At 65.0% G+C, this 57,671-nt stretch carries 48 protein-coding genes, 1 tRNA gene and 4 pseudogenes (2 of these 53 only partly in view); 37 read left to right on the top strand and 16 right to left on the bottom strand.

Annotated elements, in window-relative coordinates:
• On the bottom strand, positions 1–32 hold the 5' end (the start) of the coding sequence (locus P0Y64_04535; GenBank protein WEK44100.1) for a NupC/NupG family nucleoside CNT transporter. It extends 1,285 nt beyond the left edge of the window; the window shows 32 of its 1,317 coding nt (coding positions 1–32); its start codon is at positions 30–32; its stop codon lies beyond the left edge, outside the window.
• Between the two features lie 142 nt (positions 33–174).
• Positions 175–903, bottom strand: coding sequence for a dienelactone hydrolase family protein (locus P0Y64_04530; GenBank protein ID WEK44099.1), 729 nt, complete (start codon positions 901–903; stop codon positions 175–177).
• Positions 904–976: 73 nt separating this feature from the next.
• Between P0Y64_04530 and gpmA the strand changes: the two genes are divergently transcribed.
• The 4 genes from gpmA to P0Y64_04510 are packed head-to-tail and all read left to right on the top strand — an operon-like array spanning position 977 to position 4,100.
• Complete coding sequence (gpmA, locus tag P0Y64_04525; GenBank protein WEK44098.1) at positions 977–1,663, top strand: 2,3-diphosphoglycerate-dependent phosphoglycerate mutase; 687 nt, start codon at positions 977–979, stop codon at positions 1,661–1,663.
• A gap of 2 nt (positions 1,664–1,665) precedes the next feature.
• Positions 1,666–2,508: a protein-L-isoaspartate(D-aspartate) O-methyltransferase gene (locus P0Y64_04520; GenBank protein ID WEK44097.1), complete on the top strand. Its 843-nt coding sequence runs from the start codon at positions 1,666–1,668 to the stop codon at positions 2,506–2,508.
• Positions 2,509–2,559: 51 nt separating this feature from the next.
• Positions 2,560–3,036 carry a 5-(carboxyamino)imidazole ribonucleotide mutase gene (gene purE / locus P0Y64_04515; protein WEK44096.1) on the top strand — a complete coding sequence of 159 codons (477 nt, stop codon included), beginning with the start codon at positions 2,560–2,562 and terminating at the stop codon, positions 3,034–3,036.
• Complete coding sequence (locus tag P0Y64_04510) at positions 3,033–4,100, top strand: 5-(carboxyamino)imidazole ribonucleotide synthase (GenBank protein WEK44095.1); 1,068 nt, start codon at positions 3,033–3,035, stop codon at positions 4,098–4,100. Before purE ends, P0Y64_04510 begins: the two co-directional genes overlap by 4 nt.
• Positions 4,101–4,260: 160 nt before the next feature.
• On the opposite strand, the gene P0Y64_04505 is transcribed toward P0Y64_04510, so the two are convergent.
• The 3 genes from P0Y64_04505 to P0Y64_04495 form a co-directional block, all read right to left on the bottom strand.
• Positions 4,261–4,947, bottom strand: a complete 687-nt coding sequence (locus tag P0Y64_04505) for a pentapeptide repeat-containing protein (GenBank protein WEK44094.1) — start codon at positions 4,945–4,947, stop codon at positions 4,261–4,263.
• A gap of 82 nt (positions 4,948–5,029) precedes the next feature.
• Entirely contained in the window at positions 5,030–5,326 is a 297-nt protein-coding gene (locus P0Y64_04500) for a hypothetical protein (protein ID WEK44093.1), read from the bottom strand.
• Positions 5,316–8,150 carry a pitrilysin family protein gene (locus tag P0Y64_04495; GenBank protein ID WEK44962.1) on the bottom strand — a complete coding sequence of 945 codons (2,835 nt, stop codon included), beginning with the start codon at positions 8,148–8,150 and terminating at the stop codon, positions 5,316–5,318. Before P0Y64_04495 ends, P0Y64_04500 begins: the two co-directional genes overlap by 11 nt.
• A 117-nt stretch (positions 8,151–8,267) precedes the next feature.
• On the opposite strand from P0Y64_04495, the gene P0Y64_04490 reads away from it, so the two are divergent.
• From P0Y64_04490 to P0Y64_04475, 4 genes are all read left to right on the top strand, one after another.
• The gene (locus P0Y64_04490; protein WEK44092.1) at positions 8,268–8,732 is read left to right on the top strand and encodes a MarR family winged helix-turn-helix transcriptional regulator; all 465 of its coding nucleotides are present in this window, start codon (positions 8,268–8,270) and stop codon (positions 8,730–8,732) included.
• Entirely contained in the window at positions 8,720–10,129 is a 1,410-nt protein-coding gene (locus tag P0Y64_04485) for an efflux transporter outer membrane subunit (protein ID WEK44091.1), read from the top strand. Before P0Y64_04490 ends, P0Y64_04485 begins: the two co-directional genes overlap by 13 nt.
• 89 nt (positions 10,130–10,218) lie before the next feature.
• Positions 10,219–11,319, top strand: coding sequence for an efflux RND transporter periplasmic adaptor subunit (locus P0Y64_04480; protein ID WEK44961.1), 1,101 nt, complete (start codon positions 10,219–10,221; stop codon positions 11,317–11,319).
• Positions 11,320–11,366: 47 nt separating this feature from the next.
• Positions 11,367–12,911 (top strand): DHA2 family efflux MFS transporter permease subunit, encoded by a 1,545-nt coding sequence (locus P0Y64_04475; protein WEK44090.1) that lies wholly within the window; start codon positions 11,367–11,369, stop codon positions 12,909–12,911.
• Here the strand turns inward: P0Y64_04475 and mnmA are convergent.
• Positions 12,865–14,032: pseudogene (mnmA, locus tag P0Y64_04470) on the bottom strand (tRNA 2-thiouridine(34) synthase MnmA). The gene P0Y64_04475 and the pseudogene mnmA sit on opposite strands and share 47 nt — an antisense overlap.
• Before the next feature lie 147 nt (positions 14,033–14,179).
• On the opposite strand from mnmA, the gene P0Y64_04465 reads away from it, so the two are divergent.
• From P0Y64_04465 to P0Y64_04455, 3 genes are all read left to right on the top strand, one after another.
• Positions 14,180–14,410, top strand: a complete 231-nt coding sequence (locus P0Y64_04465; protein WEK44089.1) for a hypothetical protein — start codon at positions 14,180–14,182, stop codon at positions 14,408–14,410.
• Positions 14,411–14,518: 108 nt separating this feature from the next.
• Positions 14,519–14,818: a DUF1153 domain-containing protein gene (locus P0Y64_04460; GenBank protein ID WEK44088.1), complete on the top strand. Its 300-nt coding sequence runs from the start codon at positions 14,519–14,521 to the stop codon at positions 14,816–14,818.
• 247 nt (positions 14,819–15,065) lie between these two features.
• Positions 15,066–15,323: a GlsB/YeaQ/YmgE family stress response membrane protein gene (locus P0Y64_04455; protein ID WEK44087.1), complete on the top strand. Its 258-nt coding sequence runs from the start codon at positions 15,066–15,068 to the stop codon at positions 15,321–15,323.
• Between the two features lie 152 nt (positions 15,324–15,475).
• On the opposite strand, the gene P0Y64_04450 is transcribed toward P0Y64_04455, so the two are convergent.
• Together P0Y64_04450 and P0Y64_04445 are read right to left on the bottom strand one after the other, a co-directional pair.
• The gene (locus P0Y64_04450; protein ID WEK44086.1) at positions 15,476–15,823 is read right to left on the bottom strand and encodes an SIMPL domain-containing protein; all 348 of its coding nucleotides are present in this window, start codon (positions 15,821–15,823) and stop codon (positions 15,476–15,478) included.
• Positions 15,824–15,917: 94 nt separating this feature from the next.
• Positions 15,918–16,001 (bottom strand): annotated as a pseudogene (locus P0Y64_04445) (hypothetical protein).
• Between the two features lie 486 nt (positions 16,002–16,487).
• Between P0Y64_04445 and P0Y64_04440 the strand changes: the two are divergent.
• The 7 genes and pseudogenes from P0Y64_04440 (at position 16,488) to P0Y64_04410 (ending at position 25,825) form a co-directional block, all read left to right on the top strand.
• Positions 16,488–17,663 (top strand): annotated as a pseudogene (locus tag P0Y64_04440) (efflux RND transporter periplasmic adaptor subunit).
• Positions 17,664–17,671: 8 nt separating this feature from the next.
• Positions 17,672–20,888: pseudogene (locus P0Y64_04435) on the top strand (efflux RND transporter permease subunit).
• Between the two features lie 136 nt (positions 20,889–21,024).
• Complete coding sequence (locus P0Y64_04430) at positions 21,025–22,290, top strand: DUF445 domain-containing protein (protein ID WEK44085.1); 1,266 nt, start codon at positions 21,025–21,027, stop codon at positions 22,288–22,290.
• Positions 22,291–22,363: 73 nt separating this feature from the next.
• Positions 22,364–23,461 carry an ABC transporter permease gene (locus tag P0Y64_04425; protein WEK44084.1) on the top strand — a complete coding sequence of 366 codons (1,098 nt, stop codon included), beginning with the start codon at positions 22,364–22,366 and terminating at the stop codon, positions 23,459–23,461.
• A complete protein-coding gene (locus P0Y64_04420) occupies positions 23,461–24,270 on the top strand; it encodes an ABC transporter ATP-binding protein (protein WEK44083.1) in 810 nt (269 codons plus the stop codon). The genes P0Y64_04425 and P0Y64_04420 overlap by 1 nt, the downstream gene beginning before the upstream one ends.
• Entirely contained in the window at positions 24,270–25,235 is a 966-nt protein-coding gene (locus P0Y64_04415; GenBank protein WEK44082.1) for an MlaD family protein, read from the top strand. The genes P0Y64_04420 and P0Y64_04415 overlap by 1 nt, the downstream gene beginning before the upstream one ends.
• An 8-nt stretch (positions 25,236–25,243) precedes the next feature.
• A complete protein-coding gene (locus P0Y64_04410; protein ID WEK44081.1) occupies positions 25,244–25,825 on the top strand; it encodes an ABC-type transport auxiliary lipoprotein family protein in 582 nt (193 codons plus the stop codon).
• Between the two features lie 158 nt (positions 25,826–25,983).
• Here the strand turns inward: P0Y64_04410 and P0Y64_04405 are convergent, their stop codons facing one another.
• Positions 25,984–26,976, bottom strand: coding sequence for a peptidylprolyl isomerase (locus P0Y64_04405; protein ID WEK44080.1), 993 nt, complete (start codon positions 26,974–26,976; stop codon positions 25,984–25,986).
• 99 nt (positions 26,977–27,075) lie between these two features.
• Between P0Y64_04405 and P0Y64_04400 the strand changes: the two genes are divergently transcribed.
• Positions 27,076–27,166 (top strand) — tRNA-Ser (locus P0Y64_04400).
• A gap of 108 nt (positions 27,167–27,274) precedes the next feature.
• Here P0Y64_04400 and P0Y64_04395 read toward each other — a convergent pair.
• Positions 27,275–28,594: an MFS family transporter gene (locus P0Y64_04395; protein ID WEK44079.1), complete on the bottom strand. Its 1,320-nt coding sequence runs from the start codon at positions 28,592–28,594 to the stop codon at positions 27,275–27,277.
• A gap of 270 nt (positions 28,595–28,864) precedes the next feature.
• Between P0Y64_04395 and P0Y64_04390 the strand changes: the two genes are divergently transcribed.
• The 4 genes from P0Y64_04390 to P0Y64_04375 all read left to right on the top strand — a co-directional run bounded on the left by P0Y64_04390 (position 28,865) and on the right by P0Y64_04375 (position 32,692).
• Positions 28,865–29,452: a septal ring lytic transglycosylase RlpA family protein gene (locus tag P0Y64_04390; GenBank protein ID WEK44078.1), complete on the top strand. Its 588-nt coding sequence runs from the start codon at positions 28,865–28,867 to the stop codon at positions 29,450–29,452.
• Between the two features lie 81 nt (positions 29,453–29,533).
• Positions 29,534–30,676, top strand: a complete 1,143-nt coding sequence (locus P0Y64_04385; protein ID WEK44077.1) for an aminotransferase class I/II-fold pyridoxal phosphate-dependent enzyme — start codon at positions 29,534–29,536, stop codon at positions 30,674–30,676.
• Positions 30,677–30,843: 167 nt separating this feature from the next.
• A complete protein-coding gene (locus P0Y64_04380) occupies positions 30,844–31,836 on the top strand; it encodes a hypothetical protein (protein ID WEK44076.1) in 993 nt (330 codons plus the stop codon).
• Between the two features lie 19 nt (positions 31,837–31,855).
• Positions 31,856–32,692 (top strand): caspase family protein, encoded by an 837-nt coding sequence (locus P0Y64_04375; GenBank protein WEK44075.1) that lies wholly within the window; start codon positions 31,856–31,858, stop codon positions 32,690–32,692.
• Between the two features lie 60 nt (positions 32,693–32,752).
• Here P0Y64_04375 and P0Y64_04370 read toward each other — a convergent pair whose 3' ends face one another.
• Positions 32,753–34,975: a TonB-dependent receptor gene (locus tag P0Y64_04370; GenBank protein WEK44074.1), complete on the bottom strand. Its 2,223-nt coding sequence runs from the start codon at positions 34,973–34,975 to the stop codon at positions 32,753–32,755.
• A 338-nt stretch (positions 34,976–35,313) separates the two neighbouring features.
• Between P0Y64_04370 and P0Y64_04365 the strand changes: the two genes are divergently transcribed.
• From P0Y64_04365 to P0Y64_04325, 9 genes are all read left to right on the top strand, one after another.
• Positions 35,314–37,572, top strand: coding sequence for a TonB-dependent receptor (locus P0Y64_04365; protein ID WEK44073.1), 2,259 nt, complete (start codon positions 35,314–35,316; stop codon positions 37,570–37,572).
• 1 nt (position 37,573) lies between these two features.
• Positions 37,574–38,773 carry a hypothetical protein gene (locus P0Y64_04360; protein ID WEK44072.1) on the top strand — a complete coding sequence of 400 codons (1,200 nt, stop codon included), beginning with the start codon at positions 37,574–37,576 and terminating at the stop codon, positions 38,771–38,773.
• Positions 38,770–39,441 (top strand): helix-turn-helix domain containing protein, encoded by a 672-nt coding sequence (locus tag P0Y64_04355; protein WEK44071.1) that lies wholly within the window; start codon positions 38,770–38,772, stop codon positions 39,439–39,441. Before P0Y64_04360 ends, P0Y64_04355 begins: the two co-directional genes overlap by 4 nt.
• A gap of 24 nt (positions 39,442–39,465) precedes the next feature.
• Entirely contained in the window at positions 39,466–40,746 is a 1,281-nt protein-coding gene (locus P0Y64_04350; protein ID WEK44070.1) for a D-arabinono-1,4-lactone oxidase, read from the top strand.
• 5 nt (positions 40,747–40,751) lie between these two features.
• Complete coding sequence (locus P0Y64_04345) at positions 40,752–41,897, top strand: DSD1 family PLP-dependent enzyme (protein ID WEK44069.1); 1,146 nt, start codon at positions 40,752–40,754, stop codon at positions 41,895–41,897.
• 130 nt (positions 41,898–42,027) lie between these two features.
• A complete protein-coding gene (locus tag P0Y64_04340) occupies positions 42,028–43,053 on the top strand; it encodes a DUF1611 domain-containing protein (GenBank protein WEK44068.1) in 1,026 nt (341 codons plus the stop codon).
• Positions 43,026–44,048 carry a dipeptide epimerase gene (locus P0Y64_04335; GenBank protein WEK44067.1) on the top strand — a complete coding sequence of 341 codons (1,023 nt, stop codon included), beginning with the start codon at positions 43,026–43,028 and terminating at the stop codon, positions 44,046–44,048. Before P0Y64_04340 ends, P0Y64_04335 begins: the two co-directional genes overlap by 28 nt.
• 15 nt (positions 44,049–44,063) lie before the next feature.
• Positions 44,064–44,984, top strand: a complete 921-nt coding sequence (locus tag P0Y64_04330) for a LysR family transcriptional regulator (protein ID WEK44066.1) — start codon at positions 44,064–44,066, stop codon at positions 44,982–44,984.
• A gap of 124 nt (positions 44,985–45,108) precedes the next feature.
• The gene (locus P0Y64_04325; protein ID WEK44065.1) at positions 45,109–46,032 is read left to right on the top strand and encodes an SMP-30/gluconolactonase/LRE family protein; all 924 of its coding nucleotides are present in this window, start codon (positions 45,109–45,111) and stop codon (positions 46,030–46,032) included.
• A 46-nt stretch (positions 46,033–46,078) separates the two neighbouring features.
• Here P0Y64_04325 and P0Y64_04320 read toward each other — a convergent pair whose 3' ends face one another.
• Positions 46,079–46,807, bottom strand: coding sequence for a glutathione S-transferase N-terminal domain-containing protein (locus P0Y64_04320; protein WEK44064.1), 729 nt, complete (start codon positions 46,805–46,807; stop codon positions 46,079–46,081).
• 353 nt (positions 46,808–47,160) lie between these two features.
• Here P0Y64_04320 and P0Y64_04315 point away from each other — a divergent pair, with 353 nt between their 5' ends.
• The 3 genes from P0Y64_04315 to P0Y64_04305 are packed head-to-tail and all read left to right on the top strand — an operon-like array spanning position 47,161 to position 51,297.
• Positions 47,161–49,365 carry a TonB-dependent receptor gene (locus tag P0Y64_04315; protein ID WEK44063.1) on the top strand — a complete coding sequence of 735 codons (2,205 nt, stop codon included), beginning with the start codon at positions 47,161–47,163 and terminating at the stop codon, positions 49,363–49,365.
• 11 nt (positions 49,366–49,376) lie between these two features.
• Positions 49,377–50,753, top strand: coding sequence for an MFS transporter (locus tag P0Y64_04310; protein ID WEK44062.1), 1,377 nt, complete (start codon positions 49,377–49,379; stop codon positions 50,751–50,753).
• 19 nt (positions 50,754–50,772) lie between these two features.
• Positions 50,773–51,297 (top strand): VOC family protein, encoded by a 525-nt coding sequence (locus P0Y64_04305; protein WEK44061.1) that lies wholly within the window; start codon positions 50,773–50,775, stop codon positions 51,295–51,297.
• 30 nt (positions 51,298–51,327) lie between these two features.
• Here P0Y64_04305 and P0Y64_04300 read toward each other — a convergent pair whose 3' ends face one another.
• Positions 51,328–51,783: a MarR family transcriptional regulator gene (locus P0Y64_04300; protein ID WEK44060.1), complete on the bottom strand. Its 456-nt coding sequence runs from the start codon at positions 51,781–51,783 to the stop codon at positions 51,328–51,330.
• Between the two features lie 262 nt (positions 51,784–52,045).
• Between P0Y64_04300 and P0Y64_04295 the strand changes: the two genes are divergently transcribed.
• Together P0Y64_04295 and P0Y64_04290 are read left to right on the top strand one after the other, a co-directional pair.
• Entirely contained in the window at positions 52,046–53,044 is a 999-nt protein-coding gene (locus tag P0Y64_04295) for a hypothetical protein (protein WEK44059.1), read from the top strand.
• Positions 52,941–53,822, top strand: a complete 882-nt coding sequence (locus tag P0Y64_04290; GenBank protein ID WEK44058.1) for a GGDEF domain-containing protein — start codon at positions 52,941–52,943, stop codon at positions 53,820–53,822. Before P0Y64_04295 ends, P0Y64_04290 begins: the two co-directional genes overlap by 104 nt.
• A gap of 84 nt (positions 53,823–53,906) precedes the next feature.
• Here P0Y64_04290 and P0Y64_04285 read toward each other — a convergent pair whose 3' ends face one another.
• From P0Y64_04285 to P0Y64_04275, 3 genes are all read right to left on the bottom strand, one after another.
• Complete coding sequence (locus P0Y64_04285; GenBank protein ID WEK44057.1) at positions 53,907–54,758, bottom strand: GDSL-type esterase/lipase family protein; 852 nt, start codon at positions 54,756–54,758, stop codon at positions 53,907–53,909.
• The gene (locus tag P0Y64_04280; protein ID WEK44056.1) at positions 54,755–55,669 is read right to left on the bottom strand and encodes a sugar phosphate isomerase/epimerase; all 915 of its coding nucleotides are present in this window, start codon (positions 55,667–55,669) and stop codon (positions 54,755–54,757) included. The genes P0Y64_04285 and P0Y64_04280 overlap by 4 nt, the downstream gene beginning before the upstream one ends.
• A gap of 69 nt (positions 55,670–55,738) precedes the next feature.
• Positions 55,739–57,671, bottom strand: the 3' portion of a protein-coding gene (locus tag P0Y64_04275; protein ID WEK44055.1) for a TonB-dependent receptor. 347 nt of this gene lie beyond the right edge of the window; 1,933 of the gene's 2,280 nt are visible here — the last part of the coding sequence; its start codon lies beyond the right edge, outside the window; it ends in the stop codon at positions 55,739–55,741.

Genomic DNA, 57,671 nt, shown 5'->3' with positions numbered 1-57,671 from the left:
ATGCCGGCAATGCCGATGAGGAAACGATGCATGAATACCCGCGTGATTATGGAAGACGCGGCCCCCCGCGTGGACGCGCATATTTACACGCACGCCGCCTGCCTGCCAGCCCCTTGCGCGCATGAGGGTTTTGCCCCTCCCGCGGCAGCGCCGGGGGAGGGGCTTCAGTTTGGCTCAGATGAACAGTTCGGCGAGGAAGTCCTGCATCGCCTTCCAGCTCCGGCGATCGGCACGCTCTTCATAAGCGATTCCGGGCGGGGTCTGTTTGCCCTTCAGCTCGATGTCGGTGAAGGCGTGGCCGGCATTGCCATAAGCGTGAATTTGCCAATCCGCGCCGCTGTCGGTCAGTTCCTTGCCCAGCGCGGTGACCGCTTCGGGTGGAGCGATCGGATCGTCCCAGCCATGGCACACCAGCAGCTTGGCCGCGATCGGGGTGGCGTTGGCATAGTCCGGCCGGTCATAGACACCGTGGAAGCTCACCGCGCCGAGAACATCCAGCCCGGCGCGCGCCATATCGAGCGCGCACTTGCCCCCAAAGCAATAGCCGACCGCCGCCGTCTTCGCCGGATCGACATGGCCAAAGCCCTTGAGCACATCGAGCGACGCGATCAGGCGATCGCGCAGCAGCGCACGATCGGCGTTCAGCTCGTTCATATATTCGGCGACATTGTCTGATTCGCGCGTCTTGCGCCGGCCCTGCCCGAAAACGTCGCAGACGAAGCCGACATAGCCGAGCTTGGCGAGATTCTCCGCGTTGACGCTGTCGCTCTCCTTCTGGCCGAGCACATTGGGGATGACGAGCACGCCGGGGCGCGGCGTCTCCACCTCGTCTTCATAGGCGATCACGCCCTCGAACGGGCCGCCGGGGCCATCATACACCATCGTTTGCCGGACGATCGCCATCGCATCTCTCCCAAAGGTTGCCGGATAAGCTGTAGCCGCTACAGACGCCTCGCCTGTACCGCAAGGAGAGCCAATGCCCCGCCTCGTCTTGATCCGCCACGGCCAGTCGTCGTGGAACCTTGAAAACCGCTTCACCGGCTGGTGGGACGTCGACGTGACCGAGAAAGGCGCCGCCGAAGCGCGTGCCGCCGGCCAATTGATGGCCGCCAAGGGCCTCGATTTCGACATGACCTTCACCTCGCTTCAGACGCGCGCGATCAAGACGCTGAACCTCGCGCTGGAGGCGATGGGCCGGCTGTGGCTGCCGACGGAGAAGGACTGGCGGCTGAACGAGCGCCACTATGGCGGGCTCACCGGGCTCGACAAGGCGGAGACCGCCGCGAAGCACGGCGACGCACAGGTGCATATCTGGCGCCGCAGCTTCGATGTGCCGCCGCCGCCGCTCGACGCGGGCAGCCAATATGATCTGAGCAATGATCGGCGCTACGCCGGCATCCCGGTGCCCGCGACCGAAAGCCTGAAGGACACGATCGCGCGCGTGCTGCCTTATTGGGAGGCACGGATCGCCCCGGCGCTGCGCGACGGACAGCGCGTGCTGATCTCCGCGCACGGCAATTCGCTGCGTGCGCTGGTCAAGCATCTCAGCAACATTCCCGATGATGAGATCACCAGCCTCGAAATCCCGACCGGCCAACCGATCGTCTATGAACTGGACGACGCACTGAATGCGACCGACCGTTATTATCTGAGCGAGCGCTAAGCGTGACGGTGCGCGCCGGCCGGTTCGCCTGGGCGGCGGTGCTTGGCGCGCTGATCGCCGCCGCGCCCATCTTTGCTCGATCGCAAGACGGCGCGCGCAAGGCGATGGTCGCGGGGATCAAGGCATCGGTGCATCGCGCCTCGCCAGACGCGGACAATGCCGAACTCGCCCGCGTGCTTGCGGTGATGGAGCAAGTCCCGCGCGAAGCGTTCGTCCCAGCGGCCGAACGCAAGCAGGCGCTGGCCGATCTTTCGCAGCCGATCGGCGACGGGCAGACGATCTCCGCCCCGTCGATCGTCGCGGTGATGACCGCCGCCGCCGCGTTGCCGCCGCACGCCAATGTGCTCGATGTTGGCACCGGCTCGGGCTATCAGGCGGCGGTGCTGGCGCGGCTCGCCGATCATGTCGCGTCGATCGAGATCATGCCCGATCTGGCCGCGACCGCGCGCGAGCGGCTGGCGAAGCTCGGATATGGCAATGTCGAGGTACGCAGCGGCGATGGCTTCGCGGGCTGGGCGGCGCGTGCGCCGTTCGACGCGATCATCGCCGCGGCGGGCAGCGACAAGGTGCCGCAGCCGCTGCTCGATCAGCTCAAGCCGGGCGGGCGGCTGGTGATGCCGGTCGGCGCCACCTGGGCGAGCGAGCAATTGCTGGTCGTCACCAAAACCGGGCCGGATACGACGACGCGTTGCTCGCTTGGGTGGACGATGTTCGTGCCGCTGACGGGGGAAGGCGCCCGCGATGAGCATCTGCGCGGCGGGGTGTATGATCCCTCCATTCCCAACTGCTTCGCGGCGCCGGTGGTGGCGCCGATGTTCGTGCCCGCCAAAGACGGTGCGCGCTGAACCTGCAATCGGGGCATTGCCCTTGCGCGCCGTGCCCGCTAACCGCTTTTGATGGCGCACGTTGGTATCATCATGGGCTCGACCTCCGACTGGGAGACGATGCGGCACGCAGCCGATGTGCTGGACGCTTTGGGCGTCGCACACGAAACGCGGGTGGTTTCCGCGCATCGCACGCCGCAACGGCTGTATGATTATGCGACAGGCGCGGCGGATCGCGGCATCCGTGTGATCATCGCGGGCGCGGGCGGCGCGGCGCATTTGCCGGGCATGGCGGCATCGATGACGCACCTTCCGGTGCTGGGCGTGCCGGTGGAATCCAAGGCGCTGAAGGGCATGGATAGCCTGCTCTCGATCGTGCAGATGCCGGGCGGTATTCCGGTCGGCACGCTGGCGATCGGCAAGCCCGGCGCGACCAATGCGGGGCTGCTCGCCGCCGCGATCCTCGCGCTCGGCGATCCGGCGCTGGAGGCGCGGCTCAAGGCATGGCGTGCGGCGCAGACCGACAGTGTGGCGGACGCGCCGCAATGACGATCCTCCCTCCCGGCTCGACCATCGGCATCCTTGGCGGCGGCCAGCTCGGGCGGATGCTGGCGACCGCCGCGGCCGAACTGGGCTATCGCGTCGATGTGCTGGCGCCGGACCGGGAGAGTGTCGCCGCGCAGACCGCTTCCTCGCTGATCCGTGCCGATTATCACAATCGCGTCGTGCTGGCCGATTTCGCCGAGCAATGCGACGTGGTGACCTACGAATTCGAAAATATCGCGGTCGAGCCGGTCGAATGGCTGGCGGAGAAGGTCGCGGTGCATCCCTCGCCAGCATCGCTGCGCGTCGCGCAGGATCGCATTGCGGAAAAGAGCTTCGTCGAGAAGCTTGGCGGGCGCCCGGCGAAATGGGCGCCGGTCAACAGCCGGGCGGAGCTCGACGTGGCGATCGCCAGTGTCGGCACGCCCGCCGTGCTGAAGACGACGCGGATGGGCTATGATGGCAAGGGGCAGGCGCGGCTACATGCCCCGGCCGACGCCGATGCCGCGTGGGAGGCGATCGGCGGTCCGGCGGTGCTGGAGGCGTTCGTCACTTTCAGCCACGAATTTTCGATCGTGTTGGTGCGCGGGCAGGATGGCGCGATGGTGAGCTATCCGCCGCCGTGGAACGTGCACGAAAATGCGATTCTCGCGCGCTCGACCTTGCCCGCGCCGGCGGAAATCGCGGCGCAATGGACCGAGGCGGCGGCGCTGACCGGGCGGATCGCGGAAACGTTGGGCCATATCGGCGTGTTGACCTGCGAGTTCTTCGCCACCACCGATGGGCCGGTGTTCAACGAAATGGCGCCGCGCGTGCATAATTCCGGGCATTGGACGATCGAGGGCGCGACCACCTCGCAATTCGAAAACCATATCCGCGCGATCTGTGGCCTGCCGCTGGGCGATACCGCACTGACCGCACCGCACATCGAGATGGAAAATCTGATCGGCGATGCGTGGGAACGCTGGCCGGAATTGCTCGCCGAGCCGAACGCGCACCTGCACCTTTATGGCAAGCGCGAGGCGCGGCCCGGGCGCAAGATGGGGCATGTCACCCGGCTGAAGCGCTAGGGCAGCCGGCATTCAGTTCTGGTGGGCTGCAAATGGCGGCTTTCCGCGTTTCCGGTGCTCACGGACCTTTAGTCCGCTGCATGCCGGGTCACGAAAAACCACCGTTTTCGCTCCATCAACTCCTGAATGTCGATCCGCCCTGAACGATATCGTGCGGTGGCTAGCGGACGTTGAGGCCGAGTTCGCTCAGTAATTGCCCCGCCTGATCGCGTGAGATGGTAGCGCCGCGAAACGGCGTTGCATCGATCAGCCGCACCCCGCCCAGATCCGCGCCGCGCAGATCCGCCCCGTCGAATCGCGCCTCGGCGAGATTGGCCTCGCGCAGGCTGCATTCCTCAAACGTGGCCTGGCGGAAATCGCATTTCCGCAGATCGGCCTGCGAGAAATCGACCCGCTTGAGGTGCGCCTTACGGAATGAATGGCCGAGCAGCTTGGCATTGATCAGCAGCGTTTCGTCGAAATCGATCGTGATCGCCTTGATGCCATGGAGGTCTGCCCCGGTCAGCTTGCATCGGGCGAAGCGCGCGGATTCAAGCGTCGCTTGTTTGAAACTGGCGTTGTTGAAATCGCACGCGACGAAGGCGGCTTCGCTCAGATCGCTGCCGGTGAAGCCGGCGAAAGCGCCGCGACAGGATTTCCACACTGTGGCTTCGGCGACCACGCGGCCGAAATCCGCCCGGCGCAGATTGCATTGCTCGAACGTCCAGCGCGACAGATCGAGCCGCGACAGATCCGCTTCCTCAAGATCGCAATCGATCAGATGCTGGGGCACGCGCGGCAGCCGCTCGATATCCGCCCGCGTCAGTCGCTGGCCGCGCACTACATGATCGGCAAACAGATCGTCCATCGGCTTGATGCACCGCCATCAACGAAACGGCCGCGCCGGAGATTGCCGGCGCGGCCGCTGTAAAGTCACTGTGATCGGCCGTTCAGGCCGTCCGCGTGCCGTTCATCGGGAAGGAGCCGAAAGCGCCGGCGCCGACGGTGCCGGTCAGCGTGTCGCCGTCGATCGTCGCCTTCATGTCCAGCGTCATCGGCATCGGCACGGTCATCTGCTGCTTCCAGGTGAGCGTGTTGCCATCTACCTCGCCATTCACGTCGGACGAGCCCATCGCCCCGGCGGCAGTGCCGGTGAAGGTCGCGCCGTCGCTCTTGACGGTAAGGGTCGTCTTCTGATCGCCCAGCGGCGATTTCACGGTGACGTCGTAGGTGCCATCAACGGCCATTGGCGCTCTCCTGCTTGTTCGCGTCCGCGATGGACGCAGCGGTAATGACGTCCACCGGCAGGCCGATCGAGTCAAGCTGCGGACGCACCACCTTCGCATCGCCGACCACCACCCAGACGAAGCGCTTGGGATCGATCACCCGCCTTGCCGTAGCGTCCAGCTCGTCGCGGGTGAGCGCGCGATATTTCTGGGTGATCGTCGCATAATAATCGTCGGGGCGGTGGAACAGGTCGTTCGCCTGCATCGCGCCCAGCACGGCGCTGGACGTTTCGAAATTGCCGGCGAGCGAGCGAGTCGCGTCCGCGATCGCGCGATCGAACTCGGTCTGCGTCAGCGGCTTGGTGGTGACGAAGGCGGCCATGTCGTCGCGCAGCGCGGCGATCGATGCCCCGGTCTTGTCCGCCTGCACCGGCGCGCGGACGACATAAGGCGCGGCAAAGGCGTTGCGGACGAAATTGCCCGATACGCCGTAGGACCAATGCTTGTCCTCGCGCAGATCCATGTTGAGCCGGCCGAGGAAATCGCCGCCCAGCGCATCATTGGCGGTGATCGCGGGCAACAGATCGTCGGTGCCGCGCAGCGACGTGCGCAATCCGCCGGAAATCAAAGATTGCGGTGAATCCGGCCGGTCGATCAGGATGATGCGCGGGGCGGGCAGGCTGCGATCCTCACGGAACAGCTTCTCGCCGCTTTTGCCCGGCATCCGCCAATCGCCGAACGATTGTTCGAGCACTGCCTTCACCTCGGCCAGCGGGCGATCGCTGACGACGAAGATCTTCGCCTTGTCCGGGCGCAGCCACGCGCTGCGGAAGTTGAGGAGATCGGCACGATTGAGCCCCTCCACCGCCTTGGCATCGCCGCTCCCGCGCGCTTTCGCATAGGGATTGCCCGCGCCATAAACGATCGGGGGCAGCACGCGGCTGGTGAGGCCGGCGGGATCGGTCAGTTCCTGCGCGATGCCGGCGAGAAGCTGGCTTTTGACGCGCGGCAGCTCGCTTTCGGGGAAGGCGGGGGTGCGTGCGATATCCGCCCATAGCGCCGCCGCCGACGCGAGATTGGCGCTGGGCGCGCGGAAGCTGAGCGTCGTGCGATCGGCCGACGATCCGGTGTAGATATCGAGGCCGAGCCGTTCCTTCGCCTCCGCCAGCTTGATCGAATCGAACTTGCTCGTCCCTTCGTCGATCATCGCCAGCGTCAGCGCCTGCGTGCCGAGCTTGTCCGCCACGTCGGCGGCGGTGCCGGCGTCGAAGCTCAGCACGCCGCGCGTTACGGGCACGGTGGTGCGGTTGACGTAGATCAGCTCGATGCCGTTCGCGAGCCGCGCGCGCTCCACCTTGGGGAAGGCGAGATCGGCGACCGCGCCGGCCGGCGGGATCGGGCCGCGCGTGCCCTTGGGCGCAGGCGCCGACGTCGCCTTGGCCGGCGCGGGGGCCTTGGCCTCCGCTTCGGCATAATGTTCGCGCTCGCCGGGCAATACGGTCAGCGTATAGGCGGGGCGCTCAAGCCATTTGCGCGCGGCGGCGCGGACCGTTTCGGGCGTTTGCGCGGCGAGCGCCGCGAGCTGCTTTTTATAGAAGCCCGGATTGTCCGAATAGAGTTCGCCCTCGGCCAGCGCGACCGCCTTGCCGCCGAAGCCGCCCACTGCTTCGAGCCCGCCGATGCGTCGCGAAACGGCGGTGGTCAGCACGCGCTGCACCTCATCGGCGGTCGGGCCGTTCTTGGCCAGATCGTTGACGATCTCGTCCAGCCGCTTCGCCACCACGGCGGGATCGACGCCCGCGCGGGCGATCGCGTTGACGGTGAACATGCCGACCTGCGCGAAGGCATCCGAATCCGCGCCGACGTCGACCGCGAGCTTCTCCTGCTTCACCAGCACATTCTGGAGCCGCGAACTGGCAAGGCCGCCAAGCACCGCCGCCGCCACGTCGAGGGGCACGGAATCCGCATCGTTGAGACCGGGCACCGCCCACGCCTTGATTACCAACGGCGCCGCGACGCGATCCTTGATCACCTCCGATCGGGCGGCGGGGAGGGTGGGGATATCAACCTTCGGCGGCAGGTTCTTCGGGCCGGCGGGGATTGCGCCGAAATATTTCTCCACCAGCGGCCTGGCGGTGGCGACATCGATATCGCCGGCAAGGACGAGCACGGCGTTGTTCGGCCCGTAATGATCGCGGAACCAGCCCTTCACATCGGCAAGGCTCGCCGCGTCGAGATCGGCCATCGATCCGATCGTGGTGTGGCCATAGGGATTGTCCGCGGGGAACAGCCCCTCGGTCAATTTGTAGCGGACGAGGCCATAGGGGCGGTTATCGCCCTGCCGCTTCTCGTTCTGGACGACGCCGCGCTGCGTATCGAGCACGTTTTGCGTGATCGCGCCGGTCAGCCAGCCCATCCGGTCGCTTTCGAGGAACAACGCGCGGTCCAGCGCCGATCGTGGCACCGTCTCGAAATAGTTGGTGCGATCGAAATAGGTCGTGCCGTTGAGATCGGTCGCGCCGACCTGTTTCAGCGGCTCGAAGAAATCGCCCGGCGCATTCTCGCTGCCGTTGAACATCAGATGCTCGAACAGATGCGCGAAGCCCGATTTGCCCTTCGGTTCGTGCTTCGATCCGACATCATACCACACGCTCACCGCGACCACCGGCGCCTTGCGATCGGTGTGGACGACCACGCGCAGCCCGTTCTTCAGCGTGAATTGCTGATACGGAATGTCGATCGCCTGGACGAGCTGCGAAACCGGGGCGGCCTTGCCAGCGTCCGCCTGAGCGAAGGCGGCGGGGGCGGCGAGTGCCAAGGCCATGGCGGCGCCGGTGAGGGGCATGAAACGCAAGCGGAAACTCCTGACGACGGTCCCGCGAGGCTAGGCGAGGCGCAGGGCGGCGTAAAGCGGATGCGAAAGGCAATTGACTGCCAAAGCAATGATTGCCAAAGCAATGAAATGGGACCGTTCAACGAATCGAATTTCATTCCTGATTCGTCGCCGGGCTATCTCGTGCGGCTGATCAACCAGATGAGCATCGCCGGGCTGGAACAGGTGCTGGCGGACGAAGGGCTGACCGCCACCCAGTGGATGGCGATGGTTTCGCTGCATTTCCATTTCGCCGACACTTGCGCGGATCTCGCCCGTCATCTGGCGCACGATAAAGGCGCGATGACGCGATTGATCGACTCGCTGGAAGAGCGCGGCTGGGTGGAGCGGACGCGCGCGGAGGACGATCGCCGCATCGTCCGCCTCGCGCTGACGACGGAAGGTTATGAAGTCGCGATGCGCGGTCGCCGCAAGGTGCTTGCGTGCTGGAATCACTGGCTCGCGGATTGGAGCGAAACGGATGTCACGGCGTTGCTGACGGTGCTGCGGCGATTGATGACATCGATGGAGAAGGCCGGTCCATGCGACGCCTGACGACGATGACGCTGCTGGCCGGCGTAGCGCTGGCGGGCTGCACCCCGCCCGATACGCGCCCGGCGGTTAACGCCAAGGCGCCCGCCGATCTGGGGCTGGTCGGGGCGAGTGCGCCGACGGTCGACGCGCAATGGTGGCGCGCGCTGGGGGAGGGGCAGCTCGATCGCATCGTGACTGAGGCGCTGGCGGGGAATCCGACGCTCGACGCGGCCGCCGCGCGCGTGCGTCAGGCGCAGTCTGCGCTTGCCTCGCGCCGCGCGGAGGACGGGCCGAACGTGTCGTTCGACGCGAACGGCACGGCGCAGCGCCTGTCCGGCACCTATATCTATCCGCCGCCTTTTGGCGGGACGGTGCGTTTCCTCGGCACGGTGCAGGCCGGGCTGGAGTGGAATCTCGATCTGTTCGGGCGACAGAAAGCCGCGATCGCGGGTGCGCGCGCCTCGACTCAGGCGGCGGCGCTGGATGCGGCGGCGGCGCGGCTGATGCTGCAAGGCGCGATCGTCTCGACCTATCTCGAGGTGGTGCGTGCCGAGCGGCAGGCTGCGCTGGCAGAGCGCACTATCGCGGCGCGGGGGCAGTCGCTGAAACTGATCGACGTGCGGATTCGCAGCAATCTCGCCAGTAAGCTCGATCGCGAGGCGGCGAATACATTGCTCGCACAGGCCGAACTCGCGCTGACCCGTGCGCATGCCGCGCGCGCGCTGGCGGTGAACGCGCTGGCGGCGCTGGCCGGGCGCGGCGCGGACTATCCCGCGACGATCGGCGCGACCAGCATAGCCGCCGATACCGCGCTGCCATTGCCCGCGACGATCCCCGCCGATCTGCTCGCGCGTCGCGCCGATATCGCGGCGGCGCAGGCGCGGATCGCGGCGGCGGCGGCTGGGCGACAGGTCGCGCGGCGCGCTTTCTATCCCAACGTCAATTTGTCGGCGCTGGCCGGCTTGCAGGCGGTTGGCCTCGGCAATTTGTTCGACACCAATTCCGGGGTCGCGGGTGGTGGCGGCGCGATCCATCTGCCGATCTTCGACAATGGCCGATTGAAGGCCGATCTCGCCGGCGCCACCGCGGGGCTGGACCTCGCCATCGCCGATTATAACGGCAAGGTGGTCGGCGCGGTGCGCGAGGCGGCGGACGCGGTGGCGAAGATCCACGCCGCCGATGCCGAGCGGGTGAAACAGGGCGACGTGGTGCGCGGCTATGCCGAAACCGCGCGGCTCAACGGCATCCGCATGTCGAGCGGGCTCGCGTCGCGGCTCGATCTGATCGACACCGACGTACGGCTGCTCGACGCGCAGCTCGCTCAGACCAATCTCGCCATCGACGCGCTCGCCGCGCGCGCCCAGCTCGCGCAGGCGCTTGGTGGCGGTTTCGATCCTTCCCAGGACACTCAGCAATGACCGACGCAGAGACTCCCGCATCCTCCGACAGCGCCCCGCCCGCTCCCGTCGTCGCGCCCGAGGGCGGCAAACCCGTTGCGCGCAAGCGGATGCTGACCATCCTCGCAGTGATCGTGGTGTTTGCCGGGCTGGCGTGGTTCATCTTCGGCGTGCTGCTCGCGCCACCGGAGGAAGAGACCGACGATGCTTATGTCGCGGGCGACGTGGTGGCGATCACCGCGCGCGACGGCGGCACGGTGGTGTCGCTCCACGCGGATAACACGCAGGCGGTGAAGGCCGGTCAGCCGCTGATCGATCTCGATCCGGCGACGGCTGACGTGAACCTCGCGTCTGCAGAGGCCGAGCTGGCCCGTGCGGTGCGCGCGACGCGTGCGGACTTCTCGAAGGTCGGCGCGAGCGGCGCGGCGGTGATTCAGGCACAGGCGCAGCTATCGGCGGCGCAGGCGGATTACGGGCGCCGCAAGGCCGCTGCCGGCGCCGGCGCGATCTCCGGCGAGGAACTGAGCCACGCTGCGGATGCGGTGAAGGTCGCCACCGCGACGCTCAATCTTGCTCGAGCGCAGGAAGCGCAGGCGCAGAGCACGGTTGCCGGCACCGATGTGAACAATAATCCGGCGGTGATGGCGGCGATCGCGGCCTATCGCCGCGCCGCGATCATCCGCAGCCATATGCATGTCGTCGCGCCGATCGACGGCGTCGTGGCGCAGCGCACCGTGCAGGTCGGTCAGCAGATACAGGCCGGTGCGCCGCTGATGGCGATCGTCCCGCTCCATCGCTTGTGGGTCGATGCCAATCTCCGTGAAACGCAGCTCCGCGATCTGCGCATCGGCCAGCCCGCGAAGGTGGTGTCGGATATGTATGGCGGGAAGGTCGTCTATCACGGCCGTGTCGTCGGGTTGGGCGCGGGCAGCGGCAACGCTTTCGCGCTGCTGCCGCCGCAGAATGCCAGCGGCAATTGGATCAAGATCGTCCAGCGCGTGCCGGTGCGCATCGCGCTCGATCCGAAGGAGCTGGACAAGAATCCGCTGCGCGTCGGCCTGTCGGTGAAGGCCACGGTCGATACCGCCGATCACTCGGGCGCGAAGCTCGCGCAGCCCGCGGCATCACCCTATCAGGGCGACGTGGCGACCGATGCCAGCGATCCGGCGGTCGAAGCGCGCATCCGCCAGATCATCGCCGCGAACCGCTGAGGCGATGACGCCGCGCGGCGCGACAGCGACGGAAAGGAACCGGCATCATGGCTAGCGCCGCGCCATCGCAGCCCCGCCCGCTGGAGGGCGGGCGGCGTGCGCTCGTCGCGATTGCGCTGGCGCTCGGCACGTTCATGATGGTGCTCGACAGCACGATCGCGAACGTCTCGTTGCCGACGATCGCGGGCAATCTCGGCGTGTCGAGCGACAATTCGACGTGGATCGTCACGGCCTTCGCCGTCGCTAACGGCATTTCCGTCCCGCTGACGGGATGGCTGATGCGGCGCTTCGGCGTGGTGCGTACCTTCTGCGTCACGCTATTGCTGTTCACCGCATCGTCGTTCCTGTGCGGCATGGCGTGGAGCCTGCAGTCGCTGATCGCGTTCCGCGTGCTGCAAGGTGCTGTTTCCGGGCCGATGATGCCGGGAAGTCAGGCGCTGTTGATCTCGATCTTCCCGCCCGAAAAGCGCGCCACCGCGCTCGGCATCTGGTCGATGACGACGCTGGTCGCGCCGATCATGGGGCCGATTCTGGGCGGGTATATCTCGGATAATTACCATTGGGCGTGGATCTTCCTGATCAACGTGCCATTCGGGATTTTCGCGGCCTCGATCTGCTGGTTCAATCTCCGCGATCGCGAGACGCCCACCACCAAGATGCCGATCGACACGATCGGGCTGATCCTGCTGGTGGTGTGGGTCGGTGCGATGCAGATCATGCTCGATCTCGGCAAGAACGCCGATTGGTTCAGCGATCCGACGATCGTTGTGCTGGGGGTGATCGCCGTAATCACGTTCGTCGCTTGGCTGATCTGGGAACTGACGGATGCCAATCCGACGGTGGATCTGTCGCTGTTCGCCAATCGCAACTTCGCGATCGGCACGATCGCCTTCTGTCTCGGTTACGCGGTGTTCTTCGCCAACATCCTGATCCTGCCGCTGTGGATGCAGACGCAGCTTGGCTATACCGCGACATGGGCCGGCCTGGTCGCGGCGCCGAGCGGGATGGTGGCAGTGCTGCTCACTCCATTCGCGGCGCGGATGGCGGGCAAGATCGACGCGCGCATTCTGGCGACCGTGGCTTTCGTCGGCTTCGCGGTGAGCTACTGGATGCGATCGGGCTATACGACGACGGCGAGCTTCTGGGATTATACCATCCCGCTGCTGGTGCAGGGGGTGTCGATGGCGACCTTCTTCCTGTCGATGGTGACGATCTCGCTCGATCGCATCCCGCCGGAGAAGATTCCCTCGGCGACCGGCATCTCCAATTTCGCGCGGATCGTCGCGGGTGCGTTTGCGGCGTCGATGATCACTACCGCATGGGATCGGCGCGAGGCGCTGCATCAGGCGCGGCTGGCGGAGGCGGTTGGCGCGAAGGCGCCCTATCAGATGGCGCTGGAGGGGCTGCAACGGCTCGGTCTGGACGCGACGCAGGGCGCTGCCGTGGTGACGCGGCAGATGGTGGGGCAGGCCTATCTGCTCGCCTCGACCGATCTGTTCCGGTTGTCCGCGTGGCTTTCGGTGGCGCTGGTCGTCATCGTATGGTTCACGCGGCGCCCAGAGGCGCATGACGGGCCGATCGCGGCGGACTGAAAACCGGCGCGGGCGTTACGCCGCGATCCGCCGCCGGTTCCGTGGCGGCGATCCAGCCGCCGCCGAGCACCCGGTCGCCATCATAAAGCACCGCCGCCTGTCCCGGCGCCACGCCATATTCGGGTGAGTCGAATATCAACCGGTCACCGATGATCCGCGCCGGCACCGGCTTCGCCATCGAGCGTACCTTGGCGGTCAACGGGCGATCGAACGCGCCGAGCGGATTGATCCCCTCCAGCCGCGCGGCGCCAACCGCGAGCGCGGCGCGTGGGCCCACCACCACCTTTTTCTCCGCCGCATCGACGCGCACGACATAGAGCGGCTCCGGCGCGCCACCGATCTCCAGCCCGCGCCGCTGGCCGACGGTGAAATGAATGATGCCGCGATGCTGCCCAAGCGTACGCCCGTCGAGATCGACAATCTCGCCCGCGGTATCCGCCTCGGGCCGAAGCTTGCGGACGAGGCCCGGCATAATCGCGATCGGGGACGAAGCAGATATCCTGACTGTCAGGCTTGGCAGCGACGGCAAGGCCCAGTTCGGCGGCGATTTCCCGCACCCGCGTCTTGGGTAGCGCGCCGAGCGGGAAGCGCAGGAAATCGAGCTGCGCCAGCGTGGTCGCGAACAGGAAATAGCTTTGGTCGCGCGCCGGATCGAGGCCGCGATGCAGTTCCGGCCCGTCCGCGCCGATCGCGCGGCGCACATAATGGCCGGTCGCGAGGCAATCCGCCCCGAGATCGCGGGCGAGCGCGAACAGATCGGTGAATTTCGGCCCCATGTTGCACTGGACGCAGGGGATCGGGGTGCGCCCGGCGAGATATTCGTCGGCGAATTTGTCCACCACCGTCTCGCGGAAGCGCGATTCGTGATCGAATACATAATGCGCGATGCCCAGCCGATCGCACACCGCGCGCGCATCGCGGATATCGCGCCCGGCGCAGCACGAGCCGGTGCGCCCCACCGCTTCGCCGTGATCATAGAGCTGGAGCGTGACGCCGATCGTCTCCGCCCCCGTCGCATGGGCGAGCGCCGCCACGACCGAGCTGTCGACTCCGCCCGACATGGCGACGACGATACGCTTGCCGGCCAGGTTTTCGCCGAGTTGAAAATCCGCCTGATTCATTATCGGCGCCGATACAGGAGAGCGCGCCGCCACGCAAAGTAACCTTGGTGAACGAACCGTTGCCGCCGGCTTTACGGGACCTTTAGCAACGCCGCGTAAAAACGACCCAACGCTCCACGATAGGTGCGAAAATCGAAAAGGGTCGCAATGGATTTGAGTTTCGCCAGGTTCGACAGGCACGCCGATACGGCTGTCCTGCTGCCTGTCGATCTGGGCGTGTTGATGGTGCGGGTCGCGGCGCGACAGGCAGCGTCACCGACTGCGATCGCGCATGCGCAGATGACGTATCGGCCGGCGGTGGGGAGGCGCTTCGCACCGGTTGACGGCGCGTTCAACGGGGCGACCGCCCGCGCGCTTGTCGAATGGAAAGAAGAGTGAAGGCGTTGTTTACCGTGACGCTTAGGCGGCGCTCAACAGCCTGCCAGCTAAGCATTGGGCGTCGTGATTGGAGAGGGGGCCCCCCGCCCCGAACCGAAAGTTAAAGTTATGATAGAAAACCAGAAAATTCGCCCTGCACGGGTTATCGGGCCGCTTGGTGAGCCGCTTACGCTGGAGTCTCTGCCGCCTGTCAGCACGACCCGCTGGGTGGTGCGGCGGAAGGCCGAAGTGGTCGCTGCGGTGAACGGTGGCTTACTTACGGTGGATGAAGTTTGCGAACGTTACGGCCTGACGGTCGAGGAATTTGCCGGCTGGCAGCGCGCGATCGATCGCTCGGGGATGCCGGGTCTGCGTGTGACGCGTATCCAGCATTATAAAACGCTGTACGAGCGCCAGCAGAAATATTGAGGCTTCCCGGATCCGGCCTGCCCGGATCCGGCGAGAGCGGCGCCGGTATCCGGCTCTACCTTTCCCGTATCGGACAGACAGCGGGAAGGGCGGAGGACGTAGGCCGGCGCCATTTTAATTTTGCGCGATCAGCGCTGCTCCCCAGCCAGACCGACTCCGGTTACGCGATCGGAACAAAAACGGCCCTCGACATTTATCGCAATGCACGCGGCCCGGAGACGCCGGGTGACCGCAGGGGAGAAGTGTCATGGGTATTATTCTTTGGCTTATCATCGGCGGGGTTATTGGCTGGCTGGCCAGCATCATCATGCGCACCGATGCGCAGCAGGGGATTTTCCTCAACGTCGTCGTGGGCATTGTCGGCGCGTTCATCGGCGGCATGATCCTGTCGGGCGGCTCGATCAACAGCGCGCCCCTGACGGTCACGTCGTTCCTGGTCTCGCTGCTTGGCGCGGTGATCCTGCTGGCGATCGTCAACCTCGTTCGCCGCGGCTCGGTGCGCTGACCGGCAACTCGACTGATCGGGAGGTAGAAGCAGAACGGCCGCCCGAGCTGACCGGGCGGCCGTATGCTTTTGACCGCTCGGCGGTCATTCCCTCGCGTCGCTCCAGCCGGCCGCCGTCACCCCAGCGAAAGCCGGGGTTTCGCGCCGCGAGGCTATCGCCTGACGGCCTGCGATCCCAGCTTGCGCTGGGATTGACGGGGATCGCGGGCTGGGGGGCTTCGCCGTATTGCAGCAGAAACCGCACCCCCAGCGTCACCGACAATTCGGTCGCGCCGGCGACGATCGGGGTTTCGGCCATATCCGCTTTCGCGGCGCGCACATACGCGACCGGCGGGCGCGGCGATGCCGCCGCCATTCTCGCCATTTTCGTTGATCGAGAGGATGCGGACGACGCGCAGCCCGGCGGCCCTGGCGTAAAGCTCGGCGCGGGTGCCCGCGCGGTGCGTCACCGCATCGCCGCGCGCCTCGTCGAGCGCGGCTTCGGGCTTGTCGACCGACATCGAGGGGCCGTCGATCTGATTCGCGCCCGGCTTTCACCAGCGCATCCAGCGCCGCGCCGCTCTTGGCGATCTCGCGGAACTTCACCGATACGGTGTTGTTCGCCTGATAGCCGGTGATCACCGGCGCTTCGTTCTGCTGATAGCGATATTGCGGCGACAGGCCGACGTTGCTCGTCATGATATCGCGTTCGGCGATGCCGGCGGCCTTTCAGCGCCTGGATCACCCGCGCCATCCGCGTCGGCATTTTCGCGAAAGCGCGGCTGCGGCGGACGGTGCCTGTGTAACGACGCCGGCGCGGATCGTGGCGATATCCGGCGTGCGCGTAGACCTTGCCAGGTCGCCGTGATGTCCAGCGTGGTGCCATCGGGAGGATCGCGGTAGGTCGGCGAGTGCGCGGCACGGCGGTGGCAGCAGCGGTGGCCGCGGCGGGCGAGGGTAACGAGGAAACGCATAAAGTTCGATGCTCCCGTGAGTCTGTTGCTGCGGCGAGGCTGTGGCAGGTCGGCGATCAACCGAACATGAACGGAGCGCGATAGGAATGTCACACCCGTTTAAACATATGCGGTTGTAAATAGCGCCTCTTGAGAGGAGTGATTTATTCCTCTAATACAGCGCCAGAACAATCAGGGGCGCCGGTAACGCCGGGACGGGAAAGTGGATCGAATGAATTACGAATCCGGCAGTCTGGAGGGAGAGCCGCTGGCGATCGAGGGGCCGGCGCGTGATGCGCGCCGCCGTCGGCGCTGGATCGTGATTGTCGCGCTGATCGCCGTCGCTGTGGCCGTGAGCGGCTATGTCTATTCCCGTCAGGAAGCCCCCGCGCATACCTCGGTGGCCGATCAGGCGCCGAACGTGACGGTGATCGTTCCGGGCAATGTGCCCGTCGGGCGCGTGGTCAACGCCACCGGCTCGCTTGCTGCGAAGCGCGATATGCCGATCGGCGTCGCGGGCGAGGGCGGCATGGTGACGCGCGTGCTGGTCGAGCCGGGGCAGTGGGTTTCCGCCGGGCAGGTGCTCGCGGTCGTCGATCGCTCGGTGCAGGTGCAGACCGCCGCCAGCCTTGAGGCGCAGATCGGCGTCGCGCAATCCGATCTGGTGCTCGCGCAGCAGGAGCTTGATCGCGCGCAGCAGCTCGTCGGGCGTGGTTTCATCAGTCAGGCCGATGTCCAGCGCCGCATTGCCACCCGCGATGCCGCCGCCGCGCGGCTGAAGGTGGCGCGTGCCGCCGTGGCCGAACAGGGCGCGCGCAACCGCCGGCTCGATATCCGTGCGCCTGAGCCCGGCCTGATCCTCACCCGTCAGGTCGAACCGGGGCAGATCATCAGTTCCGGCTCGGGCACACTGTTCCGCATGGCGAAGAGCGGCGAAATGGAGATGCAGGCGCTGCTCGCCGAGAGCGATCTCGCCAACATGCGTGTCGGCGACAGCGCCACCGTTATCCCGGTGGGCGAGACGCGCTCCTTTGCGGGCAAGGTGTGGCAGGTCGCGCCGGTGATCGATCCCAAGACGCGGCAGGGCATCGTGCGCGTCCAGCTTGCTTATGATCCGGCGTTGCGCCCCGGCGGCTTCGCCTCGGGGTGAAGCTGGTCGGCGGCACCAGCAGCGAGCCGCAATTGCCGCAATCCGCGATCATGAGCGACGATCGCGGCAATTTCGTCTATATCGTCGGGGCGGACAATAAAGTGGCGCGGCGCGATGTGCGTCTCGGCACCGTTACGGACCGCAACGTCGCCATTGCCGACGGCCTGAACGGCAATGAGCGGGTGAGTGCGATCGGCGGGCGCGTTCCTCAATCCCGGACAGAAGGTCGCGCCGGTATTGGGCAAGACCGAGGGCTGATCGGCGCCATGAGCTTCCGCAACATCTCTGCCTGGTCGATCCGGAACCCGGTTCCGTCGATCGTGCTGTTCGTCATGCTGACGGTGGCCGGCATCGTCAGCTTCGTCCGCATGGACATCAACCAGGACCCGGATATCGAATTTCCCGGCGGTGGCGGTGGAGATCACCCAGCCGGGCGCGGCGCCGAGCGAGCTCGAGACGCAGGTGACGCAGCGGGTCGAGGCGGCGGTGCGCTCGGTCGAGGGGATCGACGAGATCCAGTCGTTCGTCAGCGAGGGCAGCTCGACCACGATCGTCCAGCTCGACATCGGTACGCCGATCGATCGCGCGGTGAATGAGGTGCGCGACGCGGTCGTGCAGATCCGTTCGAACCTGCCCGAGGGCATTCTCGAACCGCAGGTCAGCCGCGTCAAAGTCAACGACAACGATGTCGGCAGCTATTCCGCCATCTCCACCGACATGACGATCGAGCAGCTTTCCTGGTATATCGACAATACGGTCGCCAAGGAGCTGATGTCCGTGCCCGGCATGGGCAAGGTTGAGCGTAACGGCGGCGTTGATCGTGAGATCCGGGTGATTCTCGATCCGGCGAAGCTCAGCGCGTTCGGGCTCACCGCGATCCAGATCAACCAGCAGCTGCGGCAGGTGAACCTCAACGCCGCCGGTGGCCGTTCGGAGATTGCCGGCGCGGAACAGTCGCTGCGCGTGCTCGGCAATGCGCGTGATGCCTATCAATTGGGGGAAACGCAGATCACGGTGGGCGACGGGCGGACGGTGAAACTGTCCGACGTGGCGACCGTGCGCGATCTTTATGCCGAGCAGCGCTCGTCCGCCGCGGTGGATGGGCGCCCGGTGCTGAGCTTCGATTTCAAGCGCGCCAAGGGCTATTCCGACGTCACCGTCTTCCGCGAGGCGACGAAGAAGCTGGAGGCGTTGGAAAAGCGCAATCCCAACGTCCATTTCGAGCTGCGCTACGACGGCTCAAAATATGCGCTGGAACAATATAAGAGCGCGATCCATGCGATGATCGAGGGCGCGGTGCTCGCGGTCTTCATCGTCTTCCTGTTCCTGCGCGATGCGCGCGCCACCGTGATTTCGGCGCTGGCGATCCCGCTTTCGGCGATCCCCGCATTCTGGTTCATGGACATGATGGGCTTCACGCTCAACAGCATGACGCTGCTTGCGCTGAGCCTCGTCGCGGGCGTGCTGGTCGACGACGCGATCGTCGAAATCGAGAATATTGTGCGCCATATGCGCATGGGGAAGACGGCGTATCAGGCGTCGATCGACGCCGCTGACGAGATCGGCCTCGCCGTGCTGGCGACGACGATGGCGATCGTCGCGGTGTTCCTGCCAGTCGGCCTGATGCCGGGTGTCTCCGGGCAGTTCTTCAAGAATTTCGGCCTCACCGTGGTGGTCGCGGTGTTGATGAGCCTTGCGGTGGCGCGGCTCATCACGCCGATGATCGCCGCCTATTTCCTGAAATCCTTCGGTCACGCCGAGCACGGCGAGGGCCGGCTCATGGATATCTACATGAGCGTGTTGCGCTGGACGCTGGATGTGGGGCGTGCGCCCGCGATCCGCGCACAGGGCGGCCTGCGGCGCGTAACGGGCTATTTCCGAGACCATCGCATATGGGTGATGGGCATTGGCGCCGTCGCGTTCGTGCTGACGATCCTGTGCTTCGGAATGTTGCCGATGCAATTCCAGCCGGCAAACGATTCCGAGCGCTCTGCCGTCACCGTCACCATGCCGCCCGGCACGACCCTGGCGCAGACGCGGCAAACCGTCGACAAGGTCGTCGCGCTGCTGCGCAAGCAGCCCGATGTGCGCAGCGTCTATAGCCGCACGCAGGTGGGCTCCGCGCGGATAAGTGCGGTGTTCAAGGAAAAGAAGTCGATGACCTCGACCCAGTTCGAGCGCAGCCTTGCGCCAGAGCTGGCGAAAATCCCGGATGCACGGGTCAATTTCGCGTCGCAATTCGGCTGGGGCGACAATAATCGCGACGTGTCGATCACGCTCGGCGGTGACGATCCGGTATTGTTGCGCAAGACGGCGAACCAGCTTGTCGCGGCGATGACGCATGTTCCGGGGCTGGTTGCGCCGCGCATCGCGGGCGATCTCAATCGCCCCGAAGTCGTCATCCGTCCCCGGCTCGATCTCGCGGCGAACCTCGGCGTGACGACCAGCGCGTTGTCCAATGCGATCCGCATCGCGACGCTGGGCGATATCGATCAGAACAGCGCGAAATTCTCGCTCTCGGATCGTCAGGTTCCGATCCGCGTCGTGCTCGCGCAATCGGCGCGAACCGAATTGTCGACGATCCAGAACCTGCCGGTGCAGACGCAGAGCGGCGGATCGGTGCCGCTGTCGCTGGTGGCGGATATCGGCTTCGGCTCCGGCCCGACCAAGATCAATCGCCTGAACCAGCAGCGCCAGCTCACGATCGGCGCGGATCTTGCGCCTGGCCTCGTGCTGAGCGACGCGATGAAGCGGGTCAACGTATTGCCGGAGATGAAAAATCTCCCGCTCGGCATCCAGCGGATGAGCGTTGGCCAGGCGAAATGGCAGAGTGAGATGCTGGTCAATTTCGTGCTCGCGGTCATCGCCGGCGTGTTCCTGATCTTCTCCGTGCTGGTGTTGCTCTATCGCCGGCTGCTGCCGCCGCTGGTCAACATGGGGTCGCTGATGCTGGCGCCGCTTGGCGGGCTGCTGGCGCTGCTCGTCACGGGCAATCCGTTATCGCTGCCGGTGTTCATCGGGCTGCTGATGCTGCTCGGCATCGTGGCCAAGAACTCGATCCTGCTGATCGATTTCGCGCTGGAGGAAATCACCAAAGGCGTGCCGATCCATCAGGCGATCATGGATGCCGGCCACAAGCGTGCCCAGCCGATCGTGATGACCACGGTGGCGATGGTCGCGGGCATGGTGCCGACCGCGCTGTCGCTTGCGGGCGACGCATCGTGGCGCGCGCCGATGGGTGTGGTGGTGATCGGCGGCCTGACGCTTTCCACGCTGCTGACGCTGCTGATCGTGCCAGCTTCGTTCAGCCTCGCGATCGGCATCGAGCGGCGGATCGGCCCGTGGCTGGGCCATCGTCTGCTGACCTATCGGCCCGGTGACGACGGCCATACGTTGATCGATCATGTGCCCGGTGGCGGTCCGCTGCCGGTGCCGCATGGGCGGATAGGCTATGGGGACGATGGTTCGCAACCGGCGGAATGACGCCGTGCGCGGCGGTGGCGCACAACGCTGACCGGCGGCAGCGACCGGCGCGAAATAGGCGCCGGTCCCGGTTTCCGAAAATGCCTTTCCGCCGCGCGGACTTGAACAAAGCCGGGACTTGGGGATTGTTTCGGCAATGAACCTGATCGTCCGCCGGCGCCCGCCCCACGAAAGAATACCCGCCGGGCTGATGCGGATGCGCGTGATCGCCACCGGCATGCTGATCGTGATGGCGGCGACATTCGCGCTGGCGCGGACGATGGAGCCGGCGCATCCGGCATGGGGCTTTCTTCGCGCTTTCGCGGAGGCGGCGATGGTCGGTGGGCTGGCGGACTGGTTCGCGGTGACGGCATTGTTCCGCCATCCGCTCGGCCTGCCGATCCCGCACACCGCGATCGTGCCGCGCAACAAGGATCGCATCGGCGATCAGCTCGCGTTGTTCCTGCGCGATAACTTCCTGATCCCCGGCGTGGTGGCGCGGCGGATGCAGCGGATGGATCTCGCCAATGTCGCCGGTCGCTGGCTCACCGATCCCAAGGCAGGCAGCTCGCGGCTGACGCGCGGGCTGTCGCGGCTGGCGGTGGAGGTGCTTCAGGCGCTCGATCAGGAGCGGCTGGGCGGCATGGTGCGTGGCGCGATGGTGCAGCAGGTGCGCGCGATAGAGGTCTCGCCGATGCTCGGTCGCACACTGGCTGCCGCGATCAGCGAGGATCGCCACATGCCGGTGCTCGACGGGATCGTGCGCTGGGCCGGGCGGGTGCTGGAAGCCAACGAGCCGATCGTCCGCGCGATGGTGCATGAGCGCGCCGGCTCGATCATGCGCTGGACGGGGCTGGACGAGACGCTGGCCAACAAGATCATCGATGGCCTGCACAAGATGTTGAGCGACATGGCCGAGGATCGCGATCACCCCTTGCGCGGCAAGGCGGAGGAGGGGCTGGTGACGCTCGCCCGCGATCTCCAGCACGATCCCGCGATGATCGCGCGCGTCGAGCAGGTGAAGCTCGAACTGCTCGAAAATCCGGCGATGCAGGGCTGGATCAACGGCCTGTGGGAACAGGCGCGCGCTGCGATGTTGCGCATCGCGCGCGATCCCGATGCGCTGCTCGCCGGCAAGCTGCGTGAGGCGCTGAGCCAGCTTGGCGAGACCTTGCAACAGGATGTCGGGCTGCAACGCACGCTCAATCGCTTCGCCCGGCGCGCGGCGGTCGGCACAGCTGCGGATTATGGCGATTCGATCGTGCGGCTGGTGTCGGAAACGGTGCGTGGATGGGATGCGGTGACGATCACGCGCCGGCTGGAAAACGCGGTGGGCAAGGATCTGCAATTCATCCGCATCAACGGCACATTGGTCGGCGGCCTCGTCGGGCTGGTGATCCACACGGTGGACGTCGCCTTATGATCAGCGGGTTACCCATTTCGCCGGCGTCACCCCGGCTTGCCGAAGCGTCTGCTTTCCCGCAAGGGTATCCGTGATGGGCGCGGCGGCGGATTTCAGCGAGGATGGCGATATCCTGCGCTTCACCGGCGATCTTTCGCTGTCGAAGCTGGGCGATCTGCCGCAACGGTTGCGCGGGCTGGGTGACGGCGTGCGCCGCGTCGATCTGTCGCAGGTGGAGCGGATCGACACGATCGGCGCGTGGATCGTCCACCGTTTCGCGCGCGATCACGATGCCGCGATCGAGGGGCTGGACCCCGAACACGCGCGGCTGCTGGAGCACGTAGGAAGCGCGGATCAGCCGGTCGCGATGCGACCCGATTATCTCAGCCCCTTTACCCGCGTGCTGGGCGAGATCGGCGCCGCCACCGCCACGGCCGGCAAGACGCTGATCGGGCTGCTCGGCTTCCTGGGCGCGACGGTGATCGCGCTCGGCAATGTCATCCGCCATCCGCGCCGTTTCCGTTTCAATGCGACGGTGCAGATGTTCGAGGTGGTCGGCGTTTCCGCGCTCGGCATCATCGGGCTGATGAGCTTCCTGATCGGCATCGTCATCGCGCAACAGGGCGCGGTGCAGCTCCGCCAGTTCGGCGCCGAAGTCCTGACGGTCAATCTGATCGGCCGTATCACGTTGCGCGAGCTTGGCGTGCTGATGACCGCGATCATGGTCGCCGGGCGATCGGGATCGGCCTTCGCCGCGCAGATCGGCACGATGAAGCTGACCGAGGAGATCGATGCGATGCGCACGATCGGCGTCTCCCCGATGGAGGCGCTGGTGCTGCCGCGCACGATTTCGGCGATCGTGCTGATGCCGCTGCTCGGATTCTATGCGTCGGTGGTGGCGATGATCGGGGGCGGCCTGCTGTGCTGGATCAACCTCGGCATCCCCCCTGTCACCTATATCGCGCGGCTGCGTGAGGTGGTGCCGATCACCGATCTGTTCGTCGGGCTGGTCAAGGCGCCGGTATTCGGCGCGATCATCGCCATGGCGGGCTGCTTTCAGGGGATGCAGGTGGAAGGCGACGCCGAACAGGTCGGCAACCGCACCACGGCGGCGGTGGTGCAGGCGATCTTCCTGGTGATCGTGCTCGACGCGTTCTTCGCGGTGTTCTTCACCTCCATGGGGTGGAACTGATGGCGGAGGACGATTGCATCATCCGCGTGCGCGGCCTGAGCACGAGCTTCGGCGAGCAAACCGTTCACGAGGATCTGAGCCTCGACGTTCGGCGCGGTGAGATTCTTGGCGTGGTCGGCGGATCGGGCACCGGCAAATCGGTGCTGATGCGCGCGATCATCGGCCTTCAGCCGGCGGACGAGGGTGAGATCACCGTGTTCGGCGAGCCGACCATCGGCCGCGACGAAACAGAGGCGGTGGAAATCCGCAAGCGCTGGGGCGTGCTGTTTCAAGGTGGCGCATTATTCTCCACGCTGACGGTGGCGGAGAATGTGCAGGTGCCGCTGCGCGAATTCTATCCCGAGCTCGATCTCGCGCTGCTCGATGAAATCGCCTCGTACAAGGTGGTGATGACCGGGCTGCCGGCGGACGCGGGCCCCAAATTCCCGTCCGAGCTTTCCGGCGGCATGAGGAAACGCGCCGGGCTGGCCCGCGCGCTGGCGATGGACCCGGAACTGCTGTTCCTCGACGAGCCGACCGCCGGGCTCGATCCGATCGGCGCGGCGGCGTTCGACGAGCTTACCCATTCGCTTCAGGAAACCATGGGGCTCACGGTGTTCCTGATCACCCACGATCTCGATACGCTTTACGCCATTTGCGATCGTGTCGCCGTGCTGGCGGACAAGAAGGTGATCGCGGTGGGCACGATTCCGGAACTGTTGGCGCTGGATCATCCGTGGATCCAGGAATATTTCAACGGCCCGCGTGGCCGCGCAGCGGTGGCGACGCAGGAAGCGCATGCGCCGCGCGAAAAGGCAGGGACTGACTGATGGAAACCCGATCGAACCATGTCCTTGTCGGATCGGTCGTGCTGATCCTGCTTGCGGTGCTGGCGTTGTTCACCGTGTGGATCGCGCGTCTGGGCGGCGCGACCGAGAAGGAATATGACATCTTCTTCAAGCAATCGGTGGACGGGCTCGCGAAGGGCTCGTCGGTCACCTATTCCGGCGTGCCGTCCGGGCAGGTGAAATCGATTCAATTGTCGAAGAACGATCCCCAGTTCGTCCGCGTCCGCATCAGCGTGAACGACGATACGCCCGTGCTGCAAGGCACCACCGCGACGATTCAGGGCAGCTTCACTGGCACCAGCACGGTCAGCCTCGATGGCGCGGTGAAGGGCGCTCCTCCGATCACCTGCCCGACGAACGACGGCGCCAATCAATGCCCCTATGGCGTGCCGGTGATCCCGACGCGTACCGGCGGGCTGGGCGCGATCCTCAATTCCGCACCGCAATTGCTCGAACGGCTCTCGACGCTGACCGAAAAGCTGACCGGGCTCGTCACCGACAAGAATCAGGCCTCGATCGCCGGCATTCTGGATAATACCAACCGGCTGAGCCGTGCGCTCGCCGATCGGGGGCCGGAAATCGCCGCCACGCTGGCGCAGACGCGCATCGCGGTGCAGCAGGCGGGTGACGCGGCGGAGAAGATCGGCAATCTCGCGCAAACCACCAACGGCGTGCTCGCCGATGACGTGAAGCCGGCGATGGCCAATCTCAACGACGCGATCCGCTCCGCGAAGCAGAGCGCGGACACGCTGAACGCCGCGATCGGCGATGCGCGGCCGGGGCTGCAGGCCTTCTCCAAGCAGACCGTGCCAGAGGTGGGACAGTTGGTCCACGATCTGCGCAATATGGCGCAGGCGCTTTCCTCGGTCGCGGAGAAGGTTGATCGCAATGGCGCGGGCTCGTTGCTCGGCCAGCAGAAACTCCCCGATTATAAGCCCGGCAAATGAGGCGGACGATGAAGCGATTTGCGATTTTTCTGGCGGTGCTGCCGCTTGCCGCCTGCGTCAGCTTCGGCTCGAAGCCGCCGCCCTCGTTGCTCGATCTCACCGCGACGGAGCAGATGAAGGCGGGGCAGGAACAGGATGCCGCCAGCGCCAAGACGATCACCATTCAGGTGCCGGTGGTGCCGCAGGCGCTCGCCACCGCGCGCGTGCCGGTACAGTCCACGCCGACCTCGATCGCTTATGTGAAGGACGCGCAATGGGTGGAGGCGCCGCAGCGGCTGTTCGCGCGCCTGCTCTCCGATACGGTCGCGGCGCGCACTGGCCGCGTCGTGCTCGGCGCGGCGCAGTCGTTCGGCGATCCGGGGGCGCGGCTGAGCGGTGAGTTGCGCAGTTTCGGCATCGATGCGGCCTCGTCCAGCGCGATCGTCACCTTCGATGCCGCGCTGGTGCGTGGCGACGGCGGCAAGGTGGAAAAGCAGCGCTTCGAGGCGCGCGTGCCGATCGCGGCGATCGACGCCGCATCGGCTGGGCGTGCGCTCAATCAGGGCGCGAACCAGGTGGCGGCGGCGGTCGCTGATTGGGTCGGGAAATAACCCGCGCGAGGTGCGATCGCGCCGTTACGAGCGACGTTAAGCTCTGTCCCGATATCCGGTCGGGGTGCGCGGTTCGCGGGGCCTTTCGATATTCTGGCCGTTGAGCGCGTCCGAACCGGCACGGCTTAACCTGACGGAGTGGCGATCGGCATCCGGCGCTATTTCACGCGTCTGATCGGCGTCGGCACGTTGCAGATGTCGGCGCCGCCCGCCGGTTGGATGAAGAACTCGTCACGACGATTGGCGCGGGCGTCCGCGTACCGAACGAAGCTGGCGCTGTCGGTCGCGAGATATTCGAAACGGGGCTGCTCCGCGCCGGGCAGTTCGCTCGCGAGGCGCAGCGATATGATCGGCACGCGCTCCGCGGCGGTCGCATACATGCCGAGCGCCTCCGTCCCGCGCGGCAAGGCGGAGAGATGCTCGATGCCCTCTATCACCCGTCCGACCAGCGCGATATTGCGATCGAGATGGCGCGGTGCGTGGCCGATCACCGCATAGAGCTCCGCGCCATTGCCGGTATCCGGCGGCATGTTCCGCCCAACGCCGACCATGCCATAGCAATGTACCGGCCAGGCGACGGTTTCGGCGGCGACGCCATCCGCGCCCTGTCGCGCGCCCGCGATCGGCCAACCCCGCCAGTTGAAGGTCAGCGGCGCATAGGCATCTCGTCCGCTGCTCGCCACGCGGCCCACGAAGTCGCGCGATCCCGCCTGGCGCACGATCGCGCCGTCGAGATAGGTGCGGCCGAGATCGGCGACGTAATCGCTCTGCGGGATCGGCGACAGGCCGGGAGGCAGCGGCTTCTTCTCGGTCGCATCGCCCCATTGCGCGACGTAATTGTCCTGCACCCGGTTGACGCTGGTTCCGTCCCACCAGTGCGCGCGGGCGAGCCGCCGGATGTTGTCGATCCACGCTTGCGAGAAGGGGGCGGGGAGCAACTGGATGACAATGCGGCGAGGATGGCCGGCGGCATCGGGAGCCAGTTCGAGGACCGCCAGTTCGTCCGCCGGGATCGCGCGCCAGTCCGCCGCCGGCGCGCGCGCGACAATTTCGGACGGCGCGGCCGCTGGCTCATGCGATGTCGCGCCGGTCGTTGCGGCGGCGGCTTGCGTAAAGGGCAGGCTGAGCAGTGCGAGCATGTCGATAATCATGCGCCGATGCTGCCGCCGCTGCGCGCATCATGCAATCGTGAACACCAACGCTTGCGTATCCCGCCGCGGCACCCTAGTGCGTCGCCCTCCAAGGCATGCGGAGCGGTGGCCGAGTGGTCGAAGGCGCTCGCCTGGAAAGTGAGTATACGGCAAAACCGTATCGAGGGTTCGAATCCCTCCCGCTCCGCCATATTCTATTGGAAATATTCCCTATCCTCTGAGGCCGTGGCCCCGGCCCCATCTTATGCCCGGCGATCGGTATGGCGCCGGAGCCGTGGAAGGAAAGCGGCGGGTGGGCTCAGGCGACCGCGTCGCTCAGCGGATCGCCCTTGCTGGTATCGCGCATCAGGATCGCGGTGACGAACGCGACGGCGCAGATCGCGGTGACATACCAATAGAAACCGCTTTCGTTGCCCGCCTGCTTGAAGCTCAGCGCGACATATTCCGCCGTGCCGCCAAACAACGCGTTGCCGATCCCATATGCGAGGCTGACGCCCAGCGCGCGGATGTGAATCGGGAACAGCTCCGCTTTGAACAGGCCGCTGATCGACGTGTAGATGCTGTTGATCGTCAGCCCGGCGAGGATCAGCCCGAACGCGGCGAACGCGCTGGTGACGCCCGCCAGCAGGCTGAGGATCGGCATGGTCAGCAATGTCGACAATGCGCCGAACAACAGCATGTTGGTGCGTCGCCCGATCCGATCGGACAGCGCGCCGAATACAGGTTGCAGCAGGGCGAACGGGATCAAGACCGAGGTCATCACCCAATTGACCGTCTTGGGATCCATATGCGCGGTGTTGACGAGGTATTTCTGCATGTACGTCGAGAAGACGTAGAACATCAGCGATCCGCCCGCCGTCAGCCCGAGCACCGTGACGAACGGGCGCCAGTGCGGGAGCAATCCACGCAGCGTGCCCGCGTCCGGGTGGCCGCCGGAACGGTTCGCGGTCTCATGCAGCGCGTTGCGGAACAGCAATATCGCGAGCGCGGCGACCGCGCCCAGGGCGAACGGCACGCGCCAGCCCCAGCCGCGCATGGCCTCCGCGCTCAGCACCTGCTGGAGAAGCAGGATCACGAGAAGCGCGAGCAATTGCCCGCCGATCAGCGTGACATATTGGAACGACGCGAAAAATCCCCGGCGACCGCTGAAGGATATCTCGCTGAGATAGGTCGCGGCGGTGCCATATTGGCCGCCGGTCGAAAAGCCCTGGATCATGCGCCCGACAAGCAGAAGCGCGGGCGCCGCAGCGCCGATCGCGGCATAATTGGGCAGAATCGCGATCAGCGCCGATCCGGCGCCCATCATGATGATCGACACGATCATCGCACTGCGGCGACCGTGTCGATCGGCGAAACGGCCAAAATACCAGCCACCAAGCGGGCGGAGCAGGAAGCCGACCGCGAAGATGCCCGATGTGCCGAGCAATTGCGCGGTGCGATCGCCGCTGGGAAAGAACTCGGCGGAGAAATAGAGCGCGGTGAAGGCATAGACGTAGAAGTCATACCATTCGATCAAATTGCCCATCGATCCCGCGACGATCGCGCGCAGGCGCGCCGCAGTGGACAGGGCGTCGGATCGGGCGGGCGCGGTCTCGGGAGAGAGAACGGCTTCAGTCATTCTGTTTGGCTCCGTCCGGCATTGCGCGGCCGTGGTCGCTTCGACATTTGCCGCAGTGACACCGGGTGGCGAGTTCGTTCAATGTCAGCCCATAGCGGCCAGGATTGAACTCGAACACCGTAAGATCGGTGGTTGGCAACGCCCGCATCGGATCGGAGCGGCATGGCCAAAAGCGGGGAAGCGTCGTGACGTGGTGGACGGATGCGTTCGGCGGCTTGAGCGACGTGCGGCGACTTCAATCTTTCGTTCCAAGCGGTTACGGCTCGATGCATGCCAAGACACGCGAATATCCAAACGGCCGTTATCGCCGCTGCAATCCTGCTCCTATCGGGATGCGCGGGCGGCAATTACCGGCCCGTGCGTGACACCCCGGTACGGATCGGGCCGCCTTATGCGGTACGCGGAACGACTTACGTCCCGGCGGCCGCACCGGCTTATGACCTGCTCGGATATGCGAGTTGGTATGGCAGCGAATCCGGCAACCGTACCGCCAATGGTGAACGTTTTCGGCCGAAATGGATTACCGCTGCCCACACTACGCTTCCTTTGCCGACCTATGTCGAGGTGACGGCGCTCGACACGGGACGGCGGATCATCGTGCGGATCAATGATCGTGGCCCGTTTCTGCAGAAAGGGCGGATTATCGATCTGTCGCGGGGGGCGGCCGATCGGCTTGGCATCAAGGCACAGGGGCAGGCGGCGGTCCGGGTGCGCCGCATCGAACCTTCCGAAAAGGACCGCGAGCGCCTTCGCGCGGGCAAGGCGGCCGGTGCGCTAGAGCCTCTGCGACAATGGGAACTGGAGGCACTCCGGACGCAGTTCGCGACTGGCGGACGGGCGGCGTCGGGCAGCGAATAGGCGTGGGTATCGTTTAGCGCCGGCAAACTCATTCCCGTGAGCGCGATTTGCTTCCGCCGCCAACGCGGTTAAGCCCGCGTCATGTCCGCAAGCATCGATCCGTTTCACGCCATCGCCATCAGCCGTACCGCCCACCGCCTCTCCGCAGAGGGGCGCTCGGTGATCCATATGGAATTCGGTCAGCCCTCCACCGGCGCGCCAGCGGCGGCGATCGCGGCGGCGCATCGCGTGCTCGACACCGATGGCATGGGCTATTGGGAAAGCGGCGCGCTCAAGGCGCGGATCGCGCGTCACTATGCCGAAGTTCATGGCGTCACGGTCGATCCCGAACAGGTGATCCTGACGTGCGGCGCATCGCCGGCGCTGGTGCTCGCATTATCGTGCCTGTTCGCGCCGGGGGAGCGGGTGGCGTTCGCGCGGCCGGGTTATGTCGCCTATCGCAACACGGTGAAGGCCTTGCACCTCGATCCGGTCGAGATCGGTTGCGGTGAGGCGGAGCGGTTCCAGATCACCGCCGCAGCGATCGAGCGACTCGATCCCGCGCCGCACGGGCTGATCCTCGCCAGCCCGGCAAACCCGACCGGCACGATCATCGCGCCCGATGAGATGGCCGCGATCGTCGATATATGCCGTCGGCGCGGGATCCGTATCATCTCGGACGAGATCTATCATGGGCTGAGCTATGTCGGCCCGGCGCGATCGGTGTTGTGCGACGATGCGGGCGCACTGATCATCAACAGCTTTTCCAAATATTTCAGCATGGCGGGATGGCGGCTCGGCTGGCTGGTGGCGCCGCCCGAACTGATCGATGCGGCGCGCGCGCGGATGGGCAATCTGTTCCTGACGCCGCCGTCGCTCGCGCAACATGCCGGGCTGGTGGCGTTCGAGGAGCGCGACGAGCTGGAAGGCAATATCCGCACCTATGCACGCAATCGCGGATTGTTGCTGGAGGCGCTCCCCGCGCTTGGTCTGCGCCGGATCGCGCCCCCCGATGGGGCTTTCTATATTTACGCCGATATTGGTCATTTGACTGACGACAGCATGGATTTCTGCATGCGGATGTTGCTCGATACCGGGGTCGCGACCGCGCCCGGGGTCGATTTCGATCCTATCGACGGTCATCGCTTCATGCGTTTCAGTTTCGCGGTATCGACTGATCGGATCGAAGAGGCGCTGCGTCGCCTTGCGCCATGGTTCGCGGCGCAAGGGGGTTCGCAGGCGTAGATCGGGCGTCGCGCCGCGGCGGCCGAATTGCCGGTGGCAGCGAAATTTTAACCAGTCGCCGTGATGCAATCCGCTGGAGCCTATTTCGGGCTTGGCGAAGGGGGCGAACCATTTCTGACAGGCTGACCGGGCGCGGTGCGCGCAGGCTGGCGCGCGCGTTAAGCGGCGTGGCGCTGGCGTTTCTGTCCACCGCCGCGGCGGCGCAAATTACGATAACGCCGCGTTTTTCAGGCTATTTCGACAATAGCTCGCAACAGCAGACCACGGCGCAAGTCGCATTCGAACAGGGCACCGTCGCGCGTATCGCGGCAACCAATGCGCAATTGCGTGAATTGTTCGGTGCCGCTGCCTCGTTCGACGTCGCCGACAATCAGATCGTGTCGGGCGGCAATCAGATATTCTTCCCCCTTTACGGCGCCTCGATCACCTTTTCGCCGACCGGCAATCAGCTCACGCAGCTGACCCTGACCGCGCTTCATGGCAGCACCGCTTCCAGCGTCAGTGCCATTTCGCGCAGCACCCAGCGGCTGTCGGTGCTGGGGACGACGGCGGAAGATCTGCTCGTCACCTCATCGCGCGGGCGCGTCCGTTCCAGCCGGCTCGATCTGGAGGCGACCCTCCAGCATCGGCTGAACGAGACCTTCTCGTTCGTCGGCGGTGTGCGGCTGGAGCGCGTCCGCTCGGCGCTCAGCGTATCCGGGGAGTTCGCCGCGACGCAGAATGGCACCAATCTGGTGAACGCGCTGCTGGGCGGCCCGATCGATCTCGGGCTATCGGTCGATCGCTTCAGCGCGACGAGCGAAGGCACGTCGAACACCTTTGGCGCGCGCATCGGCGCGGCGGCGTTCATCCCGGTCGATCAGCGCAATCTGGTTTATGTGAACGGCCTGCTGCACCTCAGCCATCTGGCGGAACAGCGGCTGACGCTCGCCACCACATTCGCCCGCGGCGACGATGCGGTGCGCGACGAAACGCGCCGGCCATCGGAAACCACGGTCGGCCCGGACATTTCGGTCGGTTACCTGCGGCGGTTCAGCGAGCGGGTGGCGCTGGATCTGCGCTATCGCGGCGTCTTTTACTTTCCGGTGAGCGGCCCGCGCAATTTCGATGATCCGCGCGTCAGCCACGGCGTCAATATTGGCCTGTCCTATATCCTGTAAGCGAGGGGGTGTTCCCAGCATGTCCGCCCGTGCCGTGTTTCGTCTCATGCTGTGGCTGCTTCCGATGTGGCTGCTTTGTGCGGAGCCCGCGACGGCGGCGACACGCGCGCTGGTGATCGCGGCGGATTATGTGGGGGCGGAGAAGAACCTGCATCTTGCCAATGCGATCGTCGACGGGCGCCTGATCGCGGCGGCGCTGTCGCGCGCCGGGGTCGCCGATATCCAATCGCTGGAGGAGGCGAACGCCGAGGCGTGGCAGGAGGGGCTCGCGGCCTTCCTCAGCCGGCTGCGCAAGGAGGATGTCGCGCTGGTCTATTATGCCGGCCACGGGCTTCAGGTCGGCGGGCGCAACTATTTCCTCGCGGCCGACGGCGTCAGCCTGCTGGCGATCGACGCGATCGTTCAACAGATCGCGGATCGTGCCGGCGCGAGCATCATCATCATCGATGCCTGTCGCAACAACCCGTTCCAATCGGCGGACAGTGGACAGAGCGTGTTGCAAGTCGAGGAGATGAAGACCGGCGGCAGCCGTGCGCTGGCCACCATCGCGATGAGCGCGCTGCGCGATGGCGCTGCGGGGCTCGCGCAATTGGGCGAGCTCCGCGGCATGTCCACCGTGGCGCTGTTCTCCACCGAGCCGGGCAATGTCGCATTCGATGGCGAGCCGGGGCGGGGCAGCTTCTTCGCCTGCGCGGTGGCGGTCGAGCTGGCGCGGCGCCAGTCTCTCAACGCCGCCTTTCGCCGCATCGTCACCAGCGTCAATCGCGAAACCGATGGCCAGCAGTCGCCCTGGCGGCAAGGCGATCTGCCGCGCGATGTGTTTCTCGCCGGGATGCCGCATTTCCCCGTGCCATAGGCATGACGCACACCCCCGCGCGACCTGGCTATGCCGTCGCCGCGCGGAGGCAGGCTTGCGCTACATGTCGAACGACAAGCTCACGCCGTAAGTGCGTGGCGGCGCGTAAGGAACCAGTATCTGCCGGTAAGGCCCGAAATAAGTGACGTAATTCGGCACAAGCGCGTCGGTCAGATTCTTGCCCCACACCGAAAGCTCCCATGCTTTGCCCGGCGCCCGCAGCGAAATGCGCGCATCGAGATTTTCATGGCTCGGCCAGAGTTGCTGCGGGATATTGGACGCGTCGAAATATGCGTTGCCGACCCACGAATAATCGGCGCGCGCGCGGATACGCCAATCATTAGCCATCAGATCATATTGCGCGCCAATATTGAATTTGTTTTTCGGCGAACGCGGAAGTTCGTTCCCGGTGTAATTCTGTCCTGGAATATTATACGAAATGAACTTGGCATCGAGATATGAATAGCTGCCGTCGATCTCGAAGCCGGGGAAGGGGCGGGCGATCGCTTCCACTTCCACACCTTGGATTTTCGCCTTTGCGGCATTGCTGACCACGACGCAGCACAGCGGAACAAGTTGCGAAACTTGCAGATTTTTGTAATCTGTTCTGAACAGAGCGAGGTTGAACGTCAGGCGTCGATCGAACCACTGCGTTTTCGCGCCCGCCTCATAACCCCATGCCAGTTCCGGATCGTAAGGAGTGGCGGCGCCGGCGGCGGTGCCGGACAGGCCCTGAAAGCCGCCGCTCTTATAGCCGCGCGCCACCGATCCGTAGAACATGATGTCGGGCGCAACCTTCCAGTTCAACGCGAAGCGTGGCGTGAAGGCGCTCCAGCTCTTGGCGCCCTCTACATCATAGCCGGCAAGTGAGCCGAGCGGTGGTGGCAGGCCGGGGCCGCTAACCTTGAAGCCGGCGAATTCGCCCTCCTTGTGCTCCCAGGTCATCCGGGCGCCGGCGGTCGCGGTGAAATTGGGCGCGATCTCGTAATCGAGCTGGCCGAAGACGGCGAAGCTGCGCGCCTTCACATATTGCGGATAGATTGCGGTTCCGGTGATCGCCGGGGTCGCGAAATCCTGAATCTGCCCCTCGATGCGATTGTTGTTCTCGTGCAGGTAATAAATGCCGGTCTGGCCGTGCAGGCGATCGTCGAAGCCGGTAAAGGCGAGCCGCAGTTCCTGGCTGAATTGCGTATCCCATTCATGGCCGAAATCGGTGGACTCGATCTGATTTGGCGGATTGACCGGGTTGCTGAAAAACGGCGTGAGGAATTTGAAATCGACCTTGCGCACCGCGGTCAGTGACGTGATCGTCCCGATCGGCACGGTCCAGTTTATCTCTGCGCTATAGGTCTGGGTGAAGCGCTTGATATAGCCGTCGGTATAGGCGTTCACCACGCGCGGATCGGGATTGATCCCGACGCAGTGAATCCCGCCGGCGAATGTCGGATCGCAAATATTGTGGCGCGGATTGCCGAGCTGGTTCTGATCCGAAAAATCGCCGCGCAGGATGATGTCCAGATTGTCGGTCGGGACGAAGCGAAGCGCGGCGCGCCCGGTCGTCAGATTTTCGTTATTTACGCGGTTTCCGGTGGTTTCGTTATATTCGAAACCGTCGCGTTGCTTGTGTGAAAAGCCCACCGACAGGAAGATTTTGTCGGTGATCGGCGTGTTGCCGTAGGTGACGATGCTATAGCGATTGTAATTGCCGTAGCTTCCCTCGATGTGAAACGAGGGGTCGGCCGAAGGCTTGCGGCTGATGAACTGGACGAGGCCGCCGATCGCGTTCTTGCCGAACAACGTGCCTTGCGGCCCACGCAGCACTTCGACCCGTTCGAGATCGAGCGAGTCGATATCCGGGGTGCCGCCGCGTCCGGCATAAACGCCATCGACGAACACGACGACCGATGGATCGCCGCCCGCATTCTGGCTGATCCCGGCGGCGGTGCCGATGCCGCGCATCGCGAAATTCTGGTTGATCGGATCGACCTGGCTGACACTCAGCCCCGGAGTGCGCGTCGCGATGTCCTGCATCGATTCGACGTTGTTGCCCTTGAGCTGATCGGCGCCGAATGCGGTGACCGCGACGGGCACGTCCTGAAGCTTCTGTTCCCGGCGCTGGGCGGTGACGATGATATCGCCGGTTGCGGCCGTCTGCGTCCCCGCATCGGGCGCGGAGGCTTCGCTTGACGTGGCGACCTGCGCGGCGGCGATCGCCGGGAGCAGCATGGCCGGCAGGATCAGGCCGGAAAGGGCGATTTGTCGGCGCGCGTTGCGGTGAGTCATGATGACCAGGCTCCTCTCTGTTGTCTCGGCGGCGACAACGACACGCGCCCGAACCGAGCTTTTCTTTTTTAATTAGGAAGCAAAGTAATGCATTTTTCGATCCATGTCGCAAGATGGTTCGTTCTGATCGGCTGCGCGCTGGTCCGCGCACCTTCCGGGGAGGGGCGGCGACTCGATCCCAGGCACGAGTTTCATCGGTAATATTTGCTATCGATTTGCGTCGAATGGCGCATCGCGTCAAAATTATATATAATAATATCAATTTATTAAGAACAATTGCCAGAACGGTATTTATTGCTATCATTTGCGTACAAAGATTTTGGGGAGGACCGTTCGTGATGAAACGGGCACTTGGGATCACCATTTCGGCGGCCGCACTCGCCGTCGCGCAATCCGCCGTGGCACAGCAGGCGGATCAGCCGCCCTCCGGTGGCGGGGCGCAAATACCCGACGTGATCGTCACCGCGCAGAAACGCAGCGAGCGGTTGCAGGACGTGCCGATCGCGGTGACGGCGATCACGGCCGAGGCGATCCAGAACCGGCGCACGCTCGATCTCGTCGATCTGTCGAACCAGGCGCCGGGACTACAGATCAAATCGGATGACAATGGCGCCAATCCGCGCATCTTCATCCGCGGCGTCGGCGTCAACGATTTCAATCCGGCGACTAACAGCGCGGTCGGTATCTACGCCGATGGCGTCTATGTCGGCTCGCCGCTGGCGCAGCGGCTGGCGTTCTTCGATCTGCAACAGGTGGAGGTGCTGCGCGGGCCGCAGGGCACGCTCTATGGCCGCAACACCACTGGCGGCGCGATCAACGTCACCAGCCGCCTGCCCGGCAACGAGCCGGAGGCGGATCTGTCGGCCGAATATGGTCGGTTCAATTCTGTCAACGTGCAGGGCGGCGTCAGTGTACCGCTAATCGTCGACAAGTTATCCATTCGCCTCGCGGGATTATATCAACGCGACGACGGCTACACGCTAAACCGCCTAACCAACCATTTTGGAAACAACACTAATCGCTGGGCAGTGCGCGGCACGCTTCATTTCACGCCGAGCGCCAATGTTACCGACAATCTGGTGATCAGCACGGGGCGTTCGACGGGGGGGTCTATATGGGCCTATAATCGATCGCTTCAGCCGCAGACGGCGGCGGCGACGGGGCCGGACGGGCTTTGCCTGCCGGCCTATTACACGTCGGGCCAGTGCACCAACTTCATGGGCTACGCCAACACCAGCACGAATCTCTACCAGGGCGATTACGGCTTCGAGGGCAAGGACCGGGTGAACCTGTTCACCGTTTCGAACACGCTGACGGTTGATCTTGGGGCGGTGTCGATCGTGTCGGTCACGGGTTATCAGCATGCCAACCGCAACGATCAGGAAGATACCGACGCAAGCCCGATCCCGGTGATCACCGCCAGCTATATCGCGCGACAGAACACGTTCAGCCAGGAATTGCGCCTGCAATCGAACGGCCACACCCCGCTGCGCTACGTGGTCGGCGCATATTACGCGCACGATTATCTCAACAACAATTCGGCCTATAACGTGCTGCCGCTGGTGCAGGAGATGATAGCGACGCCGGACAATCCGACCGGCACCGATCTGGTGGATGGCATCGGGCTATTCGGCTGGCCGCTGACGCAGAAGGTCGACAGTTATGCCGCGTTCGGCCAGCTCGATTACGATCTGACCGAGCAACTGACGCTGACCGGCGGCTTGCGCTATTCCGCCGATCACAAGGATTTCCATTACGTCAGCCAGGCCGCGAACGGCCTGGTGCCGATCTTCACCTTTGACGGGGCGAAGACGTTCGAATCCGTAACCGGCAAGGTCGGCCTGCAATATCGCCTGTCCCCAACCGCGAATATCTATGCGAGCTATAATCGCGGGGCGAAGAGCGGTGGCTTCTTCAGCGGGCAGACCGGCAACCCGGCCGATCTCGGCCCGTATAAGGACGAAACGGTCAACGCCTATGAAGTCGGCGCCAAGACCGAGCTGCTTGGCCGCACGCTGCGCGCCAATGTCTCGGCCTTTTATTATGATTACAAGAACTTGCAGGTCTATACGACGGTGGAGGACGGCGCGATCACCCGCCAGCTTTTCACCAACGCTTCGGCAGCGAAAATCTACGGCGGCGAACTGGAGCTGGAGGCGACGCCGACCCGCGGGCTGACGGTTTCGCTCAACGCGGCCTATCTCCACGCTACGTACAGCGACTTCATATCGGCCGGGAACGACTATTCGGGTAACACGCTTCCCTCCGCGCCGAAGATCAGCATTCAGGGCGCGATCGACTGGCAGCATCAAACGCCGCTCGGCACGCTCGTCGCCAACACCAGCATGTCGTTCCGCAGCAAGGTGTTCTTCGACACCTCGAACGCCGCGCGGCTGGGGGATCAGGCGCGCGCTTTCGTCGATGCACGGCTCGGGCTTCGCGTCGCGCGGGACAAGCTGGAGATCGGCGTGTGGGGCAAGAACATCTTCAACGAGGTGAACATCTCCGACATGACGCCGATCCCGACGCTGGGCTTCGACGTGTTCAGCGTCGGGCCGCCGCGCACTTACGGCCTCTATCTGAAGGCACGTTATTGACATGACGGGCGCGGCGACGGCGGGCGAAGGCGCCGACGGCCGCGTGTGGCTCGGCCCGCGCCCGGCCACGATCGAGATCGCGGCCACATTGTTCGCCGGCGTTACGGGAATCATGTTCGCCGGGGTTGGCCCGTTACTGCTCGGCGCACTCGAGCACGCCGGACGGCTGAGCGCGCCGCAGATCGGGCAGGCGGGAACGATCGAACTGCTGACCATGGGGATCGCCGCCGGCCTGACCGGCGCACTGCTCGGCACGCAGCGGTTGCGCCCGTTGACCATTGCATGCGGCTTGCTGATGGCGCTGTTCAACAGTGCGACCTTGTGGTGCGACGGCTGGGCGCTGGTGGCGGTGCGCGGACTGAATGGGTTGCCTAGCGGCGCGCTGATCTGGCTGATGACCGCGATGATCGTCCGCGCGCCGCGCCCGGAGCGCTGGGCGGCGATCTATCTGACGGTGCAGACGCTGGCGCAATTCGTCGTCGTCGCGACGCTCGGCCCGTGGGTGGTGCGCCCCTATGGCGCGGACGGGGGTTTCGCGGTGCTGGCGGCGATGGGCGTCCTGACCGCCTTCGCCGGCTTCGCGGTGCCGCGCATGTTCACGCCATTGCCGGTCGCCACCGACGAGCCGAGCGGTATCCCCACGCCGCGCGGACTGGCGGCGCTGGCGGGAGTATTCTGTTTCAACGCCGCGATCCTGGCGGTGTGGATCTATGTCGAGCCATTGTCGCGGCAGGCCGGGCATCCTGCCGGAACGGCCGATCTGGCGCTGTCGCTTTCGCTCGCGGCGCAGGTGACGGGCGGGACACTCGCCACTTTCCTCGCCGGGCGAATGCGCTGGTTGCCGGCGTTGCTCGGATCGCAGGCGGCGATGGCGGCGCTGATGCTGCTGTTCGCGCAATTGCCTGGATCAGGCGTGTTCCTGCTCGCTTCCGCATTGTTCGGTGGCCTGTGGATGTTTGCAGCGCCGCTGCTCACCCCGCTGGCGATCGAGGCGGATCCGACGCGTCGTGCCGCGGTGTTCGGCTCGGGTGCTGCACTGCTCGGGTGCAGCGCGGGGCCGTTTTTCGCTTCGCTGGCGGTGAGTGACGCCGATGTGCGCGGCTGCGCGATGCTGGGCGCGGGGCTGATGGCGGCGGCGATCGCGATCGTTCTCGCGGTTCATTTGACACGCCGTCCTGTCGTGCTCACCCCTGCCTCATGACCATTGCGGAAACCCTTCCACGCGCGCGCAAGCCACGCGCCAAGCGCCCCCCGCTCGCCACCAAGCTGCGCCCCCGGCAGGCGCGCGGGCAGGATACGTTCGAGCTGATCCTCGAAACCGCGGGGCAATTGCTGGAGCGGGTGGGGTTCGAACAGCTCACCACCAATTTGATCTGTCAGGCGGCAGGGCTCTCGCCGCCCGCGCTCTATCGCTATTTCCCGAACAAATATGCGGTGCTCAAGGAACTGGGCGACCGGCTGATGCGCGCGCAGGATGATGAGGTGATGGCGTGGGTCGATGCAGGCGGCCTGCTCGGCGACACCGTGGAGGAGCGGCTGGCCAAGAGCCTCGCGATCCACGAACGGATGGCGACGATCCAGCGCGAGTTTCCCGGTGGCAGCGCGATCGGCCGCGCGCTGCGCGCGGTGCCGGTGTTGCAGGATCTGCGCTTCCGATCGCGCGACATGGTGGCGGCGCATTTTCTGAAACATATGCGGGAGATGTACCCCGCCACCGATCCGCGCCGGCTGGAGGTCGTCACGCGCATGACGGTCGAACTGAGCTACGCGGCGACCGAGATGGTGGTCGAGGAGCCCGATCGCGACGCCGATATCATCAACAGGGAAGTATGCCTGCTGTTCGCGCACTATTTCGCGAGCTTCAGCTAGGCGCCGGAACGGAGAAGCGGGCGGATGGAGTGGAATAACTGGTCGGGAAGCGTCAATGCGCGGCCGCAGGCGATCACCGCCCCGCGCGACGAGGCGGAACTGCGCGCCGCGATCCTTTCGGCAAACAAGGTGCGCGTGCGCGGCGCGGGCCATTCGTTCATGCCATTGTGCGCGACCGAAGGCACCCTGCTCGACATGCGCGATTATCGCGCGACGATCGAGATCGCGTCCGATCGCCGCAGCGTGTGGGCGCCTGCCGGGTGGAGCCTCGCCCGGCTCACCGAAGCCTTGTGGGCGGAGGGGCTGTCGCTGATCAATCAGGGCGATATCAACCCGCAATCGCTCGCCGGGGCGACCGCGACCGGCACGCACGGCACCGGCGCCGAACTCGGCAGCCTGTCGACACAGGTGATCGGCTTCGAGCTGATGTTGGCCGACGGCTCGCTTATCCAGTGTGACGAGGCGACGCATCCCGATCTCTATCAGGCGCAGCGGCTGTCGCTCGGGCTGTTCGGCGTGGCGACGCGCATTCGCGTCAACGTGCTCCCGGCTTATTATCTGGAGGAGCGGATCGAGAGCCGCCCGCTCGGTGAAGTCGCCGAACGCTGGGCGGAACTGGGAAGCGCGACCCGGCATTTCGAGTTTTTCGTTTTCCCTTATGCCGATCGCGTGATCTTCAAGACGCTCCACCCGGTCGAGGGGCCGGGTGACTTGCACCGCAGCACCGATATCGATGAGCGCCCGTTCCGCATCGCGTGCGAGATCGGGCGTTCGATGCCGTTCGCGATTCCGTCGTTGCAACGGCTGATGATGCGGCTGAGCAGCAAGTCGACGCGCCGGGTCGGGCCGGCGTGGAGCATCTTCCCGGCCGATCGCACCATCCGGTTCGAGGAAATGGAATATGAACTGCCCCGCGCGGATGGCATGCCCACCCTGCTGGAGGCGATCGGCTATATCCGGCGGAAGCGGCTGCCGGTCGCCTTTCCGTTCGAATTTCGGCTGGTGGCGGGCGACGATATCTGGATGAGCCCGTTCAATCGCGGCGCGGGCGCGTCGGTGTCGTTCCACCAATATGCGCGCATGCCGTGGCGCGATCTGTTCGCCGAGATCGAGCCGGTGCTGCGCGGCGCCAACGGCCGCCCGCATTGGGCCAAGCGCCACACATTGCGCACCGCGGATGTCCAGGCGCTCTATCCCCGAACGGGGGACTTTCTGAAGGTCCGCGCCGAGGTTGATCCCGGTGCCAAATTCGTCAACGCCGATCTGGCGCAGCTGTTCGGCATCGCGCCCGGCCAATCGAGGTGAATCGCATGACCGACGAGGAACTCCACCGCCATCTGGTCGGCCGGCAGGGATCGCGGCGCGATCTCAACACGCCGGTGCTGGTGATCGACCGCGATGCGCTGGATCGCAACATCGCGCGCATGGCCGATTTCGCTGCCGCGAACGGCCTGAAGCTGCGCCCCCATGCCAAGACGCACAAAAGCGCCGATGTCGCGCGGCGCCAGATCGCGGCCGGGGCGCTGGGGCAATGTTGCGCCAAGCTTGGCGAGGCGGAGGCGCTGGCGGATGCGGGGATAGCGGGGCTGTTGATCACCTCGCCGGTCGTCTCTGCGCCTGGGATCGAGCGGCTGGTGGCGCTCAACGAACGCGCGACCGGGCTGATGTGTGTGGCGGACAACCCGCATGTCGCGCGTGCCATCGCGGCGGCGGTAACGGCGCGTGGAGGTCGGCCGTTGACCCTGCTGATCGATATCGACCCCGGCATCCACCGCACCGGCGTCGCCAGCCCGGAAACCGCCGTGGAACTCTATCGCGCGATCGCCGCCGAACCCGCGCTCGTTTACGGCGGCGTGCAATATTATTGTGGCTCGCAACAGCATATCGAGAGCTTCGCGGAGCGCGAGGCGGCGATCCGTGATCGCGCAGATTACCTGCGCTCCGTCCTCGCCGCGCTGGAGGCGGCCGGGGGGAAACCGCCGATCGTCTCGGGCGGCGGCACCGGCACGCATCGCATCGATGCGACGCTCAACCTGTTCACCGAGCTTCAGGTCGGCTCGTACATCTACATGGACGACCAATATCGCGTCTGTGCGCTGACGCCGGTGGAGGGGGAAATCCCGTTCGAAACCGCGCTGCTGATCGACACGCGCGTCATCAGCGCCAATTCGCCGGGGCTGGTGACGGTGGACGCTGGACTGAAATCGATGGCGACCGACGCCAAGCCGCCGTTGCTGGCCGGTGGCGCGGCGGCGGGCACGGTCTATTTCTTCATGGGCGACGAGCAGGGCGCCTTGGTTCATCCGGCGGGTACGCTGCCGGCGCTAGGCGATACGGTGACGCTGGGCGCGCCGCATTGCGACCCGACAGTCAACCTCTATGATTTCTATCATGTGGTGAGCGACAACACGCTCGTCGATATCTGGCCGGTCAGCGCGCGTGGCCGATCGCGCTGAGCGCGCCGTTACTATTCCGGTGGATGAGGCAGATACGATCCCATAACCTCAGGGCATGGCAATAGCTCGTATCTGACTTGGGCCTGGCGCCCGCAAAGAGGGAAGATGCGTTTCCATTCGGAGACCAGGCGTGCAGATTCAAACCCCCTATCTTCTGTATCTCGGCAGCGCGACCGATCCGCTCGCCGTAAAGACGGCGCGCGGGGTCGCGCATTGGCGGCCGGAATCGTCCGTCGGCCAGATGAGCGGTGCTGACTGCACGGTCGATATCGGGCTGGATGAGCTGACGTTCGATCAGGCGGTGGCGCGCGGCGCGAAGACCTTCCTGATCGGCATGGCCAATGCGGGCGGCTTCATGTCGCCGGAAACCGCCGATGCCGCGCTCGCCGCGATCGACGCGGGCATGAACGTCGCGTCCGGCCTGCACGAGCGGCTTTCCTCGCATCCCGCGATCGCCGAAGCGGCGGCGCGGCGCAATGTTCAGCTTTTCGACGTGCGCGTGCCGCCGGAACGGCTGAAGACCGGCACCGGCATTCCGCGTGCGGGCAAGCGCTTGCTGGCGGTCGGCACCGATTGTTCGGTCGGCAAAATGTATTCGACGCTCGCGCTGGAAAAGGAACTTCTTGCACGCGATGTGCGGGCCGATTTCCGCGCGACCGGGCAAACCGGCATCCTGATTGCCGGCGGCGGCATGCCGATCGACGCCGTGGTGGCCGATTTCATCGCCGGGTCGGTCGAGGAATTGTCGCCGGATCGCAATGACGGCGGCTGGGATCTGATCGAGGGGCAGGGCTCGCTGTTCCATCCCGCTTATGCCGGGGTGTCGCTTGGCCTGCTGCACGGTGCGCAGCCCGATGCGCTGATGCTGTGCCATGAGGTGGGGCGCACCCGGATGCGGCATCTGCCGGGGCATGCGGTGCCGACGCTCGAAGATTGCCTTGCGCGCAATCTTGAGGCGGCGCGGCTCACCAACCCCGATGTGATCGCGGTCGGTGTGTCGCTCAACACATCGGCGCTTGATGCCGAGGCGGCGCTTCGTGCGTGCGCCGAGGTGGAGGACCGGCTGGGCCTGCCGTGTCAGGATGCAGTGGCGCACGGGCTGGGTCGCGTGGCGGAAAGGTTGATCGAATGCTTCGCACCGTCCATTCCCGCATAGAAAATTGGCCGCTCAAGGCGCCGTTCCGCATCGCGCGCGGCGTCAGGACCGCGTCGGCGCTCGTAACCGTGGAGATCGGTGAGGGCGGCGTGACTGGGCGCGGCGAGGGCGTGCCCTCCGCCCGTTATGGCGAGGATGTCGCGTCGGTCACCGCGCAGATCGAGGCGGTGACGGGGGCGATCGCCCAAGGCGCGACGCGCGATGAACTGCGCGGGCTGTTGCCCGCCGGATCGGCGCGCTGCGCGCTGGATTGCGCCTTGTGGGATCTGGAAGCAGGGCTGGGCAAAGTCGTGCTCGAACCGCTCCATCCGATCACTACGGCGCTGACGGTGAGCATCGATACGCCCGACGGCATGGCCGACGCGGCGCGGAAGCTGGGTGACGCGGCGCTCGTCAAGGTGAAGGTCAACGGCGAACAGCCCGAGGCTTGCCTGCGTGCGGTGCGCGCCGAGGTGCCGAACGCGACGCTGATCGTCGATGCGAACGAGAGCTGGACAATGGCGCAGGTCGAACGCCTCCAGCCGGTGTTGGCCGAGTTGCGGATCGCGATGCTGGAGCAGCCGCTGCAGGCCGGCGCGGACGATGCGCTGCACGGCTTCACCGCGCTGGTGCCGATCTGTGCCGACGAATCCTGCCACGTAACCGCCGATCTCGATCGCCTGCGCGACCGCTATTCGATGGTCAATGTCAAGCTCGACAAGACGGGCGGGTTGACCGAGGCGCTCGATCTGCTGGTCCGCGCACGGGGCATGGGGCTCGGCGTGATGGTGGGGTGCATGGTCGGTACGTCGCTGTCCATGGCGCCGGCGTTTCACGTCGCCCAGCGCGCCGACTTCGCGGATCTCGACGGGCCATGGCTGATGCGGGAGGATCGACCGGGGGGCCTGGGCTTCGCGGCGGATGGCAGGCTTACGCCTCCCGCGACGGGCTTCTGGGGAACCGGGATGGACGGGCGCGCGGCGCTTGAGATGGAATTCGAGCGCAGAACGAACTAGGGTCCGCCCTACCCGATGAGCCAGAACGATCCCGCCCGCGTGACGCAATTGCTCAGCCTGCGCCATATCGAGGTGTTTCACGCAATCTATTCGAACGGCTCGGCCAGCGCGGCGGCGCTGGTGCTCAACGTGTCGCAACCCTCGATCAGCAAGACGTTGCGCCATGCCGAGGATCGGCTGGGGTTTGCTCTGTTCCATCGCGTAAAGGGCCGCCTCTCGCCGACCGACAAGGCGCATATCCTGTTCGCCGAGATCGACGAGATTTACGAGAAGATCACTTCGCTCCAGCGATCGGCTCGCAATCTGGGGGCCAGCGCGGAAACGTTGAAGGTTTCCGCGCTTCCCAGTTTCGGGCTGGATTTCCTGCCGCGCGCGGTGGCCGGCTTTCGCGCGGTCGAACCACATGCCCGGTTCGAACTGGGGACGCTCCACTCCGCGGACATATTGCGCCGGCTTCAGAGCCGCGATTGCGACATCATGATCGGCTGCGAGGCGCCAATGCATCCGCAACTGGCCTGTCAGGAAATCGGGTCGGGGCAAATAGTCGTGCTGCACAAGCCAGGCGCGCTGGGGGACGGGCGCGCGGTGATGGACCAGGAAAATCTGCGACGGCACCAATTGATCGGCATGTCGCCCGATAGCGGCCCCCTTGCGCGGATATTCCATCAGGAAGTGGTGCGGCGTGAGATCAATCTGGATGGCGGTCTGACCGTCGACACGATGTATATCGGCGCGGTGCTCGCGCGGTTCGGCACCGGGCTGGCGGTGATCGACGATCTCTCCGCGCCGGCGTTTCTGGGGGAGGGGCTGGCCTCGTCGCCATTCGAGCCGCCGATCGATTACAAGATTTATGCCGTCCACCTCGCGGACGCGCCACTATCGCGCATCGCCGTGCGCTTCGTGAAGATGTTGCGGGCGATGCTCGCGGCGTCCTGATCGGCGAATCGCGCTCCTTTCTGTTGCCGCTGCGTCGTATCGCCTTATTGGTTAGGGTTCGAAGTGATCGATTCGAAACCGGCCGCAACGCGCAACAGCGCCGGCTCATATGAGGTGAGAGGATATGACGGACGTCGCGCTTGAAATGCAGGTGATCGCCGAGGGGCTGCAATTCCCGGAAGGCCCGATCGCGATGGCGGATGGATCGGTGCTGGTGGTCGAGATCAAACGCGGGACGCTGACGCGGGTCGGCGCGGATGGCGTCGCGACGGTGATCGCCGAACTCGGCGGCGGCCCCAACGGCGCGGCGCTGGGGCCGGATGGTGCGGTTTATGTGTGCAACAATGGCGGCTTCACCTGGCATGAGATCGCCGGCGCGCTGATCCCGGATGGCACGCCGGACGATTATGCCGGCGGCTCGATCCAGCGCGTCGATCTGACGACGGGCGCGGTTTCGACGCTCTATGCGGCGTGCGACGGACGGCCATTGCGCGGGCCGAACGATCTGGTCTTCGATGGCCATGGCGGTTTCTGGTTTACCGATCACGGCAAGGCCGATGCGGAGCGCAGCGATCACGGCGCGATCTTCCATGCCCGCGCCGACGGATCGAAAATCACGCGCGTGCTTGATCGGCTGCATGGCCCGAACGGCATCGGCCTGTCGCCCGATGGCGGCACGCTTTACTGGGCCGAGACCCCGACCAGTCGCTTGTGGTCGCGCCGCGTCGTCGGGCCGGGCGAACTGGCGCCTTCGGTCAACCCGCTGGCGCCCGGCGAGCTTGTCCATGCGATGCCCGATTATCGCCTGTTCGACAGCCTGAAGGTGGAAGCCGATGGGCGGGTGTGCGTCGGCACGCTCGTGCAGGGCGGTATCACCATCGCAGGGGGCGGAAGCGACTTTGAGTTCGTCACCTTCCCAGAGGTTGCGATCACCAACCTCGCCTTCGGCGGCGCGGACTTGCGCGACGTGTGGGCGACCGCGTCAAGCTCCGGCCGGCTCTACAAGCTGCGCTGGCCGCGCGCGGGGCTGCGGCTGGCGCATCAATAAGAATGGCGAAGGGGCGCGATGCGGCAGCGCCCCTTCGCCACATCGGTTATCCCGCGCGCAGCCCGGACGCGGCATGCATCGTATCGCCGAACAGGTTCGACCATTGTTCGGGCGTGAGCGTGATCTTCCGTCCCTTGAGCAGCGAGGGATTCTGGATCGCCGTGCCGGCCTTTACGCCCTCGCGCTCGCCCACCTTCGCGAACCAAGCCGCAAGCGCGGGATAGTCGGTCATCGCGATATCTATCACCGCGATCGCGCGCACCCATGGCCAGCATGCCATATCGGCGATCGAATATTCCGCCCCGCCGACATAGGGCGATTCCGCCAGCCGCGCGTCGAGCACCGTCAACAGACGCCGCGCCTCCTTGCCGTAGCGAGCGAGCGCATAGTCGATATCCTCGGGCGCATAGCGAAAGAAATGGTGCGCCTGACCATGCATCGGGCCGAGACCCGCCATCTGCCACATCAGCCATTCGATCACCTCGCCCCGCGCGCGCGGCGCGGAGATCGGGGGAATGAACTGGCCGTGTTTGTCCGCAAGGTAGATCAGGATCGCGCCTGATTCCATCATCGTCAGCGGGGCACCGCCGTCCGCCGGCGCGTGATCGACGATCGCCGGCAATCGCCCGTTGGGGGAGACGCGGCGAAACTCCGGGGTCAGGTGATCGCCGGCAAGCATGTCGTAACGGATCAGGCGATGCTCGATGCCGGCCTCTTCTAGCAGGATCGACACCTTTTGCCCGTTGGGCGTGGGTACATAGTGCAGGTCAATCATCTCTCTCTCCCTCGCGATGTTTGTCGCGTAACGCATGATCCGTGGCGGGACGGCCCCGAACGCGCGCACGCTGAAATTTGATTGATGAGGCGCGGCCGGACGATCCCGATTCGGCGCCGCGGCCGATTCTTTGCCACCGGCAGAAATCCGCCGAGCCACCAGTGGCTCGTGGACGGTAACACACTGACACCTCTCCATGTTTCTTCGGTAAAATTGTCCTTCTGCGTCGTTTAATGTCAAGTAAATTGACGAATAGGTCGCGAAAAACGTCTGATTATTTGACAAAGTCGTTCGATGTCTTAGCTTTCTAATAGTCCGGCGGAGACCGGGTGAAAATGAGGGAGGGGACGATCATGAGCATTCGTGGTTCGGCAATTGGCGCTTCGCTGCTGGCCTTGGCATTCGCGAACAACGCATCGGCACAAAGCGCCGATCAGGCACCCGTCGCCGCCAGCAATTCCAATCAGGTCGACGACATCATCGTCTCCGCGCAGCGCCGCGAACAGAATTTGCAGGAGGTGGCGGCATCCGTCACCGCGTTCGATTCCGCGAACCTGCAGGCGCAGGCGGTGCAGAACCTGACCGATCTCAATTCGAAGGTGCCAAACGTGGTGCTCGCGCCGGTTGGCGCCTATCCCTATGCCAGCGCCTTCTTCATCCGCGGGCTGGGCTTCGCGGACGTTGAATCGACCTTCGAGCCGGCTGTCGGCGTGGAGATGAATGGCGTTTATCTCGCACGGAACAGCGGCGCGTTGCAGGATTTCTTCGACATCGAATCGGTCGAGATTCTGCGTGGTCCGCAGGGCACGCTTTATGGCCGCAACACGATCGGCGGCGTGGTCAGCGTCCGCACAAAGCGGCCCGGCGATACGTTCGGCGCCGAGGCGCTGCTGACCTTCGGGGATCGTGGCCGGCGCGAGGCACGGGTCGCGATCGAAAGCCCGTTGAACGACGTTTTCGCGGTGCGCGCCTCGATGATGTACAAGAATTACGACGGCTTCAATTATGACGCCACGACCGGCAAGAAGGTCGGCAACAACGAAGTATGGTCGGGCCGCGTCACCCTGGTCGCCAAGCCGACCGACAATCTCCAGGCGACGCTGATCGGCGATTTCGACCGCGAGCGCGGATCGGGCGCGGCGTTCCGCAATGCCTCGCTGCCCGGCAACGTCTATTACAATTTCAGCCCCGATACCGGCACGCCGACGCCCGTGGTTCCGGCGGGTAATTCCGATCCGCGCAATCCCTATGTCGTCTATGGCAACACGCCCCTGTTTGCGAACCTTGATACATGGGGGCTGACGTTCGACGTCGAATATGATCTCGGCGGCGCGAAGCTCACCGCGATCACCGGCTATCGTGAGTTCAAGGATCGCGTGCAGAGCGACTATGACGCCAGCGCGCTCAATTTCTTCGCCGCTTTGCGTGACCAGCGGCACGAACAGTTCAGCCAGGAAGTACGCATTGCCTCCAGCGGCAAGAATTCGCTCGATTACGTGATCGGCGGCTATTTCATGCACCAATCCTATAACATCACGAATACGCAGAGCGGCATCATCTATGGCGGGCTGAGCGTGCCGCAGATCGCCAGCCAGTCGAACAGCGCTTATGCCGCGTTTGGCCAGCTCGACTATCACCTCACCGACGCGCTGACGCTCACCGCCGGCGGGCGCTACAGCTATGAGAAGAAGCGGTTCACCAACCGGCCGCTCTTCTATCCGAACTCGATGACCTATAATGGCGATTGGAGCAATTTCTCGCCCAAGCTGGGTGTGAGCTATCAAATCGATCCCAATGTGCTGGCTTATTTTACCTGGTCGAAGGGCTTCCGCAGCGGCGGTTTCAACGGGCGCGCGGCGAGCTTCACCTCGGCGGGCCCGTACAATGCCGAAACCGTGTCGAGCTTCGAGGGCGGGTTGAAGACCGAGCTGTTCGACAAGCGCGTTCGCTTGAACGTCGCGGGCTTCTCATCGACCTACAGCAATATGCAGGTCGGCACGCAGGGGCTGACCTCCGGCGGGGTGTATGAATCGATCGTCACCAACGCGGCGAAGGCGCGGATCGACGGGATCGAGGCGGAGCTGCAATATGTGCTGGGCGGCGGTTTCCGCCTGAACGCCAACGGCTCGTGGCTCCATGCGCGATTCATCAGCAACTTCACCGATCTGACCAGCGACGGGATCAACAATCCGACCGACAACAAGGATCTGCCGCTCGCCTATGCGCCGAAATGGTCGGGCAGCATGGGCCTGTTCTACGATCACGAGATTTCGTTCGGACGGATGAGCGGGTCGGTGAACGCGGTCTATATGGACGATATCTACACCTCGGGCGGGGTTCTCAACCGTACCAGCAACGTGCAGGTGCGTCCCTCGAACGTCCTGGTCGATGCGACGCTGGGCGTTCAGGCGGATAGCGGCTGGCGCATCGGCGTGTGGGTGAAGAACGCGCTCGACAAGGCGGTGATCAACAATACCTTCGGGTTGGGTGCGTTGGGCAATCTGCGCATCTATTCCGCACCGCGAACCTTTGGCGTCGATCTGGGATACAAATTCTGATGCATGCACCGGTGAACGAGACGGTTGTCCCCACAGCAAGGGATGCCGCGCCCCAGCCGGCGACCCCGCGCGAGCGGCGCTGGGCGCTCGGGCTGCTGCTTGCGGTGTCGACCGTCGCGTTCATCGATCGCACGATCCTCAATACGACCGGGCAGGCCATCAAGACCGATCTGAAGCTGAGCGATCTTCAGCTTGGCCTGCTCGGCGGGACGGCGTTCGCGCTGCTCTATGGCGTGCTCGGCATTCCGGTGGCGCGGCTGGCGGAGCGCTATAACCGCGTCCGCATCATCGCGATCGCGGTGGCGGCGTGGTCGGCGATGACCGCATTGTGCGGCATGGCGAGCGGCTTCCCCGGGCTGTTGCTCGCGCGGATCGGCGTGGGCATCGGTGAGGCGGGGGCAGGGCCGCCGTCGCAATCATTGATCGCGGACTATTTTCCACCCGACCGGCGCGCGTCGGCATTCGGCATCCTCGGGCTGGCCACGCCGATCGGCATAATCGTCGGCGCGATCGGCGGCGCGGTGGTGGCGCAGCATTTCGGATGGCGCGCAGCGTTCCTGATCGTCGGGCTGCCCGGCCTGCTGCTCTCCGCGATCGTCTGGTCCATGTTGCGTGAGGCGCCGCGCGGGCTGGGAGACGGCCATCTCGCCGGAGCGGAAACGCCGCCGCTGGGCGCCGTCGTGCGGTTGCTGGCGGGAAGCCGGGCGTTCCGCAACGTGCTGATGGCCGGGATCGTGGTAAGCTTCGTCGGGTCGTCCGGCATGACCTTCACCCATCCGTTCTTCGTGCGCAGCTTCCCGGTCGGTTATACCGAGGCGGCGATCGCGTTCGCGCTGATGAACAGCGTTTCACTGGCGGGGGGCTATCTGCTGGGCGGCTTCGTGACCGATCGGCTCGGGCGGCGCGACGTGCGCTGGTATGGCTGGATGCCGGGCATCTGCATGATCCTGACCGCGATCACCTATGTGATCGGCTTCTCACAATCGACATGGCTTTGGACGATCGTGCTGCTCACCCCGCCGGGGCTGTTCGCGGGCGTCTATTTCGGCCCGACATTCGCGATCACGCACAATCTGGTCGAGCCGCGGATGCGCGCATCGGCCACCGCGATCATGACGCTGACCACCAGCATGATCGGGATGACGCTGGGGCCGCTGGCGACCGGCTGGCTCAGCGACCTGTACGCCGCGCGCGCCTTCGCCGGCGATTATGCGGTGACCTGTGCCGACGGCAACGCGCTCGCGGCATGCGCCACCGCATCGGCATCCGGGCTGCGCGCGGCGCTGGTGACGGTATGCGCGATGTTCGTCATCGCCGGGTTCAATTTTCTGCGCGCGGCGGGCAGCCTGCCGCGCGAACTGGCGCATATGAAACAAGGCGCTGCTTGATCGATCGGGAGAGCAATCAATGAAGACGATGGGCATCAACCACGTCGCGCTGGTCGCGCGGGACATGGTGGAAACGGTGAAATTCTACACCGAGGTGCTGCAAATGCCGCTGGTAAAGACGGTCGAATTGCCGACCGGCGGGCAGCATTTCTTCTTCGATTGCGGCGGCGGCTCCGCGATAGCCTTCTTCTGGTGGCAGGATGCGCCGCCAGCGGCGCCCGGTGTCGCATCGGTCAAGCAATTCCCTGGAGACGACAAGACCGCGATCGGCTCGATGAACCACCTCGCCTTCCATATGGACGAGGACGAACTGGAGGCGGCGATCGGCCGGTTGCAGCAAGCCGGGGTGAAAGTGATCCCGATGGTCGTCAACCACGACGACAGCGAGACGACCGTCAGCCCGGCGAAGCATGAAGGCGTGTTCGTCCGCTCGGTTTATTTCACCGATCCGAACGGGATCATGATGGAGTTCGCAGCCAACACAAAGGTGTTTGGGCCAGAGGACGTGCGCCATACGCCGGCCAGCGCGGTGATTGCTGGGTAACCGTCGCCGCTGATCTCGCGTGGTTGCGCGTCAGGAGCGATCCTGATGCGCTACCTCGATCGTCACCGGCTCTCCCCAGTCCGTAGCGAACACGCCGCGCAGCGCGGCCATCTCGCGCTTGCCGATGCGTTTTTCGAGCGCGATCGCGAGGCGCTCGACGATCCGATCGGCATCGTCCTTCATCGCCCGTCCCTTGTCGGTCAGGACAACGATCTTCACTCGGCCGTCCGCGGGATCGGGGGCCAGCGCGAAGAACCCCGCTTCGACGAGGCTGGCGATCGTCGAATGCACCGCCTGACGGGAAAGGCGCAGCGCGCGGGCAATATCCGCGGGGCGCGTTTCTCCGCCCAGCACATGCAGGATCACCATCGATTCCGGGCGCGTCACCGGCGCCCAGCCGGCGGCCTTCAGGCTGCGTTGCAGACCTTCATCAAACCATTCAAAGCCTTGAAATAATGGCTTAATAAGGTGAAAATTGGTCTGCAAGCAGTTCCTCCGCAACGATATCGTCCCAACCATTGCCGATGAAGCCAATGTCGATCAACCGCGCTCGATGAGAATGATGAAAACGATGCGTCAAAAGGTGAGAAAGCAGCGGGTGAGGAGGTTAATCGGCCGATGGAAGTTATTTGCGCCTATCGGCCACGCTGGTTCATCCAGGGCGCGATAAACGAACAAAATGCCGGAACCCGCAGCGCCACCCGCGAATAATAAAGTTTTGCCAACTCTTTCCGTGCGACAGGGGAGTATGAAGCCGCTCGGGAAATTGTTTGGAGCTGCCCTGCGCTGGATGGGGCTGGCGCTGATCGTTCTCGCGACTTGCTGGGGCATTCCGGCGCGCGCCGAGACGATGAACGTCAAGCCGGCGCTATGCCATGCGGTGACGGATCGTCAGCAACGCGATGATATGCTCGCTTCATTGCGGTTTTCCTGTGCCGGAACGCCGCAGGGTTATCAGCAGAGCAGCCTGTGGCTGACCCTCCCGTCGAATCGTCTGCCTGTCGATCGCGCGAGCCTCGCGCTGATGGTGCATCAGTCGCGTTTCGATCGGCTGGCGGTCGCCTTTTCTTACGCTGATGGCGTTGTGAAATGGCAGGAAGTACGCGGCGGCCACTTTGGAGCGCATTGGCGCGCGGCCGGCCAGATCGTGTTCGAGGCGCCGGATCATGATGCGCCACTCACCGGCGTGACCATGCGGTTCGATCACTTCGCCGATTATGGCCTTTTGCATGCCCGCCTGATGCCAAAGGCGATGAGCACGGTACATTCCACCGCGCTGGCTGCGGCCGTGGCGGCGGCGTTGACGCTTTTGCTGATTGGCAGCTGCTACACCTTCTCGCTCGCGCTGGCCGTCCGCCGCGAATATCTCGCATGGCACGGCGCCTGGGCCGCCTGCATGTTTCTATGGGGCGTGATCTGGTCGCAACTGCATCTTCTGGTCGTGCCGGGCATGGCGGGAAGTGTTTCCGCGCAGACCTGCACCTTCCTTTCCTGCCTTGCCATCACGTTGGGGACGGTGAGTGCCGTTACCGCACTTGCGCCGGACGTCGTGCCGCGCTGGGCGAAGATCGGCACGCTTGCGCTGGGGACAATGGTCGCACTGTTGGGGGGTGCCGCTGGCGCTCATCCGCGGCGCAGGCCTGATGGAACTCAACACGATACTCGGCTTCCTCATTCTGGCCGATCTGCTGGCCGTTGCCCTTTGCCTCGGTTGCGCGTGGCGACGTGGGGAGGCGAAGGCGCGTGATTTCGCGGGGGCATGGTTCGTGCCGATGGCGACGCTGGCATTCATCCAGCTGGTCGACGTTGACGACGGTTTTTGGGGCGGCGGCTCGAAATTGCTGATCCTGCTGGCGGCGACATGGCAGACGCTATGGTTGTCCGGGGCTGCGACGCGCCGGCTGGGGCGGTTGCGCATCGAGCGCGATCGCGCGCGCGCCGCCGAAATTCAGGCCCGCGAACTTGCCCGGCGCGATGCGTTGACGGGTCTGCGCAACCGTCGCGGTTTCGTCGAAAGCGTGGCGCCGTTGCTCGTTCACGCAGAGGAGAACGGGCTGCCGGCTGCATTCCTGCTCGTCGATATCGATCGGTTCAAGGCGATCAATGACGTATATGGGCACAATGCCGGTGACGCGGTGCTGAGGCAGGTGGGGCGGCGGATCGCTGCATGGGAGGGCGCTATGTGCACGGTCGGGCGCATCGGCGGCGAGGAATTCGGCTTGTTTACCATCGGCCTGGAGGGTGTCGTCCTCCGGCGATTTGCCGAAAGCGTACGCCTGGGGATCGCGGCATGCGATCATCGCGATGCAATCGGGGCGCAATCGGTTACCGCCAGTATCGGTGTCGCCGAGACGGCTCGGGCAACGGATTTTCAGCGCCTGTTCAAGCTTGCGGACGAAGCGCTTTATGATGCCAAGCGGCTCGGTCGCGATCAGGTCGCGTCACGCCGGGAGGAAGCGGCAAAAGCTCCTCCGGCCGAGCCGAGGGGCCGTTCCGAGCGCCCGGCGAGCAGGAGTGGCCGATAAGGCGGATATCGCGCGGGACCGCCCCGGTTTTCAGGCCGGCTTGGTTTGGCGAATTCGGGCATAGCAGTTCAAGCCGCGCCTCACTCAGTTTCGCGCACGCGGCCGAAGCCGCAACGCCTTTTCAGCGATTCCGCGCATCACGATGTAGCCGGCCTGGTTGGGATGCACGCCATCTTCGGACCATTCGGCGCGGAACCCATGCTTCGCGTCCTGTAACGCGCTATAATAATCGATGTAGGTCAGCTTTTCGCGGCGGGCGTAATCGGCCAGCCACGCGTTGAGCGCGCGGATGTCATCCACCGGATTCACGCCGGGCCGCCAGTCGAACCGAGCCGCGGGCGGCACCGAGGCGAGCACCACGCGGATATTGTGCGCGCGCGCCAGCTCGCTCATCGAACGGATGTTGCCCTCTATCGCCGCCAGAGTCGTTGGGCCGGTATTGCCGGCGATGTCGTTGGTGCCGGCCATGATGTGCACGGTGGCTGGCTTCAGGTCGATCACGTCGGCGCGGAAGCGGGCGATCATCTGGAGCGTGGTCTGGCCACTGACTCCACGGTCGATGCGATCGGCGGTGAAGAAATCCGGATCCTCGCGCTGCCACAATTCGGTGATCGAATCGCCGAAGAAAATGATGCGGTCCTTGCTTGCCGGCGGCAGCGCGGCATTCTCGGCATGATAGCGGCACAGGCCGGCGAAGTCGCTGGCACGCAATTGATCCTGCCAGCGCTGATAGATCGCCATGCCGTCGGCGCTGGCCGGGGGCGGGGGTTGGTTCGCCGCTTTCGCACGGGCATAACGCGCCATATAGTCGGCGACGACCGCCGGGATCGGGGGCAGGGCGGTGCAAGGATCGGCGAGCACGCCGACCATCGGCTGCGGTGCGGTGGGCGCGCCCTGCGCGCCAAGCGCCATTGCCGCGATCAACGTGCCGATCATTGCCTCATCCCCTGCAGATAGCGGTAATTGCGCTTGAGCAGATCCAGCGCCGCCGCCGGGTCGATCCCCTCTTGCTCGATAAAGGCGTAAGGCACGCGCGCGCGTTCCAGCGCGGTGATGATCGGGCGCCATTTAATCGATCCCTCGCCGGCCGGGGCGGACGCCGGCATATCGTCGAGCGACGGCGTATAGGGCGCACGCCAGTCCTTCACATGCGCCAGCCGCGTCCGCCCGCCGGGCGCGAGATAGGGCATGGGGTCGATGCCCGCGGCGATCGTATTGCCGATATCAAGCTGGAGCGCGACGAGCGCCGGATCGGTTTGTTCGAGAATGAGATCCAGCCCGTAGCGACCGTCATAGCGGCGGAAATCGAAGCCGTGGCTGTGATAGGCGAAGCGCATTCCTGCCGCCTTCACGCGCTCACCGATCCGGTTGAAGCGTTCCGCCGTCGCCTTCAGGTCGTCGGCGGTGATGCGGTGCGTCGCGGCGCGGAAGCTCGCTTCGGTGAAGGGCAACGTCAGCCCCGGCAGGCGAGGCACCGCCGCGACGAGCCATTCGAGCCCGAGCGCCCCGCCGAAATCGATCGCGGCGGCAATCTGCTCGTCGCGCATGTCGGGATAGAGGCTGTGCGCGCCGATCGCGGTGAGGTCGTTCGCCTTCAGCAGCGCGCGCCACTGCGCCGGCGTGCGATCATGATAACCGGCGAATTCGACGTGGCGGATGCCGATCCGGGCGATCGCCGCCAGCGTGGCTTCTGCATCCTTCGCCAGAAGCTCGCGGAGCATATAGAGTTGAACGCCGATGACGGGGCGTCCCGGTCGCGGTGCGGCAATCGCGACGTCGCCCGATCCGATAGCCGCAGCAACGGTTGCCGCGCCGGCGAGCCGCAGGATGTTACGCCGGTCGATCATCGCGCATCTCTCCGTTGTTTATTCCTGCAACGAGATCGGGCCGGATTCTCATCCGGCCCGAGAGGGGATTTAGAAGCGGAAGGTTGCCGTCCCGCCGATCGTGCGGAACGCATCCGGGCTGACGATCTTCGAATATCCGCCGGGGTTAATCACGACTGGCGCCGCATATGCCGCATAGAAATGCTTGTTGAGCAGATTGCGGGCATAGATGCCGATGCGCCATGCCCCGTCACTCGCGCCGACGCCGATCGTGCCGTTGAGCAGGCCGTAAGGCGCGATCTCGGATTTCGGATCGCCCAGCACCGCCTGCGTCTTGTCGCGCCACGCCCAATTGGCATTGGCGTCGAGCGTCAGATCGTTCGCCAGCGGTTGATTGAAATCGGCGCGCAGCGTGTAAGACCATTCGGGCGCATTGGGCAGGCGATAGCCAGCGTAATTGGCGACATTGGCCTTGGTCGCCGGGTCGACATAGCAACCCACGCCGACGACGGACGAGGCGGGCTGACCCGGATAACAGGTGCCGAGATATTCGCGGAACGTGGCGTCGCTATACGAGCCGTTCGCCGACAGCCGCAGACGCGGGGAAACGCGCAGGCTGGTTTCCACTTCCACGCCACGCGCGCGCATTGCGCCCGCATTGGACAGATAGAATGCCGGTGGCGTGACGCTGGTGTCGAACGTCTGCGCCTGGAAATTGGTGAAATCCGACCAGTAAAGCGAGGTGTTGAAGGTCAGCGTGCCACCGAGCAATGTCGATTTCAGGCCGATTTCGTAGCTCTTGACCGTTTCCGGCTTCACTTCGTGGATCTTGCCGGTGGTGCCGTCGATCGCGGGGCCCTTATAGCCCGTCGACCAGGTGGCATAGAACATCACGTTACGGCTCGGCTCGACCTGAAGGCCGACCTTGCCCGACACATTGTCAGCACGCACAGTGCCCGAATAATTGGGGAGCAGACCGGATACGATTGCCGGGAACGGCAGCGGTGTGACCACCAGTTCGCCGTGATTGCGATCGTTGGTGTAACGCAGGCCGCCGATCAGCTTCACGCCATCGACCAGCTTGTACGTCGCCTGACCAAATGCCGCGAGGCTGCGGACATTGTTGACGGCATCGCGCCGCCCGCCGCCGAGCACGATCGGCACGCCATATGCGCCGTAGAAATTGCCGTATTGGGCCGTCCAGCCACCGTTGGAGGTGTGATAATAAAACAGGCCGGCGGTATATTCGAGCGGCTTGCCCGATGGCGAGGTGAGGCGCAGTTCCTGGGTGAACTGGTTGCTGTCGATGCCGCCATCGCTGTGATTGAAGATATTGGCCGGCGAACCGTCGATATCGGTGAGCTGCGTCGTCTTCACCGCGCGATAGGCGGTGATCGAGGTAAGCGTGAAATCGCCGAGCCGGTAATCCGCCTGCAACGAGCTGCCCCACAGGCGTGTGTTCGCCGTCCAGTCGCCGTCATTATAGGCGATATAGACATTGTGGCCGGGCTTCACCGGGAAACGGTTGAAGGTCGAATTGTACAGCGCACTGGTGCCGAGCGATTCGATCAACTGGCCATCGCGGGCGAAGCCGGTCTGATATTCACCGGTCAGCAGAAGCGACAGATTCTCCGTCGGCTCCCACAGCAATTTGCCACGGATGCCATAGTTGCTGCGATCGCCGACGTGCGTCCCGTTGACGACATTGGGGATCGCGCCTTCCTGTGAATTGTGAAAAGCGGAAACGCGCAGCGCGACGTTGCTGCCCAGCGGCACGTTGGCGGTGGCGCGCTGAAGCTGATCGTTGCGCTCGCCGAGCGACAGGTCGAGATCGAGCGAACTGACGCCAAGCTGCGGCTTCTTCGTGATGATCTGGATCACACCGGCCGAGGAATTCTTGCCGAACAACGTGCCCTGCGGACCGCGCAATACCTCCACACGCTCAATATCGGCGAAGCCGGTGGCGCCGGGATCGCGCGACAGGCCAATCACCACGCCATCGACGACCAGACCGACGGTCTGC

Source organism: Candidatus Sphingomonas colombiensis (assembly GCA_029202845.1).
GTDB lineage: Bacteria > Pseudomonadota > Alphaproteobacteria > Sphingomonadales > Sphingomonadaceae > Sphingomonas > Sphingomonas colombiensis.
Note: the sequence above shows the minus strand (reverse complement) of the source record. Positions and strands in the feature narration are given on the sequence as shown.

Excerpts from the sequence above, each read along its gene's own strand:
- P0Y64_04335 (WEK44067.1), top strand. The coding sequence starts at position 43,026 with ATGCTTCGCACCGTCCATTCCCGCATAGAAAATTGGCCGCTCAAGGCG.
- P0Y64_04330 (WEK44066.1), top strand. The coding sequence starts at position 44,064 with ATGAGCCAGAACGATCCCGCCCGCGTGACGCAATTGCTCAGCCTGCGC.
- P0Y64_04425 (WEK44084.1), top strand. The coding sequence starts at position 22,364 with ATGGGCGCGGCGGCGGATTTCAGCGAGGATGGCGATATCCTGCGCTTC.
- P0Y64_04320 (WEK44064.1), bottom strand. The coding sequence starts at position 46,807 with ATGATTGACCTGCACTATGTACCCACGCCCAACGGGCAAAAGGTGTCG.
- P0Y64_04415 (WEK44082.1), top strand. The coding sequence starts at position 24,270 with ATGGAAACCCGATCGAACCATGTCCTTGTCGGATCGGTCGTGCTGATC.
- P0Y64_04370 (WEK44074.1), bottom strand. The coding sequence starts at position 34,975 with ATGACTCACCGCAACGCGCGCCGACAAATCGCCCTTTCCGGCCTGATC.
- P0Y64_04500 (WEK44093.1), bottom strand. The coding sequence starts at position 5,326 with ATGGCCGTTGATGGCACCTACGACGTCACCGTGAAATCGCCGCTGGGC.
- P0Y64_04490 (WEK44092.1), top strand. The coding sequence starts at position 8,268 with ATGGGACCGTTCAACGAATCGAATTTCATTCCTGATTCGTCGCCGGGC.
- P0Y64_04475 (WEK44090.1), top strand. The coding sequence starts at position 11,367 with ATGGCTAGCGCCGCGCCATCGCAGCCCCGCCCGCTGGAGGGCGGGCGG.
- P0Y64_04290 (WEK44058.1), top strand. The coding sequence starts at position 52,941 with ATGGAACTCAACACGATACTCGGCTTCCTCATTCTGGCCGATCTGCTG.
- P0Y64_04305 (WEK44061.1), top strand. The coding sequence starts at position 50,773 with ATGAAGACGATGGGCATCAACCACGTCGCGCTGGTCGCGCGGGACATG.
- P0Y64_04450 (WEK44086.1), bottom strand. The coding sequence starts at position 15,823 with ATGTCGGTCGACAAGCCCGAAGCCGCGCTCGACGAGGCGCGCGGCGAT.
- P0Y64_04510 (WEK44095.1), top strand. The coding sequence starts at position 3,033 with ATGACGATCCTCCCTCCCGGCTCGACCATCGGCATCCTTGGCGGCGGC.
- P0Y64_04455 (WEK44087.1), top strand. The coding sequence starts at position 15,066 with ATGGGTATTATTCTTTGGCTTATCATCGGCGGGGTTATTGGCTGGCTG.
- P0Y64_04355 (WEK44071.1), top strand. The coding sequence starts at position 38,770 with ATGACCATTGCGGAAACCCTTCCACGCGCGCGCAAGCCACGCGCCAAG.
- P0Y64_04365 (WEK44073.1), top strand. The coding sequence starts at position 35,314 with ATGAAACGGGCACTTGGGATCACCATTTCGGCGGCCGCACTCGCCGTC.
- P0Y64_04465 (WEK44089.1), top strand. The coding sequence starts at position 14,180 with ATGGATTTGAGTTTCGCCAGGTTCGACAGGCACGCCGATACGGCTGTC.
- P0Y64_04280 (WEK44056.1), bottom strand. The coding sequence starts at position 55,669 with ATGATCGACCGGCGTAACATCCTGCGGCTCGCCGGCGCGGCAACCGTT.
- P0Y64_04485 (WEK44091.1), top strand. The coding sequence starts at position 8,720 with ATGCGACGCCTGACGACGATGACGCTGCTGGCCGGCGTAGCGCTGGCG.
- P0Y64_04430 (WEK44085.1), top strand. The coding sequence starts at position 21,025 with ATGAACCTGATCGTCCGCCGGCGCCCGCCCCACGAAAGAATACCCGCC.
- P0Y64_04460 (WEK44088.1), top strand. The coding sequence starts at position 14,519 with ATGATAGAAAACCAGAAAATTCGCCCTGCACGGGTTATCGGGCCGCTT.
- P0Y64_04385 (WEK44077.1), top strand. The coding sequence starts at position 29,534 with ATGTCCGCAAGCATCGATCCGTTTCACGCCATCGCCATCAGCCGTACC.
- P0Y64_04480 (WEK44961.1), top strand. The coding sequence starts at position 10,219 with ATGCTGACCATCCTCGCAGTGATCGTGGTGTTTGCCGGGCTGGCGTGG.
- P0Y64_04360 (WEK44072.1), top strand. The coding sequence starts at position 37,574 with ATGACGGGCGCGGCGACGGCGGGCGAAGGCGCCGACGGCCGCGTGTGG.
- P0Y64_04495 (WEK44962.1), bottom strand. The coding sequence starts at position 8,150 with ATGCCCCTCACCGGCGCCGCCATGGCCTTGGCACTCGCCGCCCCCGCC.
- gpmA (WEK44098.1), top strand. The coding sequence starts at position 977 with ATGCCCCGCCTCGTCTTGATCCGCCACGGCCAGTCGTCGTGGAACCTT.
- P0Y64_04345 (WEK44069.1), top strand. The coding sequence starts at position 40,752 with ATGACCGACGAGGAACTCCACCGCCATCTGGTCGGCCGGCAGGGATCG.
- P0Y64_04405 (WEK44080.1), bottom strand. The coding sequence starts at position 26,976 with ATGATTATCGACATGCTCGCACTGCTCAGCCTGCCCTTTACGCAAGCC.
- P0Y64_04325 (WEK44065.1), top strand. The coding sequence starts at position 45,109 with ATGACGGACGTCGCGCTTGAAATGCAGGTGATCGCCGAGGGGCTGCAA.
- P0Y64_04315 (WEK44063.1), top strand. The coding sequence starts at position 47,161 with ATGAGCATTCGTGGTTCGGCAATTGGCGCTTCGCTGCTGGCCTTGGCA.
- P0Y64_04420 (WEK44083.1), top strand. The coding sequence starts at position 23,461 with ATGGCGGAGGACGATTGCATCATCCGCGTGCGCGGCCTGAGCACGAGC.
- P0Y64_04390 (WEK44078.1), top strand. The coding sequence starts at position 28,865 with ATGCCAAGACACGCGAATATCCAAACGGCCGTTATCGCCGCTGCAATC.
- P0Y64_04285 (WEK44057.1), bottom strand. The coding sequence starts at position 54,758 with ATGATCGGCACGTTGATCGCGGCAATGGCGCTTGGCGCGCAGGGCGCG.
- P0Y64_04410 (WEK44081.1), top strand. The coding sequence starts at position 25,244 with ATGAAGCGATTTGCGATTTTTCTGGCGGTGCTGCCGCTTGCCGCCTGC.
- P0Y64_04395 (WEK44079.1), bottom strand. The coding sequence starts at position 28,594 with ATGACTGAAGCCGTTCTCTCTCCCGAGACCGCGCCCGCCCGATCCGAC.
- P0Y64_04295 (WEK44059.1), top strand. The coding sequence starts at position 52,046 with ATGAAGCCGCTCGGGAAATTGTTTGGAGCTGCCCTGCGCTGGATGGGG.
- P0Y64_04350 (WEK44070.1), top strand. The coding sequence starts at position 39,466 with ATGGAGTGGAATAACTGGTCGGGAAGCGTCAATGCGCGGCCGCAGGCG.
- P0Y64_04505 (WEK44094.1), bottom strand. The coding sequence starts at position 4,947 with ATGGACGATCTGTTTGCCGATCATGTAGTGCGCGGCCAGCGACTGACG.
- P0Y64_04375 (WEK44075.1), top strand. The coding sequence starts at position 31,856 with ATGTCCGCCCGTGCCGTGTTTCGTCTCATGCTGTGGCTGCTTCCGATG.
- purE (WEK44096.1), top strand. The coding sequence starts at position 2,560 with ATGGCGCACGTTGGTATCATCATGGGCTCGACCTCCGACTGGGAGACG.
- P0Y64_04530 (WEK44099.1), bottom strand. The coding sequence starts at position 903 with ATGGCGATCGTCCGGCAAACGATGGTGTATGATGGCCCCGGCGGCCCG.